This is a genomic window from Bacillus sp. AFS041924 (genome assembly GCF_002577195.1).
In the GTDB taxonomy this organism is placed as follows: Bacteria; Bacillota; Bacilli; order Bacillales; family Bacillaceae_G; genus Gottfriedia.
This window is the reverse complement of record NZ_NULG01000024.1, coordinates 1-57,671: the sequence shown is the minus strand read 5'-3', so window position 1 is coordinate 57,671 and position 57,671 is coordinate 1. Positions and strand designations below refer to the sequence as shown.

Genomic DNA, 57,671 nt, shown 5'->3' with positions numbered 1-57,671 from the left:
TTACCCAGAGAGAATCACATTGGTGAAAGTGATTTTAACGGTAGTCATGGAAGTGCCCCCTTGAGTCCTTAGTCGAAAAATTCTTTTTAGTAGGCTAGGGCGGTGGAAACCGTTACATTACATGAGTTGAGATAAATTATGTTTATCTAAACAGAGTGGAACCGCGCATTAAAGCGTCTCTGTGTATTTAATTACACAGAGACGCTTTTTATTTTTACTAGAGATAATAAAAATCAATTTTTAATAAATTCTTTAAGGGGAAATGAAGATGCTAAAGTACATGAAGGAAGATGTGGCGACGATATTTGAACGAGATCCAGCCGCTACTAGCTATTTAGAAGTAATTCTCACATATGCTGGCTTACATGCATTATGGCTTTATCGATTTGCGCATTATTTCTATCGGAAAAAATGGTACTTTATTGCAAGAAGTACTTCACAATTTGCTCGTTTTTTAACTGGAATTGAGATTCACCCTGGGGCTAAAATTGGTAGACGATTTTTTATCGATCATGGGGCAGGAGTTGTTATTGGAGAAACATGTGAGATAGGCGATGATGTTACGATTTATCAAGGGGTGACATTAGGTGGAACTGGGAAGGAAAAGGGTAAGCGGCACCCAACCTTATTGAGTGGGGTACTAGTAGCCACGGGAGCAAAGGTTCTAGGATCAATCACAATCGGAGAAAATGCAAAAATTGGTGCAAATTCAGTTGTACTAAAGGATGTTCCAAATAATACTACAGTTGTTGGTATACCTGGTAAGATAGTTGTTCAAGATGGAATTAGAGTAAATAATCAATTCGATCACTGTGATTTACCTGACCCAGTGGCAGATCGATTACTCCAACTAGAAGCGGAATTAGAAGAGCTAAGAAGTTTAATGAGTATATCTGAAAGGAAGTAAAACTATGGCAATTCAAATTTATAATACATTAACAAGGAATAAGGAAGACTTTAAACCTATAGAAGATGGTAAGGTCAAGATGTATGTATGTGGTCCTACCGTATATAACTATATACACATTGGTAACGCGAGACCTGCAATCGTTTTTGATACAGTAAGACGTTATTTTGAATATCGTGGATATGAAGTAAATTATGTTTCAAATTTTACTGATGTTGATGATAAGTTAATTAAAGCTGCAAATCAATTGGGCTCGGATGTACCAACTATAGCAGATCGATTTATTAATGCTTATTTTGAAGACGTTCATGCGTTAGGCTGCAAAACTGCAACAAACCATCCTCGCGTAATGGAGAATATGGATATTATTATCGACTTTGTTGATGAACTTGTAAAAAAAGGTTATGCATATGAGTCCGAGGGTGATGTTTATTTCAAAACAAAGGAATTTGATGGTTACGGTAAACTTTCACACCAATCAATTGAGGATCTTCGAATTGGTGAAAGAATTGAAGTTGGTGAAAAGAAAGACGATCCTTTAGATTTCGCTCTATGGAAAGCAGCTAAACCAGGTGAAATATTCTGGGAAAGCCCGTGGGGGAAAGGAAGACCAGGTTGGCATATTGAGTGCTCAGCAATGGCTAAGAAATATCTAGGGGAAACAATTGATATTCATGCAGGTGGTCAAGACTTATCATTCCCACATCACGAAAACGAGATTGCTCAGTCTGAAGCTTTAAGTGGAAAAACTTTTTCAAACTACTGGATGCATAATGGCTATATCAATATTGATAACGAAAAGATGTCTAAGTCATTAGGCAACTTTGTATTAGTACATGACATTATTAAAATTGTAGATCCTATGCTATTACGTTTCTTTATGTTATCAGTACATTATCGTCATCCAATTAACTATAGCGAAGAGCTTTTACAAGAAGCTAAAAACGGTTTTGAACGGATTAAAACAGCTTACCAAAATATTAAGCATCGTCTAGAAAGCAGTACTAATTTAACAGAAGATGACCATAGATGGCTAAAAGAAATAGAAGATGAAAAAACGACTTTCCAAAAAGTAATGGATGATGATTTTAATACAGCTAATGCAATTTCAGTTTTATATCAATTAGCTAAATTAGCGAATCAATATTTATTAGAGACACATACTTCTACGAATGTATTAAATCAGCTACTATCAACATTTGACGAGTTATCAAATGTACTTGGTATCACATTAGTAAATGAAGAAGCAATATTAGATGATGAAATCGAAGCGTTAATTCAAAAACGTACAGAAGCACGAAAAAATCGTGACTTTGCACTAGCGGATCAAATTCGCGATCAATTAAAAGAGATGAATATAATGATTGAAGATACTCCTCAAGGTATTCGCTGGAAAAGAGGATAACTTCATGATTGAAAGTAACCAAAATATTGACGCTAAACAACTAAACAGTTTAGCGCTTGCTTATATTGGTGATGCTGTATATGAAATTCATGTACGTCATCACCTCCTTGAAAAAGGAACAGTTAGACCTAATCAACTTCACCGAGCAGCTACGAGATTTGTTTCTGCAAAAGGACAAGCTAAAGTAATAAGAGAAATACTTACTGCTGAAATGTTGTCAGAAGAAGAAATTGCAGTTGTAAAAAGAGGGCGTAATGCAAAGTCAGGAACTGTACCTAAAAATACTGATGTGCAAACCTATCGATACGCAACCGCAATGGAAGCGTTGATTGGCTACCATTATTTATTAAAAAATGAAGATAGACTCAATACAATTGTACAATTTGCAATTCAATTTATTGAGAATGATAAAGGAGTATAACATGTCTGAGGAATTTATTATTGGACGTAATCCGGTTATGGAAGCAATACGTTCAGGTCGTGATATTAATAAAATATGGGTTAGTGAAGGAGCAAATAAAGGTCAAATCCATAAGCTTTTAGAATTAGCAAATCAAAATAAAGTAATTGTTCAAACAGCGCCAAACAAGAAGCTAGACGGAATGGTTAAAGGAAACCATCAAGGTGTAGTTGCACAAGTAGCTGCCTATGAATATGTGGAAATTGATGATTTATTTGAAGTAGCGAACAGTCGAAATGAGCAACCATTCTTCTTAATTCTTGATGAAATTGAAGATCCACATAATTTAGGATCAATCATGCGAACTGCTGATGCCGTTGGTGCTCATGGGATCATCATTCCAAAGAGAAGAGCGGTAGGTTTAACTTCAGCGGTTGCTAAAGCATCTACTGGTGCTATAGAGTACATTCCAGTTGCTCGAGTAACGAACTTAGCTAGAACTGTAGATGAATTAAAAGAAAGAGGAGTTTGGATTTTTGGTACAGATGCAAAAGGTGCTGATGACTATCGAAACATGGATGGCCAGATCTCTCTTGGTTTAATAATTGGTAGCGAAGGTAAAGGGATGAGCAGAATCTTAAAAGAAAAATGTGATTTCTTAATTAAGCTACCAATGGTAGGTAAAGTTACATCGTTAAATGCGTCTGTTGCGGCAAGTCTATTAATGTATGAAATACACCGTAAGAGACATCCGCTTGGATCATAAAAAGAAAGAAATTCTTATTGTAGATGGATATAACATGATTGGAGCTTGGCCAAATCTTAGAAAGCTTCGAGAAATTGATTTTGATAAATCGCGTGATTTTTTAATTACTCAGCTTGCTGAATATAAGGCGTACACAGGAATGTATATAATTGTTGTATTTGATGCTCATTTTGTAAATGGTATTGAAAAGATCGACAAGCATTCGAAAGTTGAAGTAATCTTTACTCGAAAAAATCAAACAGCTGATGAAAAAATTGAAAAACTTGCAATTGAGCTTCGTCATGTTAACCATCAAATTTATGTCGCGACATCAGACTTTACAGAGCAATGGCAAATATTTGGGCAAGGTGCACTTCGAATTCCTGCAATGGAACTATATCGATCGGTTACACAAAATAAAAAAATGATAAGTAGTCGAATTAGCGAAATACCAGATCAAAGACTGACAATAAGCAAAACATTAAATTCGAAACAAACAGAAATTTTAGAAAAATGGCGAAGAGGGGAACGATGACTTATTGTTTCCTTCTTCTTTGTGCTGTATAATTTAATTAAATTGTTTGGTCGGAGGTGCTAATTTTGAACGTTGAACAGGAATTAAAGCTAATTATTGAGTATGGCCCTTTAGAAGATGAGGTAATTCTCGAGTATGTTCGAGAAGGTGATCAAGAAGCACTAACATTTTTAATTCAAAAGTACCGAAATTTCGTTAAGGCAAAATCTAGGTCTTATTTCCTAATAGGTGCGGACCGAGAAGATATCATTCAAGAAGGTATGATTGGATTATACAAAGCAATTCGTGACTACAAAGAAGACAAACTTTCGTCCTTTAAGGCGTTTGCAGAATTATGCATAACAAGACAAATTATTACAGCTATTAAAACAGCAACTAGACAAAAGCATATCCCACTTAATTCTTATGTTTCATTGGACAAGCCTATTTATGATGAGGAGTCTGATCGTACATTATTGGATGTGTTAACAGAAACAAAGAACATGGATCCAGAAGAACTTGTAATCAATCAAGAAGAGAATGTGGACATAGAGCTAAAAATGTCTGAATTATTAAGCGATTTAGAAAGGAAAGTATTATCACTCTATTTAGACGGTCGCTCTTACCAAGAAATATCCGAAGAGTTAAATAGACATGTCAAATCAATAGATAATGCATTACAACGTGTAAAAAGAAAACTTGAAAGATATATGGAAATAAGAGAGCTGTCTGTTTAATCGATTAAAGAAATTCTTTTGAAATTCCTACTTTTATATAGGAAAACAAGGGTTTAGAAATCAGTTTGACAGTTTAAAGCTCGCGTGTTACATTCGTAATGGATAATTATAGATGAACTAGGCTGGTGTCACCATGAGAAAAAAAGTTGTCCTGTCTTGCGCTACTTGCAATAATAGAAATTACTCCACGATGAAGAATTCCTCTTCTGCAGAACGTTTGGAGATGAAAAAATTTTGTAAAACGTGCAACGAACATACTACACATAAAGAAACAAAATAATTGAAGTTAGATAAATCAAAAATGCGAATGTCCTTAATCAGTATAGAAACTAAAGATCATCCTTTATTTTTTGGACAAGTTGGACGTTTCGTACATCTCTAAACTAGTATATATGGGGGTTGCATCTGTGGGTCGTATCGGTAAGTTTTTTCGCGAAGTAAAAAGTGAAATGAAAAAAGTTTCATGGCCTAAACGTAAAGAATTAGTTAATTCAACAGTTACAGTGTTAGCTACAGTTTTATTCTTTGTAGTATTCTTCGCTGTAGTTGATACAGGACTTTCTAATTTAATTCGACTTATTCTTGAATAAGTTAAAACTAATTGTGCTATAATGAGTGATAATGTTTAAAAAAAAAGCCCGGTGACGGGTTTTTTAATTTGCAAAGAAAGTTGACCGGGGAGGGAAGGACAAGTAGTCCTCTAACATGGAAAAAAGATGGTATGTAGTTCATACTTACTCAGGATATGAGAATAAAGTAAAAGCGAATTTAGAAAAACGTGTAGAAACAATGGGAATGCAGGATAAAATTTTCCGTGTAATAGTACCAGAAGAATCAGAAGTAGAAATGAAGAACGGTAAAGAGAAAGTAACGAAGCGAAAAGTATTTCCAGGTTACGTATTAGTTGAACTAGTAATGACGGATGATTCTTGGTATGTAGTTCGTAATACACCAGGAGTAACTGGTTTCGTTGGTTCAGCGGGTTCTGGTTCAAAACCAACACCACTTTTAGAAGAAGAAATTACACATATTCTAAAACACATGGGTCTAGACGAACAAGTAATTGATTTTGATTTAGATGTAAATGAAGTCGTTCGTTTAAAAGAAGGTCCATTTGCTAATTATACTGGATCAATTAAAGAAATTGATTTCGAAAAGAAAAAAGTAACTGTATTAGTGGAATTCTTTAATAAAGAAACGCCGGTAGAACTGGATTTACATCTTGTTGAAAAATTATAATACAAGACCTTGCATTTTTAATTTGAAAATGTTAGACTTTTAAAGGTCAATATGCATCGAAAAGATGATATTAACTTCTGTATAAGAATATGCATGAAAATGCAAAACGATATGAGTGGGAGGGTGTAAAAACCCGTTACCACATCACGGACTTAAGGAGGTGTGTCTCGTGGCTAAAAAAGTAATTAAAATGGTAAAATTGCAAATTCCTGCAGGTAAAGCAAACCCAGCACCACCAGTTGGTCCTGCACTAGGACAAGCAGGTGTTAACATCATGGGATTCTGTAAAGAGTTCAACGCTCGTACAGCTGACCAAGCTGGTCTAATCATTCCTGTTGAAATCACTGTATTCGAAGATCGTTCGTTTACATTTATTACGAAAACTCCTCCTGCTGCTGTACTTCTTAAAGTAGCGGCTGGTATAGAGTCTGGTTCAGGTGAACCAAATCGTAAAAAAGTAGCAACAGTAAAACGCGACAAAGTGCGTGAGATTGCTGAACAAAAAATGCCTGACTTAAATGCTGCTTCTGTTGAAGCTGCTATGCGTATGGTAGAAGGTACTGCACGTAGTATGGGTATCGTTATTGAAGACTAATCCCATCTTCAATAAGGTGTGATTGAGGAGGTTGCGAACATCTTTTGATGTGTTTTATCGCAACCTTTATTCGTGGGAGGAAAATCCGTTAAAACCACATTAGGAGGAATAAAACATGGCTAACAAAGGTAAAAAATACCAAGAAGCTATTAAATTAGTAGATCGTACAGCGGTTTACGCAGTAAACGAAGCTGTAGAACTTGTTAAAAAGACTACTACTGTTAACTTTGATGCAACAGTTGAAGTAGCATTCCGTTTAGGAGTAGATCCAAAGAAAGCTGACCAACAAATTCGTGGTGCAGTAGTTCTTCCACACGGTACTGGTAAAGTACAACGTGTATTAGTATTCGCTAAGGGTGAAAAAGCTAAAGAAGCTGAAGCTGCTGGTGCTGATTTCGTAGGCGATGCTGACATGATTAACAAAATCCAACAAGGTTGGTTCGATTTTGATGTAGTAGTAGCAACTCCAGACATGATGGCTGAAGTTGGAAAATTAGGACGTGTATTAGGACCTAAAGGTTTAATGCCAAACCCTAAAACAGGTACAGTTACATTTGACGTAACAAAAGCTGTTAACGAAATCAAAGCTGGTAAAGTTGAATACCGTGTTGATAAAGCTGGTAACATTCACGTACCAATCGGTAAGGTATCTTTCGAAAACGAAAAGTTAGTAGAAAACTTTACAACAATCTTTGAAACTATGGTAAAAGTTAAACCTGCTGCTGCTAAAGGAACATACATGAAGAACGTAGCAATCACTTCAACTATGGGCCCTGGTATCAAAGTAGATCCAGCTAGTTTCTAAGATATAAAACAAAGTTGACAATTCGACAAGAACTCTCTATAATGGAGATTGTCTTGCTAATTAAATAGACTACCGTAGACAGTAGGTGCTAACGCTTAATATCCTACCGAGGTGTATAACTGATAAATTCGTGCATATACAACCTCCATGTCTTTTTTGAAAAATTCGTGGAGGTTTTGCTATGGTTACACTTTTGCGGTATACACACTAAAATCCACAGGAGGTGTAATAAATGAGCGCAGTATTAGAAGCAAAAAAACAAGTTGTATCTGAAGTAGCTGCAAAATTACGTGAAAGCAAATCAACAATTGTTGTTGACTACCGTGGTTTAAATGTTGCTGAAGTGACTGAATTGCGTAAGCAATTACGTGAAGCTGGCGTTGAGTTCAAAGTTTACAAAAACACTTTAACTCGTCGTGCTGCTGAAGAAGCTGGATTAGCTGATTTAAACGAATCATTAACTGGTCCAAACGCAATCGCGTTTAGTACGGAGGATGTAATTGCTCCTGCTAAAGTAATCAACGATTTCGCTAAGAAACATGAAGCTTTAGAAATTAAAGCTGGTGTAATCGAAGGAAATGTTGCTACTGTTGAAGAAGTGAAAGCTCTTGCTGAACTTCCATCTCGCGAAGGTTTACTTTCTATGTTGCTTAGCGTGCTACAAGCACCAATCCGCAACTTCGCTCTTGCAACTAAAGCAGTTGCAGAACAAAAAGAAGAACAAGGCGCTTAATGCCAAGATCGCTTAAAATATATAATTTAAAGGTATAAACAAGGAGGAAATTAACAATGACTAAAGAACAAATCATTGAAGCAGTTAAAAATATGACTGTATTAGAATTAAATGACTTAGTAAAAGCAATCGAAGAAGAGTTTGGCGTAACTGCTGCTGCTCCTATGGCTATGATGGCTCCAGGTGCTGAAGCTGCTGCTGAGCAAACTGAATTTGATTTAGTATTAGCTAGCCCTGGCGACCAAAAAATCAAAGTAATCAAAGTAGTTCGTGAATTAACTGGTTTAGGATTAAAAGAAGCTAAAGAATTAGTTGACAACACTCCTAAAGCAATTAAAGAAGGAATCAGCAAAGAAGAAGCTGAAGAAATGAAAGCTAAACTTGAAGAAGTTGGCGCTAACGTAGAAGTTAAGTAATTTCTGAAAAGTTTTTAGGAAAGCTCGCATTTATGCGAGCTTTTTTTGTACATACGGGATTGCTTTTGGGAAGGCTATTGATAAGAAAATATGAAAGAAGGAATTGATATGGCAGATCATTATTTTACAAATCAACCGAATAGTAAAACCGATAAAAAGGTATTTTCATTTACTTTGAGAGGTAATGATTTGAAATTCCAATCTGATTCAGGTGTTTTTTCTAGAAATGAAGTAGACTTTGGGTCGCGAGTTTTAATAAATGAATTTACCTTTCCGGAAATAGAAGGGAATATTTTAGATGTTGGTTGTGGATACGGTCCAATTGGATTATCGATCGCAAAAGATGATTCGAACCGTACAGTAGAAATGGTTGATGTGAATTTAAGAGCGATTGAATTAGCGAAAGAAAATGCGATCGTAAATAAAATAGAGAATGTGAAAATCTATGAAAGTAGCATTTATGAAAATGTGACTGGTGAATACGCGGCGATTCTAACGAATCCTCCGATTCGTGCTGGAAAAAGTGTTGTTCATGAAATTCTAAAAGAGTCACATGATCGATTACTTCCTGGTGGAGAGCTTTGGGTAGTAATACAAAAGAAGCAAGGAGCACCCTCTGCTCTTGAACTACTAAAAGGAATTTTCGATGAAGTAGAGGTAGTAAAAAAAGATAAAGGATATTATATCATAAAAAGTAAAAAAGATTGACTCTAATTTTTGCTTGTGATAGTATTATTAAATGCCAATATATATTTATTTTCAAAAATGATTTTTTTGAAAGTGGGTATATTTCTATATTCTTTGGAAATGATAGTAAAATGACTGTCGTTGAGTTTAATAAATGGTTTTCATTTTGAAACCATTTTATTTTTTGTTTAACAAGTAAGGGAATTTTTCTGCTTATTTGTTACTATTTTTTTGTTATAAATACTCTTGATTTAAGGGGTGAATATGTTGACAGGTCAACTAGTTCAATATGGACGACACCGCCAACGCAGAAGCTATGCTCGTATCAGTGAGGTTTTAGAGTTACCTAACTTAATTGAAATTCAAACAGCATCTTACCAATGGTTTTTAGATGAAGGTTTGAGAGAAATGTTCCAAGATATTTCTCCAATTGAGGATTTCACAGGTAATCTATCATTAGAATTCATTGATTACAGTTTAGGTGAGCCGAAGTATGTTGTAGAAGAATCAAAAGAGCGTGACGTAAACTACGCTGCTCCACTTCGAGTAAAAGTTCGCCTATTAAATAAGGAAACTGGCGAAGTTAAAGAGCAAGACGTTTTCATGGGTGATTTCCCATTGATGACGGACACAGGCACATTCATTATTAATGGTGCTGAACGTGTAATCGTTTCACAATTAGTACGTTCTCCAAGTGTGTACTATAGTGGAAAGATCGACAAAAATGGTAAAAAAGGTTTTACGGCTACAGTTATTCCAAACCGTGGTGCTTGGTTAGAGTACGAAACGGACGCGAAGGATGTAGTTTATGTACGTATTGACCGTACGAGAAAATTACCTGTAACGGTACTACTACGTTCGCTTGGGTTTGGTACAGACCAAGAGATTCTAGACTTATTAGGCGAAAACGAATACCTGCGTAATACACTTGAAAAAGATAACACAGATAGCACTGAAAAAGCGCTTCTTGAAATCTATGAAAGATTACGTCCAGGTGAACCACCTACAGTAGAAAATGCTAAAAACCTATTAATCACTCGCTTCTTTGATCCAAAGCGTTATGATTTAGCTAGCGTTGGACGCTACAAAATAAATAAAAAATTACACATTAAAAATAGACTATTTAACCAACGTATTGCAGAAACATTAGTGGATCCAGAAACTGGTGAAATTATTGTGGAAAAAGGGACAACTCTTGATCGCCGTACTTTAGATCGCATTATTCCGTTCTTAGAGAAGAATATTGGTGAAAAGATTGCTCACCCTGCAGCTGGCGTATTGGAAGATGAGATTACTCTACAATCTATTAAAATTTACGCTCCTGTTGAAGGTGATGGCGAGCAAGTTATTCAAGTTATCGGAAATGCGAATGTAAGTAAAAGTGTGAAAAATATTTCACCTGCAGACATTATCGCTTCTATTTCTTACTTCTTTAACCTGCTACATAACGTAGGTGACACTGACGATATTGACCATTTAGGAAATCGTCGTTTACGTTCAGTTGGAGAATTACTTCAAAACCAATTCCGTATCGGTTTATCTCGTATGGAGCGTGTAGTTCGTGAACGTATGTCAATTCAAGATACAAATGCAGTTACTCCACAGGCGTTAATTAATATTCGCCCTGTAATTGCTTCAATAAAGGAATTCTTTGGTAGCTCACAGTTATCACAATTCATGGACCAAACAAACCCTCTTGCAGAATTAACTCATAAACGAAGACTATCAGCTTTAGGACCAGGTGGTTTAACGCGTGAGCGTGCAGGCTTTGAAGTACGTGACGTTCATTACTCTCACTATGGTCGTATGTGTCCGATTGAAACGCCTGAGGGACCGAATATTGGGTTAATTAACTCACTTTCTTCTTATGCAAAGGTAAATCAATTTGGTTTCATTGAAACTCCATATCGTCGTGTGTCTCCTGAAACAGGTCGACTAACTGATAAAATTGATTACTTAACTGCCGATGAAGAAGATTTATACGTTGTAGCCCAAGCGAATGCTCGTTTAGGTGATGACGGTAGCTTCTTAGATGAAGATGTAGTAGCTCGTTTCCGTGGAGACAACACAGTTGTTAAACGTGAACGTATTGACTACATGGATGTATCTCCTAAACAAGTAGTTTCAGCTGCGACAGCATGTATTCCTTTCTTAGAGAACGATGACTCGAACCGTGCCCTAATGGGAGCGAACATGCAACGTCAAGCAGTTCCTTTATTAAACCCTGAATCTCCAATCGTAGGTACAGGTATGGAATACGTATCAGCAAAAGACTCAGGTGCTGCAGTAATTTGTAAACACCCAGGTATCGTTGAACGTGTTGAAGCGAAAGAAGTTTGGGTACGTCGCTACTCAGATGTAGATGGACAAAAAGTTAAAGGTGACCTTGATAAATATCGTATGTTAAAATTCGTACGTTCTAACCAAGGTACTTGTTATAACCAACGACCAATTGTAAGTGTTGGTGATGAAGTAGTAAGAGGCGAAATTCTTGCAGATGGACCTTCAATGGAAAAAGGTGAATTAGCGCTAGGACGTAACGTATTGGTTGCATTCATGACATGGGACGGTTACAACTACGAGGATGCGATCATTATGAGTCGTCGTCTAGTAAAAGAAGATGTTTACACTTCAGTTCATATTGAAGAATATGAATCAGAAGCTCGTGATACAAAATTAGGACCAGAAGAAATCACTCGTGATATTCCAAACGTTGGTGAAGATGCACTTAAAAATCTTGATGAGCGTGGAATTATCCGAATTGGTGCTGAAGTAAAAGATGGCGATTTACTAGTTGGTAAAGTAACACCTAAAGGGGTTACTGAGTTAACTGCTGAAGAACGTCTTCTACACGCAATCTTCGGTGAAAAAGCTCGTGAAGTTCGTGATACATCTTTACGTGTTCCACACGGTGGAGGCGGAATTATTCTTGATGTGAAAGTATTCACGCGTGAAAACGGTGATGAATTACCACCAGGAGTAAACCAACTTGTTCGTGTTTATATCGTTCAGAAGCGTAAAATCTCTGAAGGGGATAAAATGGCTGGACGACATGGTAATAAAGGGGTTATCTCTCGTATTTTACCAGAGGAAGATATGCCATTCTTACCTGATGGAACGCCAGTTGATATCATGTTAAACCCATTAGGGGTACCTTCTCGTATGAACATCGGTCAAGTATTAGAGCTACACTTAGGTATGGCTGCAAGATACCTTGGCATTCATGTTGCTTCTCCAGTATTTGACGGAGCGCGTGAGGAAGATGTTTGGGGAACAATTGAAGAAGCTGGTATGGCACGTGACGCGAAAACTGTACTTTATGATGGACGTACAGGTGAGCCATTTGATAACCGTGTATCTGTAGGTGTCATGTATATGATCAAACTTGCGCACATGGTTGACGATAAGTTACATGCTCGTTCAACTGGACCTTACTCACTTGTTACGCAACAACCACTTGGTGGTAAAGCACAATTTGGTGGGCAGCGTTTTGGTGAGATGGAGGTATGGGCACTTGAAGCATACGGTGCTGCATATACATTACAAGAAATCTTAACTGTTAAATCTGATGACGTTGTTGGACGTGTGAAAACATATGAAGCAATCGTTAAAGGTGAAAATGTGCCAGAACCAGGTGTTCCTGAATCATTCAAAGTATTGATTAAGGAATTACAATCTCTAGGTATGGACGTTAAAATGATGTCTGCTACAGATCAAGAAATCGAAATGCGCGATACTGAAGATGATGATGATCAAGCTTCAGAACATTTAGCGATGGATATGGAATACGTAAAAGAATAAGTATTATATAGGGTAAAACCTTAGGACAGAAAGGGAGGTAGGCCCCTTGATAGATGTAAATAATTTCGAGTATATGAAGATCGGACTTGCATCGCCTGACAAAATTCGCTCGTGGTCATACGGGGAAATTAAAAAACCTGAAACAATTAACTACCGTACACTTAAACCTGAAAAAGATGGTCTTTTCTGTGAACGCATTTTCGGTCCTACAAAAGATTGGGAATGTCATTGTGGAAAATATAAACGTGTACGCTATAAGGGTGTAGTTTGTGATCGTTGTGGAGTTGAAGTAACTCGTGCAAAAGTACGTCGTGAACGTATGGGTCACATTGAATTAGCTGCACCAGTATCACATATTTGGTATTTCAAAGGTATTCCAAGCCGAATGGGACTTGTTTTAGACATGTCCCCTCGTGCTCTGGAAGAAGTAATCTACTTCGCTTCTTATGTAGTAACTGAAGCAGGAGATACTCCTTTAGAAAAGAAACAATTGCTATCTGAGAAAGAGTTCCGTGCTTATCGTGAGCGTTACGGTCAAACTTTCCAAGCATCTATGGGTGCTGAAGCAATTAAAAAATTATTAAGCGACATTAACCTTGAAAAAGATGTTGATTCTTTAAAAGAAGAGTTAAAAACTGCTCAAGGGCAACGTCGTACAAGAGCTATTAAGCGTTTAGAAGTGTTAGAAGCATTCCGTAACTCTGGTAATGAGCCTTCTTGGATGATTTTAGATGTGCTTCCAGTAATCCCACCTGAATTACGACCAATGGTTCAATTAGATGGTGGGCGTTTTGCAACTTCAGATCTAAACGATTTATATCGTCGTGTAATTAACCGTAACAACCGTTTAAAACGTTTATTAGACCTTGGTGCTCCAAGCATCATCGTACAAAACGAAAAACGTATGCTTCAAGAAGCTGTTGATGCGTTAATTGACAATGGTCGTCGTGGCCGTCCAGTTACTGGACCAGGTAACCGTCCGTTGAAATCTCTTTCTCACATGCTTAAAGGTAAGCAAGGACGTTTCCGTCAAAACTTACTTGGTAAACGTGTTGACTACTCTGGTCGTTCGGTTATTGTTGTAGGACCAAACTTACAGATGTACCAATGTGGATTACCAAAAGAAATGGCGATTGAATTATTCAAGCCATTCGTGATGAAAGAATTAGTAGAGCGTGGATTAGCACATAACATTAAGTCAGCGAAACGTAAAATTGAGCGCTTACACCCAGAGATTTGGGATGTATTAGAATCAGTTATTCGTGAGCACCCAGTGTTACTAAACCGTGCCCCAACTCTACACAGACTTGGTATCCAAGCGTTTGAACCTACATTAGTAGAAGGTCGTGCAATCCGTCTACATCCTCTTGTATGTACTGCATACAACGCCGATTTTGATGGTGACCAAATGGCTGTTCACGTACCGTTATCAAGTGAAGCACAAGCAGAAGCTCGTATTCTAATGCTTGCAGCACAAAACATCCTGAACCCGAAAGATGGTAAACCTGTAGTTACACCATCTCAAGATATGGTATTAGGTAACTATTACTTAACTCTTGAGCGTGCAGGCGCTGTCGGTGAAGGTATGGTATTTAAAGATATTAATGAGGCGCTAATTGCATACCAAAATGGTTATGTACATTTACATTCTCGAGTTGCTGTTGCAGCAAATTCGTTAAATAACGAAACATTTACTGAAGAACAAAATAATTCATTATTAATTACAACGGTTGGTAAGCTGATTTTCAATGAAATCTTGCCTACTTCGTTCCCATATATTAATGAACCTACTCAGAGTAACCTTGAGAAGGAAACTCCTCAAATGTACTTTGTGGCTAAAGGTGCGAATATTAAAGAGATTATTGAAAGTAGAGAAGAAATTGCTCCTTTCAAAAAGAAAATACTTGGAAATATCATCGCTGAAGTATTTAAACGTTTCAAAATTACTGAAACATCTAAAATGCTAGACCGCATGAAGGATCTTGGATTTAGACACTCTACTAAAGCTGGTATTACAGTTGGTGTATCCGATATCATCGTATTACCTGAGAAGCAATTAATTATTGCTGAAGCTCAAGAGAAAGTAGATAAGGTTCTAAAACAATTCCGTCGTGGTTTAATCACAGAAGATGAGCGTTACGATCGTGTAATCGCAATTTGGAGTGATGCGAAAGATGTAATTCAAGGAAAACTGATGGCTTCCCTAAATAAACGTAACCCAATCTTTATGATGAGTGACTCTGGTGCCCGTGGTAATGCATCAAACTTTACTCAGCTTGCAGGTATGCGTGGTCTGATGGCCAACCCGGCTGGTCGTATTATCGAGTTACCAATCAAATCTTCATTCCGTGAAGGTCTAACAGTACTCGAATACTTCATCTCTACACATGGTGCACGTAAAGGTCTTGCCGATACAGCACTAAAAACAGCCGATTCAGGTTACTTAACTCGTCGTCTTGTAGACGTTGCACAAGATGTAATCGTTCGTCAAGATGATTGTGGAACTGACCGTGGTTTACATGTAAAAGCAATTAAAGAAGGTAACGAAATTATTGAAGGATTATACGATCGTTTAGTAGGTCGTCATTTGCGTGCAACTATACGCCACCCAGAAACTGGTGTATTACTTGCTCAAGAGAACGATTTAATTACAGAAGACTTAGCTCGTGAAATTATTGATGCTGGTATTGAAGAAGTTAATATCCGTTCTGCATTTACATGTAATACAAACCACGGAGTATGTAAAAAATGTTATGGCCGTAACTTAGCTACTGGTGCTGAGGTTGAAGTTGGTGAGGCAGTTGGTATTATCGCTGCTCAATCAATCGGTGAACCAGGTACACAGTTAACGATGCGTACATTCCATACAGGTGGGGTAGCAGGAGACGATATTACTCAAGGTTTACCTCGTATTCAAGAGCTATTTGAAGCACGTAATCCTAAAGGTCAAGCAGTTATTTCTGAAATTGATGGTATTATTTCTATTTCTACTGACGCTAAAGATAAACAAGAAATTATTGTTCAAGGTACAGTTGAATCTAGAAACTACCCAGTTCCTTATGGCGCTAGACTAAAAGTTGTAGAAGGTGAAGCAATTGAGCGCGGTCAGGTAATGACTGAAGGTTCAATTGATCCGAAAGAACTTCTAAAAGTAAAAGGTACAAATGCAGTTCAAGAATACTTACTACGTGAAGTACAAAAAGTATACCGTATGCAAGGGGTAGAAATTGGTGATAAACACGTAGAGGTAATGGTACGTCAAATGCTGAAGAAAGTTCGTGTAATGGATGCAGGTGAGACTGATTTATTACCAGGTACATTATTAGAACTACATCAGTTTACTGAAGCAAATAAGAAAACTTTATTTGCAGGTAAGCAACCAGCTACTGCGCGCCCATTATTATTAGGTATTACAAAAGCATCATTAGAAACAGACTCATTCCTATCTGCTGCATCATTCCAAGAAACAACGCGTGTATTAACTGACGCTGCGATTAAAGGAAAACGTGATGAGTTGCTAGGATTAAAAGAGAATGTTATTATAGGTAAGTTGGTTCCAGCTGGTACTGGTATGAACAGATACCGTAAAGTAGATCTTGTTAAAGATTTAAACGAATCAGTTGAAATGAACGAAGAAGTTTTAGTTGAAAAATAAACTTAAAATATTTTAAAACTTGAGTTGACATCAATTGATAAAAAATGATAAGATATTCAAGGTTGCTCCTAGAAAATAGCACTGCTAATCTAAGCAGGTTAGATCCGGGGCTAATTTAGGAATATACAGTTAAAACTGTTTTTGTGAGAAGGAGGGTTTCTTCCTTCTTGCAAAAACTTTGTTTTCAACTTATTATGAACCACCTGGATGTGTGGTCTTATAAATATTTGAAGGGAGGAAAACTCATGCCTACTATTAACCAGTTAGTGCGTAATGGACGTACTTCTAAAGTATGGAAATCAAAATCACCAGCATTAAATAAAGGTTTCAACTCATTAAAGAAAAAATCAACTGATTTATCAGCTCCACAAAAACGTGGTGTTTGTACTCGTGTTGGTACTATGACTCCAAAGAAACCGAACTCAGCATTACGTAAATATGCTCGTGTACGTTTAACAAACCAAATCGAGGTAACTGCTTATATCCCAGGTATCGGACACAACTTACAAGAGCACAGTGTTGTTCTTATCCGTGGTGGACGAGTAAAAGATTTACCGGGGGTACGTTACCATATCGTTCGTGGTGCATTAGATACTGCAGGTGTTGACAAACGTATGCAAGGTCGTTCTAAATACGGAACTAAGAGACCAAAAGCAGCTAAGAAGTAATAAATTACAACTAGCCGAAAGGAGGAAATAACATGCCACGTAAAGGTCCTGTTGCAAAAAGAGATGTATTACCAGATCCACTTTATAATTCAAAATTAGTTTCTCGTTTAATCAACAAAATGATGATTGACGGAAAAAGAGGAAAATCTCAAGCTATCTTATACGGAGCATTCGAATTAATCCAAGAACGTTCTGGTAAAGAACCAATGGAAGTATTCGAAGCAGCTCTTAAAAATATCATGCCAGTTCTAGAAGTAAGAGCTCGTCGTGTTGGTGGTTCAAACTACCAAGTACCAGTTGAGGTACGTCCAGAGCGTCGTACTACTCTAGGTCTACGTTGGTTAGTAAACTATGCTCGTCTTCGTGGAGAAAAAACGATGGAAGAGCGTTTAGCTAACGAAATTCTTGACGCAGCTAACAACTCAGGTTCTGCAGTTAAGAAACGTGAAGATACACACAAAATGGCAGAAGCGAACAAAGCGTTTGCTCACTACCGTTGGTAAGATTAAAAGCAATTTAGTTATTTCTGCACATAATGAATGTTGGTTAAGTCGTTCACCTATTTATTATTTAGCTTGCTAGATTAAATAGGTGAACGTCGGATTACATAACTTAGGATCATAATTGTTCTTTGATTGTAGTGCTTGCTTAACTTAATAACATGAGGTGTGTATAGGAATAACTTTTTCTTGTACTAAAAAATCCTAACTAACACTGGAAGGGAGAAAGAACCCTGATGACAAGAGAGTTCTCCTTAAATAACACTCGTAATATCGGGATTATGGCTCACATTGATGCTGGTAAAACAACAACAACTGAGCGTATCCTTTATTACACAGGTCGTATTCACAAAATTGGTGAAACTCATGAAGGAGCTTCACAAATGGACTGGATGGAGCAAGAGCAAGAGCGTGGTATCACTATCACATCTGCTGCTACAACAGCTCAGTGGGATAACCACCGTGTAAATATCATTGACACTCCAGGTCACGTAGACTTCACTGTAGAAGTTGAACGTTCACTACGTGTACTTGATGGCGCAGTAGCAGTACTTGATGCACAATCAGGCGTTGAGCCTCAAACTGAAACAGTTTGGCGTCAAGCAACTACTTACGGAGTTCCACGTGTAGTATTCGTTAACAAAATGGATAAAATCGGCGCGGATTTCTTATACTCTGTAGGTACGTTACATGATCGTTTACAAGCTAATGCTCACCCAATCCAATTAGCGATGGGTGCTGAAGATAACTTCTGGGGTATTGTTGACCTAGTTGAAATGAAAGCTATTAAGTACAATAATGACTTAGGAACTGACATTGAAACAATCGAAATTCCAGAAGAATATCAAGAACTAGCTGAAGAGTACCGCGGTCGTTTAATCGAAGCAGTAGCTGAGCTAGATGAAGAATTAATGATGAAATATCTTGAAGGTGAAGAAATCACAATTCCTGAATTAAAGGCTGCTATTCGTACAGCTACATGTTCAGTACAATTCTACCCAGTAGTATGTGGTTCTGCATTCAAGAACAAAGGTGTTCAATTAATGCTTGATGCAGTAATTGATTACTTACCATCTCCATTAGATGTACCAGCTATCAAAGGAACATTACCTGATACTGATGAAGAGAAAGTAGTTCCATCAAGTGATGAAGAGCCTTTCGCAGCATTAGCATTCAAAATCATGACTGATCCTTATGTTGGTAAATTAACGTTCTTCCGAGTATACTCAGGTACGTTAGAATCTGGTTCATACGTTCAAAACTCTACAAAAGGTAAGCGTGAGCGTGTAGGTCGTATCCTTCAAATGCATGCTAACTCTCGTCAAGAGATTTCGAAAGTATATGCTGGAGATATCGCAGCAGCTGTAGGTCTTAAAGATACTACAACTGGTGATACTTTATGTGATGAAAAGAATCTAGTAATTCTTGAGTCTATGGAATTCCCTGATCCAGTTATCTCAATTGCGATTGAGCCAAAATCTAAAGCTGACCAAGATAAAATGGGTCAAGCATTAGTAAAATTAACTGAAGAAGATCCAACATTCCGTGCACATACTGACCAAGAAACTGGTCAAGTTATCATCGCTGGTATGGGTGAGCTTCACCTTGATATCATCGTTGACCGTATGCGTCGTGAATTCAAAGTAGAAGCTAACGTTGGTGCTCCTCAAGTAGCATACCGTGAAACTTTCCGTTCTTCTGCACAAGTAGAAGGTAAATTCGTTCGTCAATCAGGTGGACGTGGACAATTTGGACACGTTTGGATTGAATTCTCACCAAACGAAGAAGGAAAAGGCTTTGAATTTGAAAACGCAATCGTTGGTGGTGTTGTTCCTCGTGAATACATCCCAGCTGTAGCTGCAGGTCTTGAAGATTCACTTAAAAATGGTGTATTAGCTGGTTTCCCACTAATCGACATTAAAGCGAAATTATTCGATGGATCATACCATGATGTTGACTCAAACGAAATGGCATTTAAAGTAGCTGCTTCATTAGCTCTTAAAAATGCTGTTAAGAAATGTAACCCAGTTCTACTTGAACCATTAATGAAAGTAGAAGTTGTTATCCCTGAGGAATACTTAGGAGATATCATGGGTGATATTACTTCTCGTCGTGGACGCGTTGAAGGTATGGAAGCACGTGGTAACGCACAAGTTGTACGTGCAATGGTACCTCTTTCTGAAATGTTTGGTTATGCAACTTCATTACGTTCTAACACTCAAGGTCGTGGAACGTTCTCAATGGTATTTGACCATTACGAAGATGTACCAAAATCAATCTCAGAAGAAATTATCAAAAAATATAAAGGTGAGTAATTGATTAATTAGTTCTCATCATGTATAACTATTATGTTAGCTACAAAGGGTGTTTCATCCTTTGTGGCATAATAATAAAACTAAAAATTAATTTTCTTAATTATAAGGAGGATTTTTACAATGGGTAAAGCTAAATTCGAACGTGTAAAACCACACGTTAACATTGGTACAATCGGACACGTTGACCATGGTAAAACTACATTAACTGCTGCTATTACAACTGTATTAGCTAAAGTAGGTGGAGCTGAAGCTCGCGCTTACGATCAAATCGATGGTGCTCCAGAAGAAAGAGAACGTGGTATCACAATCTCTACTGCACACGTTGAGTACGAAACAGAAACTCGTCACTATGCACACGTTGACTGCCCAGGTCACGCTGACTATGTTAAAAACATGATCACTGGTGCTGCTCAAATGGACGGCGGTATCTTAGTAGTTTCTGCTGCTGATGGTCCAATGCCTCAAACTCGTGAGCACATTCTTTTATCTCGTCAAGTAGGTGTACCTTACATTGTAGTATTCATGAACAAATGTGACATGGTTGACGACGAAGAATTACTTGAATTAGTTGAAATGGAAATCCGTGATCTTTTATCAGAATACGATTTCCCTGGCGATGACATTCCAGTAATCAAAGGTTCTGCTCTTAAAGCTCTTGAAGGAGATGCTGAGTGGGAAGCTAAAATTCATGAACTAATGTCTGAAGTTGATACTTACATCCCAACACCAGCTCGTGAAACTGACAAGCCTTTCTTAATGCCAGTTGAGGACGTATTCTCAATCACTGGTCGTGGAACAGTTGCTACTGGTCGTGTTGAGCGTGGTATCGTTAAAGTTGGTGACGTAGTAGAAATCATCGGTCTTGTTGAAGAACCAAAATCAACTACTGTAACAGGTGTTGAAATGTTCCGTAAACTTCTTGACCAAGCAGAAGCTGGAGATAACATCGGTGCACTTCTTCGTGGGGTTGCTCGTGACGATATCCAACGTGGTCAAGTTTTAGCTAAACCAGGTTCAGTTAAACAACACACTAAGTTCAAAGCTGAAGTTTACGTTTTATCTAAAGAAGAAGGTGGACGTCACACTCCATTCTTCGCTAACTACCGTCCACAATTCTATTTCCGTACAACTGACGTAACTGGAATCATCCAATTACCAGAAGGCGTTGAAATGGTTATGCCTGGCGACAACATCGAAATGACTGTTGAGTTAATCAACGCAATCGCTGTTGAAGAAGGAACTAAGTTCTCTATCCGTGAGGGTGGACGTACTGTAGGCGCTGGCGTAGTTGCTACAATCGTTGAATAATTAAACACAAAAAGCTTAGAAGATTAATTCTTCTAAGCTTTTTTTATAAGTAAATTGGAAATATTTTTAATATGCTAGAAAACCGATTCATGCTTGATTTTAATAAATGAAGATAATATAATAACAAAGTACTGAAGACGACAAGAACATTATTTAATTAACTTACAACAAATACTTGCAAATGTATTATTTTTTATGTATAATAGATGATGTTGGTCTTTTACTGCGTAGAAATGGAAGGTTGCTGATACACCCGGCCGCTTTGCCATGGCGAGTGTAAGGAAATTTCCATGGAGTATGTCTATTATTTAAATAGGCGAAAAAAGGAGGGAAAATTATGGCAAAAGAAAAAATTCGTATTCGTTTAAAAGCTTATGATCACCGTATTTTAGATCAATCTGCAGAGAAAATCGTTGAAACTGCGAAACGTTCTGGAGCGTCAGTATCTGGTCCGATTCCATTACCAACTGAGAAATCAATTTACACGATCCTTCGTGCGGTTCATAAATACAAAGATTCTCGTGAGCAATTCGAAATGCGCACTCACAAACGTTTAATCGATATCGTGAATCCAACTCCACAAACAGTTGATTCATTAATGAGACTAGATTTACCATCTGGCGTTGATATTGAAATCAAACTTTAATAACAATATATATAAAATTCAGGAGGTGTGACTTATGACTAAAGGAATCTTAGGGAAAAAGATCGGTATGACACAAGTATTTGCTGAAAACGGCGAGTTAATTCCAGTAACTGTAATCGAAGCTACTCCAAACGTGGTTTTACAAAAGAAAACTACTGAAACTGACGGTTATGAAGCAATCCAAATCGGATTTGCTGACAAACGTGATAAATTAGCTAACAAACCAGAAAAAGGGCACTCTGCTAAAGCAAACACTGCACCTAAGCGCTTCGTTCGTGAACTTCGCAATGCTGACGTAACAGCTTATGAAGTTGGTCAAGAAGTCAAAGTAGATATTTTTGCAAATGGTGACATCGTTGATGTAACTGGAACTTCAAAAGGTAAAGGATTCCAAGGTAGCATTAAGCGCCACGGACAATCTCGTGGACCAATGTCTCACGGTTCTCGTTACCACCGTCGTCCAGGTTCAATGGGTCCTGTTGCTCCGAACCGTGTATTCAAAAACAAAGCTTTACCTGGTCAAATGGGTGGAGAAAAAGTAACTGTACAAAACCTACAAATCGTTAAAGTTGACGTTGAACGTAACCTACTTTTAGTAAAAGGTAATGTACCAGGTTCTAAAAAATCTTACGTAACAATCCGTACTGCGGTTAAATCTAAATAATTAATTTAGAAGAAAGGAGGAAATGAAATGCCTAAAGTTACTATGTTTAATCAAACAGGTGCTCAAGTAGGAGAAATCGAATTAGCAGATGCTGTTTTCGGAATTGCTCCAAACGAACACGTTTTATTTGATGCTGTAATGATGCAACGTGCGTCTTTACGTCAAGGTACTCACAAAGTAAAAACACGTTCTGAAGTACGTGGTGGTGGTCGTAAACCATGGAGACAAAAAGGAACTGGCCGTGCTCGTCAAGGTTCAATCCGTTCTCCACAATGGCGTGGTGGTGGTATCGTATTCGGTCCAGCTCCAAGATCATATTCATATAAATTACCTAAAAAGGTACGTCGCTTAGCGATTAAATCTGCTTTATCTACTAAAGTATTAGAGCAAAGCATGTTAGTGCTTGAAGATTTAGCGTTAAACGCACCGAAAACAAAAGATATGGTTACTGTTTTACAAGGCTTATCAGTTCAAAAGAAAGTCTTAATCGTAACAGCAGACCTAAATGAAAACGTAGCTTTATCTGCTCGCAATATCCCTGGAATTACAGTTATTGCGTCTAATGAAGTAAACGTAATCGACGTTTTACATCATGATACTTTAATCATGACTAAAGCTGCGGTGCAAAAAGTAGAGGAGGTGCTTGCGTAATGAAGGATCCTCGCGATATTATCAAACGCCCAGTTATAACTGAAGCTTCTATGGAAGCAATCGCTGAAAAAAAATACACTTTTGAAGTTGATGTAAGAGCTAATAAAACTGAAGTTAAAGATGCTGTTGAAGCAATCTTCGGTGTTAAAGTAGAAAAAGTTAACGTAATGAACTACAAAGGTAAGTTTAAACGTATGGGTAAACATGCTGGATACACTAACCGTCGTAGAAAAGCAATCGTTAAATTAACTACAGATAGCCAAGAAATCACATTATTCGAAGGCGTTTAATACTAATTACTAGTAAAGGAGGGAAATTACGATGGGAATCAAAAAGTATAAACCAACCACTAACGGTCGCCGTGGTATGACTACTAATGATTTTGCTGAGATCACAACTGATAAACCAGAAAAATCATTACTAGCACCACTTAGCAAAAAAGCTGGCCGTAACAACCAAGGTAAAATTACTGTTCGTCACCAAGGTGGTGGACACAAACGTCAATACCGTATCATCGATTTCAAACGAGATAAAGATGGTATACCAGGACGCGTTGCTACAATCGAGTACGATCCAAACCGTTCTGCAAACATTGCGTTAATTAACTACGCTGATGGAGAAAAACGTTACATCCTAGCTCCTAAAAGCTTAGTAGTAGGAATGGAAATCGTTTCAGGTCCAGAAGCTGATATTAAAGTAGGTAACGCTTTACCACTTGTAAACATTCCAGTAGGTACTACAATCCACAACATCGAGTTAAAACCAGGTCGTGGAGGACAATTAGTACGTTCAGCTGGTACTTCTGCACAAGTATTAGGTAAAGAAGACCGTTATGTACTTGTTCGTTTAAACTCTGGTGAAGTACGTATGATCTTAGCTACTTGCCGCGCGACAGTAGGTCAAGTAGGTAATGAACATCACGAACTTGTTAACATCGGTAAAGCAGGTCGTTCTCGTTGGATGGGTAAACGCCCAACTGTACGTGGATCTGTAATGAACCCAGTTGATCACCCACACGGTGGTGGTGAAGGACGCTCTCCAATCGGACGTAAATCACCAATGTCTCCATGGGGTAAACCAACTCTTGGTTACAAAACTCGTAAGAAAAACAAAGCGTCAGACAAATTTATCGTTCGTCGTCGTAAAAAATAACGCGGTTGTGCTACGGTTCACTAGAACCGTAGGTCAATCACGAAGGGAGGTACCACAATGGGACGCAGCCTGAAAAAAGGTCCATTTATTGATGATCACTTATTAGCTAAAGTTGAGAAATTAAACGAAACTGACTCTAAGCAAGTTGTAAAAACTTGGTCACGTCGTTCGACTATTTTCCCACAATTTATCGGACATACTATTGCAGTATACGATGGTCGTAAACACGTACCTGTATATGTATCGGAAGATATGGTAGGTCACAAACTTGGTGAATTTGCTCCAACTCGTACTTACAAAGGTCACGATGCGGATGACAAGAAAACTAGAAGATAATGAGAGGAGGCACTCCAATGCAAGCTAAAGCTGTACTGAGAACAGTTCGTATCGCTCCTCGTAAAGTTCGTCTAGTAGTCGATTTAATCCGAGGTAAACAAGTTGGCGAAGCGATCGCAATCCTTCGACACACACCGAAAACTGCTTCTCCTGTTGTAGAAAAATTATTAAAATCTGCTATTGCTAACGCAGAGCATAACTATGATATGGATGTTAATAACTTATACATCGAAAAAGTATTCGTTGATGAAGGTGCTACTTTAAAACGTTTCCGCCCTCGTGCACAAGGACGTGCTAGCGCAATCAACAAACGCACAAGCCACATTACAATCGTGGTATCAGAGAAGAAGGAGGGATAATCGATGGGACAAAAGGTAAATCCAGTCGGACTTCGTGTTGGTATTATTAAAGATTGGGAATCTAAATGGTACGCTGAAAAAGATTACGCTGATCTTTTACATGAAGATATCAAAATTCGTGAGTACATCAGCACTCGTTTAAAAGATTCTGCTGTATCTAAAGTAGAAATCGAGAGAGCTGCAAACCGTGTAAACATCACTGTTCACACTGCTAAACCAGGTATGGTAATCGGTAAAGGTGGTTCAGAAGTTGAAGCTCTTCGTAAAGCTTTAAACAACCTTACTAGCAAACGTGTTCATATTAACATCATCGAAATTAAAAGAGCAGATCTTGATGCTAAATTAGTAGCTGAAAACATTGCTCGTCAATTAGAAAATCGTGTTTCATTCCGTCGTGCTCAAAAGCAAGTACTTCAACGTGCTATGCGTGCTGGTGCATTAGGTATTAAAACACAAGTTTCTGGTCGTCTTGGCGGAGCAGATATTGCTCGTTCAGAGTCATATAGTGAAGGTACAGTGCCACTTCATACATTACGTGCGGATATCGATTATGCAACTGCAGAAGCAGATACAACATACGGTAAACTAGGCGTAAAAGTATGGATCTACAAAGGTGAAGTTCTTCCTACAAAAAAGAAAGCTTCTGAGGAAGGAGGAAATTAATTATGTTAATGCCTAAACGTGTTAAATATAGAAGAGAACATCGTGGAAAAATGCGTGGACGTGCCAAAGGTGGTACTGAAATTGCATTCGGTGAATTCGGTTTACAATCAACTGAAGCTTCTTGGATTACTAACCGTCAAATTGAAGCAGCGCGTCGTGCAATGACTCGTTACATGAAACGTGGCGGTAAAGTATGGATTAAAATCTTCCCTTCTAAACCTTACACAGCTAAACCTCTTGAGGTACGTATGGGTAGCGGTAAAGGTGCTCCAGAAGGTTGGGTAGCAGTCGTTAAACCAGGAAAAATTATGTTCGAAATCGCTGGTGTATCTGAAGAAATAGCTCGTGAAGCACTACGCTTAGCAGCTCACAAATTACCAGTTAAATGTAAGTTTGTAAAACGTGAAGACAATGGTGGTGATTCTAATGAAAACTAATGAGATTCGCGATCTTACCACTGCTGAAATTGAATTAAAAGTGAAATCTCTTAAAGAAGAGTTATTTAACCTTCGTTTCCAATTAGCTACAGGACAATTAGAGAACACTGCTCGCATCCGCGAGGTTCGTAAAGCAATTGCTCGTATGAAAACTGTAGTACGTGAAAGAGAAATTAACTCTAATAATTAATCATGAGGGGAGGTTTGCACAGTGAGCGAACGTAACCAACGTAAAGTTTACACAGGACGTGTAGTTTCTGATAAGATGGATAAGACAATTACTGTTGTAGTTGAAACTTATAAAACACACAAACTATACGGAAAACGCGTTAAATATTCTAAGAAATATAAAGCGCACGATGAGCTAAACACTGCTAAAGTTGGCGATATCGTAAAAATCATGGAGACTCGTCCATTATCAGCTACAAAACGTTTCCGTTTAGTTGAAATCGTAGAAGAAGCTGTTATTATCTAATAGATGATCGGATATCATTCCTAATCCGAAAGGAGGTCAATTTGACATGATCCAACAAGAAACTCGTTTAAAAGTTGCTGACAATTCAGGTGCTCGTGAATTACTTACTATTAAAGTATTAGGTGGTTCAGGCCGTAAAACTGCAAACATCGGTGATATCATCGTATGTACAGTAAAACAAGCAACACCAGGTGGCGTTGTTAAAAAAGGTGATGTAGTTAAAGCCGTTATCGTTCGTACGAAACGTGGCGTTCGTCGTCCAGATGGTACTTACATCCGTTTTGATGAAAACGCAGCTGTTATCATTAAAGATGATAAGAGCCCACGTGGTACTCGTATTTTCGGACCAGTTGCACGTGAATTACGTGATAGCAACTTTATGAAAATCGTATCATTAGCTCCAGAAGTACTTTAATTAATGTACTTTAATAAATACTTCAGAAAGCCTTATTAAGGAGGTGCACGAAGAAGATGCATGTAAAAAAAGGTGATAAAGTTCAAGTTATCTCTGGTAAAGACAAAGGAAAACAAGGTGTTATCCTTGCTGCTTTTCCAAAGAAAAACCGCGTACTTGTTGAGGGTGTAAACATCATTAAAAAACACTCGAAACCTACTCAAGCTAACCCACAAGGTGGCATCATCGAGAAAGAAGCACCAATCCATGTTTCTAATGTAATGGCATTAGATCCAAAAACTGGAGTACCTACACGTGTAGGTTACCAATTAGTGGATGGTAAAAAAGTACGTATTGCAAAAAAATCAGGCGAATTACTTGATAAATAATAGAAATTTATGAAAGGAGGTCAACTGAATGAACCGCCTAGTCGAGAAATATCAAAATGAAATCACTCCTGCTCTAGTGAGCAAGTTTAACTATAAATCAGTTATGCAAGTGCCAAAAATTGAAAAGATCGTCATCAACATGGGTGTTGGTGAGGCTGTTTCAAATTCAAAAGCATTAGATACTGCTGTTGAGGAATTAACTTTAATCGCTGGTCAAAAACCTGTTGTAACTAGAGCTAAAAAATCAATCGCACAATTCCGTCTTCGTGAAGGAATGCCTATCGGTGCTAAAGTTACATTACGCGGTGAGCGTATGTACGAATTCTTTGAAAAATTAGTTGCTGTAACTTTACCTCGTGTACGTGACTTCCGTGGGATCTCTAAAAAGTCATTCGATGGCCGTGGGAACTACACATTAGGTGTTAAAGAGCAATTAATCTTCCCAGAGATTGATTATGATAAAGTAAACAAAGTACGTGGTATGGACATCGTTATTGTAACTACTGCAAATACTGATGAAGAAGCTCGTGAAATGCTAACATTATTCGGAATGCCTTTTCAAAAATAATGAAAGCCAGCGCTAAAGAAGAGGAGGCGAAAACGTGGCTAAAAAATCAATGATTGCGAAACAAAAACGTGCTCAGAAATTTAAAGTACAAGAGTATACACGTTGCGAACGTTGCGGACGTCCACACTCAGTATTACGTAAATTTAAACTTTGCCGTATTTGTTTCCGTGAACTTGCATATAAAGGACAAATCCCTGGCGTTAAAAAAGCTAGTTGGTAATTCTATAGATATTAGGAAGGAGGTTATCTGAACATGGTCATGACAGATCCTATTGCAGATATGCTTACTCGCATTCGTAATGCGAACATGGTACGTCACGAGAAATTAGAATTCCCAGGTTCTAACCTAAAGAAAGAAGTTGCTGAAATTCTAAAACGTGAAGGTTTCATCCGTGACGTTGAGTACATTGAAGATGATAAACAAGGTATCATCCGTATTTTCTTAAAATATGGTGTGAACAACGAACGTGTTATCACTGGATTAAAAAGAATCTCTAAGCCTGGCTTACGTGTATACGCGAAAGCTGACGAAGTACCTCGCGTACTTAACGGTTTAGGTGTTGCAATTATTTCAACATCTAAAGGTGTAATGACAGATAAAGAAGCTCGTCAAGCTAAAACTGGTGGCGAAATCTTAGCATACGTTTGGTAATAAAACACAGAGAGAATGGAGGTGTAGTGAATGTCTCGTGTTGGTAAAAAAGAACTTGTAATTCCTGCTGGAGTTGCAATTACTAATAACAACAATACTATTACAGTAAAAGGACCTAAAGGTGAGTTAACTCGTACTTTTAGCCCTGATATGACAATCGAAGTTAACGAGAATGTATTAACAGTTGCACGTCCAACTGATAATAAAGAGCACCGTGCTCTTCATGGTACAACTCGTGCTATCTTAGGAAACATGGTTGAAGGTGTAACTAATGGTTATACTCGTAACCTTGAACTAGTTGGGGTAGGTTACCGTGCTACTAAAACAGGTGACAAACTTGTTTTAGCTGTTGGTTATTCTCACCCAGTTGAGATCACTCCTGAGAATGGTGTTGAAATAGAAGTACCTTCAAATACTAAAATCAGTATTAAAGGTATCGACAAAGAACGTGTAGGCGCTCTTGCTGCTTACATCCGTCAAGTACGTCCGCCAGAGCCATATAAAGGTAAAGGTATCCGTTACGAAGGCGAAATGGTTCGTCGTAAAGAAGGTAAAACTGCGAAGTAATCTATAACTAGATAAGAGAAAGGAGTGACCAAGATGATCTTTAAGGCTGATAAAAATGCAGTACGTAAAAAAAGACATGCTCGTGTTCGTACTAAATTATCTGGTACTCAAGAACGTCCACGTTTAAACGTTTATCGTTCAAACAACCATATCTATGCTCAAATCATTGATGATGTTAATGGTGTTACATTAGCAAGTGCATCAACTTTAGATAAAGAATTAACTTTAAATGGTACTGGTAATATCGATGCAGCATCTTTAGTTGGTGGTTTAGTTGCAAAACGCGCTACTGAAAAAGGTGTTACTGAAGTTGTATTCGACCGCGGTGGTTACTTATATCATGGTCGCGTAAAAGCTTTAGCTGAAGCTGCTCGTGAAGCTGGTTTACAATTTTAATAAAAGAAGGAGGGACATACATGCGTCGCATTGATCCTAATAAATTAGAGCTTGAAGAACGCTTAGTTACGATCAACCGTGTTGCTAAAGTTGTAAAAGGTGGTCGTCGTTTCCGCTTTGCAGCATTAGTAGTTGTTGGTGACAAAAACGGTCATGTAGGTTTTGGTACTGGTAAAGCGCAAGAAGTACCTGATGCAATCCGTAAAGCTGTTGAAGATGCTAAGAAAAATCTAATTAATGTACCAATCGTTGGAACTACTATTCCTCACGTAATTACTGGTCGTTTTGGAGCTGGTGAAGTATTCTTAAAACCTGCTTCTGAAGGTACTGGAGTTATCGCAGGAGGTCCTGTTCGTGCGGTATTAGAACTTGCTGGAGTACATGATATTTTATCTAAGTCTCTTGGTTCAAACACACCGGTAAACATTGTACGTGCTACTATCGAAGGTTTAAGTAACTTGAAACGTGCGGATGAAGTTGCTAAATTACGTGGTAAATCTGTAGAAGAATTACTAGGTTAATAAGGAGGGATAACGATGGCTAAACAGTTAGAAATTACCCTTACTCGTAGTGTTATTGGTCGTAAACAAGATCAAATCGCAACAGTTCGTGCTTTAGGAATTACTAAAACAAACCAAACTGTTGTTAAAGAAGATAACGCTGCAATGCGTGGGATGATTAACAAAGTTTCTCACCTTGTATCTGTAAAAGAAATTTAATTGAACATGAATAAGTAAGGAGGTGCCCTAATGAAACTTCATGAATTAAAACCTACAGAAGGTTCTCGTAAAGTATCTAAACGTATCGGTCGTGGTATTGGTTCAGGTACTGGTAAAACTGCTGGTAAAGGTCATAAAGGACAAAACGCTCGTTCAGGTGGCGGTGTTCGTCTTGGATTTGAAGGTGGTCAAACTCCTTTATTCCGTCGTTTACCAAAACGTGGTTTCACTAACATCAACCGTAAAGATTACGCAATCGTTAATGTTGAAACGTTAAACCGCTTCGAAAACGGAACTGAAGTAACTCCTGAGTTACTAATTGAAACTGGTATTGTTCGTAAAGAATTAGCTGGTATTAAGATTTTAGGTAAAGGTAAGTTAGAAGTTAAACTTACTGTAAAAGCTCACAAGTTCTCATCTTCTGCGGTAGAGGCAATCGAAGCAGCTGGTGGAAATGCTGAGGTGATCTAAAATGTTCCGGACAATCTCCAACTTTATGCGCATTGCAGATATTAGAAAAAAAATATTCTTTACGTTATTAATGTTAATTGTATTTCGTATTGGGACGTTTATACCTGTTCCAAACGTCAACGCTGATGTTTTAGCATCTCAAGATAGCTCATTGAGCGTCTTTGGTGTGTTAAATACATTCGGTGGAGGAGCTCTTAAACAGTTCTCGATTTTTGCAATGGGTATAATGCCTTACATTACTGCATCGATCATTATTCAGTTACTTCAAATGGACGTTGTTCCAAAGTTAACTGAATGGTCGAAGCAAGGTGAGATTGGTCGACGTAAACTTACTCAACTGACTAAATACATCACAATTATTCTTGGTTTTGTAGAAGCAATTGGATTATCAATCAGTATGAATAATGTTACTGGCGGAATGTTAATTGAAAATCCAGGTTGGTCAACCTATCTTTATATAGCACTTGTACTAACAGCTGGAACATCATTCTTATTGTGGTTAGGTGAGCAGATTACTGCTAAAGGTGTAGGGAACGGTATATCAGTCCTCATCTTTGGTGGTATAGTTGCTGCTATACCTACTACATTAAGTCAAGTTTATCAGCAACAATTTAAAGATGCTGGTGACGCGCTATTCTTAAACATCGTAAAAGTTGGCCTAGTGTTATTAGTTTTACTACTAGTGATCGTTGCTGTAATTTACATCCAACAAGCTACTCGTAAAATCCCAATTCAATATGCTAAACGAAACAATGGTAATAATAGCTATGTCGGAGGACAATCTACTCACTTGCCATTAAAAGTAAATGGCGCTGGGGTTATTCCGGTAATCTTCGCTGTTTCATTTTTAATCACTCCTTCAACAATTGCATCGTTCTTACCAAGTAACGATGTAACTGAATGGATTAAAACGCATTTTACGTATGAAAATCCATGGGGAATGGCATTTTATTTAGTCTTGATTATTGCATTCACGTATTTTTACACTTTTGTTCAGGCTAATCCAGAGCAAATGGCTGAAAACTTACAGAAGCAAGGTGGCTACATCCCAGGCATTCGCCCAGGTAAGAGCACTCAAGAATATATCATTAAAGTCTTATATCGTTTAACTTTCGTAGGAGCAATTTTCTTAGCTGTCATCGCTTTACTACCAATTGTATTTGGTAAAGTTGCGAACTTACCACCTTCAGCTCAAATTGGAGGAACAAGTTTACTAATCGTAGTCGGAGTTGCACTTGAAACGATGAAACAATTAGAAAGTCAGCTTGTTAAGAGAAACTACAAAGGCTTTATTAAAGATCGAGCGTAGGGAACTCCTTAATTCCCTATTGCTCACCTAATTTTGAGGAGGATTAACCATGAATTTAATTCTTATGGGGCTTCCTGGTGCAGGCAAAGGCACACAAGCTGAGAAAATTGTCGAAAAATACGGCATTCCTCATATATCTACTGGCGATATGTTCCGCGCAGCGATTAAAGACGGCACAGAACTAGGTCTTAAAGCAAAATCGTTTATGGATCAAGGTCATCTTGTTCCTGATGAGGTAACAATTGGTATTGTACGTGAACGATTAGCGAAAGATGATTGCCAAAACGGTTTTTTATTGGATGGCTTTCCTAGAACAGTTGCGCAGGCTGAAGCACTAGAAGAGACTCTAAAAGTAATGAATCGTAAAATTGACTTCGTGTTAAACATTCATGTAGACCAACAACTTTTAATTGAACGTTTAACAGGTCGTCGTATTTGCAAAGAGTGTGGAGCAACTTATCATTTAATTTTCAATCCTCCTGTTGAAGAGGGTGTTTGCCCAAAATGTGGCGGAGAACTTTATCAACGTGCGGATGATAATGAAGAAACAGTTGCGAATCGCCTTGAAGTAAATATCAAACAAACTCAACCTTTACTTGATTTCTACAATAACTTAGGTTATGTAAAAACAATTGAAGGTGAACAAGAGATTAACAAAGTTTTTTCCGACATTGATAATCTTTTAAAAGAGTTAGTTTAATAATCGAACGATAAGATCGTCGTTCCATGTGTATGACGTTTTGTCGCTTCGTCAAAACTGATACTGTTATAAAAGCTTAAACATAGCTTTGCTTGGAACGATTGATATAATATAGGTCTTTAATAGGCCAAAAATCTCCAACATATCAGAGCACTTTGGCTTAATGTTCCTAAGCGTATGTTTGCCTACAAGCAAGCTACTGATTTGAAGAAAGGAGAATGCCCTAATGGCGAAAGATGATGTAATTGAAATTGAAGGTACCGTTACGGAAACACTTCCGAATGCGATGTTCAAAGTTGAATTAGAAAATGGTCATATTGTTCTTGCACACGTTTCTGGTAAAATTCGTATGAACTTCATTCGTATTCTTCCAGGTGACAAGGTAACTGTTGAACTATCTCCGTATGATTTAACTCGTGGCCGTATTACGTACCGTTTTAAATAATAAATATGCACTCCGTAATCTACAAGGAGGTTTAAATCATGAAAGTGAGACCATCAGTAAAACCAATCTGTGAAAAATGTAAAGTTATCCGCAGACGTGGTAAAGTAATGGTAATTTGTGAAAATCCAAAACATAAACAAAAACAAGGTTAATATAGAAGGAGGTGCACTAGAATGGCTCGTATTGCTGGTGTAGATATTCCTCGCGACAAACGCGTGGTTGTTTCTTTAACTTATGTATACGGAATCGGTCGTGCAACTTCTGAAAAAATCTTAGCTGAAGCTGGTATTTCAGAAGACACACGTGTACGTGATTTAACAGAAGAAGAATTAGGTAAAATTCGTGAATTAATCGACAAGTTAAAAGTTGAAGGGGATCTTCGTCGTGAAGTTTCTTTAAACATTAAACGTTTAATCGAAATCGGTTCATATCGTGGTATTCGCCACCGTCGTAGCTTACCTGTTCGTGGTCAAAACACTAAAAACAATGCTCGTACTCGTAAAGGCCCACGCCGTACAGTAGCGAACAAGAAGAAATAATATTTTTTAAGTAAAGGAGGGTATTCAACATGGCACGTAAAACAAATGTACGTAAACGTCGTGTGAAAAAGAATATTGAAGCTGGTACAGCTCATATTCGTTCAACTTTCAATAACACAATCGTAACAATCACTGATGTTCATGGTAACGCAATTTCTTGGTCAAGTGCTGGAGCATTAGGTTTCAGAGGTTCTCGTAAATCTACTCCATTCGCTGCACAAATGGCTGCTGAAACTGCTGCTAAAGCTTCTATGGAACACGGTTTAAAAACTCTTGACGTAACAGTTAAAGGTCCGGGTGCTGGTCGTGAGGCTGCTATCCGTGCTCTTCAAGCTGCTGGTCTTGAAGTAACTGCTATTAGAGACGTTACTCCAGTTCCACATAACGGATGCCGTCCACCAAAACGTCGTCGTGTATAATTTGTCTGTATAAATTTTCAATAATTGTCTATAATGGATTATGATATATGTTTGGCAAATATTAACAGACATCTCTTGTTGTGCACAATTAGGAACTGCCTAATGGGGACTTTCGGTTAGCATAAGTCTAACCGAGGGTTTCGACGTTTTGAAGGAGGGTTTAAAAAATGATTGAAATCGAAAAGCCGAAAATCGAAACGGTTGAGATCAGTGACGATTCCAAATATGGTAAATTCGTTATTGAACCACTTGAGCGTGGATATGGTACAACGCTAGGTAACTCCTTACGTCGTATCCTTTTATCCTCACTTCCTGGTGCCGCTGTAACTGCTATTCAAATTGATGGCGTGTTACATGAGTTCTCTACAGTTGAAGGTGTTGTAGAAGACGTTACAACAATTATTCTTAATGTAAAAAAACTTGCTCTGAAAATTTATTCAGATGAAGAAAAAACATTAGAAATTGATGTACGCGGAGAAGGACCAATTACTGCGGCCGATATTACGCATGATAGTGATGTTGAAGTTCTAAATCCAGATCTTCATATTGCAACTCTTGCGAAAGATGCTCATTTACGTATGCGTCTAACTGCTAGACGTGGTCGTGGATACATCCCTGCAGATGGTAACAAAAGAGAGGATCAAGCAATAGGTGTTATTCCTATCGACTCGATTTACACTCCAGTGTCTCGTGTCACATACCAAGTAGAAAATACACGTGTGGGACAGGTTTCAAATTTCGATAAGTTAACACTTGATGTTTGGACTGACGGAAGCATTGGACCAAAAGATGCAATCGCACTTGGTTCAAAAATTCTAACTGAACACTTAAACATTTTTGTAGGTTTAACTGACGAAGCTAAAAATGCAGAAATCATGGTCGAAAAAGAAGAAGATCAAAAAGATAAAGTCCTTGAAATGACGATTGAAGAACTTGATCTTTCTGTTCGTTCATATAACTGCTTAAAGCGAGCAGGTATTAATACAGTACAAGAGCTTGCTAATAAGACAGAAGAAGACATGATGAAAGTACGTAACTTAGGTCGTAAGTCTTTAGAAGAAGTAAAGCATAAGTTAGAAGAGTTAGGTCTTGGCCTACGTAAAGAAGACTGATTGTAGCTTCGATAAAGGGAGAGGCGTTCTCTTCATGTCTATATGACCCAATTTTGATACTACTAACAAAGGAGGGAACTAGAAATGGGATACAGAAAATTAGGACGTACTAGCTCACAACGTAAAGCTATGTTACGTGACTTAGCTACTGATTTAATCATTAACGAACGTATTCAAACAACTGAAACTCGTGCGAAGGAGTTACGCTCAGTTGTTGAAAAAATGATTACTTTAGGTAAACGTGGAGACTTACACGCTCGTCGTCTAGCTGCTGCTTACATCCGTAATGAAGTTGCTAACGCTGAAAACGGTCAAGACGCTTTACAAAAATTATTTGCTGACATCGCTCCTCGTTACACTGAGCGTCAAGGTGGATACACTCGTATCGCAAAAATTGGTCCTCGTCGTGGAGACGCAGCACCAATGGTTGTTATCGAATTAGTTTAATATTCGAATACAAAAGGGCTCGACGTTTCTTGTAAACATGTCGTTGCCCTTTTTTTCTGTTTACTTTTAGACTATTATATATCTATATACAATGAGAAATTATAGGTGAACTAATGAGAAAAGATAGTATTAAAGTAGATAACATATCTTTTAAATATCCACAGGCTCAATCAAATGCGGTACATTCAGTGTCGTTTAATATAAAAGAAAATGAATGGATCGCAATAGTTGGTCGAAACGGATCAGGAAAATCAACGCTCGCTAAACTTTTAAATGGCTTAATTTTACCTGAAGAAGGTCATATCGTAATTGATGAGGAAATTACCTTATCTGAACAAACTATATGGGACGTTCGAAAGAAAATAGCGATGGTATTTCAAAATCCTGATAATCAATTTGTAGGGACGACTATAATAGATGATATAGCATTTGGTTTAGAAAACCATGGAATTAATAAAGAAGAAATGGACCGTCGAATTGAAGAGGTTTTAAATATTGTCAATATGAGTGATTTTAAACTTCATGAACCACATTCCCTATCAGGTGGCCAAAAACAAAGAGTAGCAATAGCTGGAGCATTGGCAATTCAACCAAGTATATTAATCTTAGATGAAGCGACATCAATGCTAGATCCTTTCGGTAGAAAAGAAGTTATAGAAACAATTCGTAATTTACATAAAGAAATTAATATGACTGTTATTTCAATTACACATGATATAGAAGAAGCAATACATGCAGACCGTATTTTAATTATGCATGATGGTCATTTAGTTCAAAGCGTATCTCCAGAAGAGCTTTTAAAGACTGAGTTTTCTTTAGAGTCGCTTGGATTAGCATCTCCTTTTACAAATAACCTTTCTAATTTACTAATCGAAAAAGGTTTACCTTTGAGACAAGACCATCTAGAGCAAGAAAGCTTGGTGAGCGAACTATGCGAATTACTTTTGAAAAAGTAGGATATACTTATCAGCCAAATACACCTTTTGAACATCGTGCACTTTACGATATTGATGTAACGATACCTGATGGGTCCTACTATGCTGTAATTGGTCACACAGGCTCAGGTAAGTCTACCTTTCTGCAACATCTAAATGGCCTCTTACAACCAACAGAGGGAATCGCCAAAATAGACGATGTTACCCTTATATCGAATAAAAAAAACAAAAATTTAAAAGCATTACGAAAAAAAGTAGGATTGGTTTTTCAGTTTCCTGAACAGCAATTGTTTGAAGAAACTGTTGAAAAAGATATTTGCTTTGGTCCGATGAATTTCGGTGTTTCTGAAGAAATAGCAAAAAAAAGAGCCAAAGATTTAATTGAAAAAGTAGGTTTAAATGAAGAGTATTTAATGAAGTCACCGTTTGAATTAAGTGGTGGTCAAATGAGAAGGGTTGCTATTGCTGGGGTGTTAGCAATGGAACCGGATGTTTTAGTATTGGATGAACCTACTGCTGGACTTGATCCTAGTGGTCAAAAAGCGTTAATGGATATGTTTTATCAATTACACAAAGAAAAGGGTCTTACGATCATTTTAGTGACCCACAACATGGATGATGCAGCAAGATACGCTGATACTATTCATGTACTTCAAAAAGGTACTACGTATCTAAAGGGAAGCCCTTTAGAAGTATTTTCATATGAAAAGGAATTAGAGGAAATTGGATTACAAATTCCGCTTTCTTTAAAGTTCCATCAAGAATTAAATCAAAAGTTAGGCATCAATGAAATTGCTACAAGTTTAACAATAGAACAACTCGCTAATTATATTGCGAAACTTTATAATGGGGAAAAAAAATGAATAGTCTAATTATCGGAAAATATATTCCAATCGACTCACTTATTCATCGTCTAGATGCTCGAGCAAAACTTCTAACAATGTTCATTTTTATTTGTATCGTTTTCTTTGCAAATAACTTTATAACATATGGTGTTTTACTAATTTTCTCGATCGTAACAGTAATGCTATCAAGAGTACCTCTTAATTATTATTTAAAAGGATTAAGAGCAATATGGTTGTTAGCAGTGTTTACGTTTTTATTGCATTTATTTACGAATAAAGAAGGGCCATTAATTTATCATTTCGGTTGGATTGAAATCCATAAAGAGGGCATTATCCAAGGGATCTTTATATCAGCGAGATTTTTTCTTTTAGTTTCAATCACAACCTTACTGACATTGACTACAAATCCAATCGAAATTACAGATGGGCTTGAATCATTATTTAACCCGTTTAAACGGTTTGGTTTACCGGTCCATGAGATGGCTTTAATGATGTCAATTTCATTGAGATTTATTCCAACTCTTATGGAAGAGACTGAAAAGATTATGAAGGCACAATCGTCCAGAGGAGTGGACTTCTCTTCAGGGCCAATTAAAGACAGATTAAAAGCGCTAGTTTCTTTACTCGTTCCGCTATTTATTCACTCATTTAAACGAGCTGAAGATTTAGCAGTAGCGATGGAAGCTAGAGGTTACCAAGGTGGAGAAGGACGATCAAAGTTTCGTGTAATGAAGTGGCATTTTCGTGATACAGCATGCTTAGTTGTATTACTGATTTTATTTTTACTATTATTGCTTTTACGTAAGTGATGGAGATAAGCTATGAATCGAATTAAATGTATAATCTCATATGATGGCACACTATTTAATGGGTACCAAGTTCAACCCAATCAGAGAACAGTTCAATCGGATTTTGAAACGGTTCTAACAAAAATGCATAAAGGAAACCCAATTCGAATCCATGCATCCGGTAGAACTGATACTGGCGTACACGCTGTAGGACAAGTAATTCATTTTGATAGTGAATACGATCTGAAACCTGAGCAATGGAAGAGAGCCTTAAATGCGCAACTGCCTAAAGATATTAATATAAGATCAGTAGAAATCGTAGATGAAGGTTTTCATTCAAGATTTGATGTCGTTCGAAAAGAATATCGATATTTTATTTGGAATGAAAAAGATGAAAATGTTTTTTCGAGAAACCATCATTATTTTTTCCCTTTTGATTTAGATACTGATAAAATGCAAGAGGCGCTCAATTACTTACTAGGTACACATGATTTTAGTTCTTTTTGTGCATCGAATACGGATATAAAGGACAAAGTACGTACAATTTATAAAGGGACTATTAATAAAACGGAACAAGGAATTGTTATCGCTTTAGAAGGAAATGGTTTTCTTTATAATATGGTAAGAATAATTGTTGGAACATTAATTGAAGTAGGTCAAGGAAAGCGTGATATTAAAAGTGTTAGAAATGCATTATCAGCACGCGATCGAGCTAGTGCTGGCAAGACTTCGCCGCCTAATGGATTATTTTTATGGAAAGTTGATTATAACAACTAATCCTGGTGTAACATTTGCTTGACATTAGAAGGTATAAAGTTTAATATTAAATACGGTATTGTTTTAAGAACCACGATTAGCCCCGGAACCAGTCGTGTTATAGATAAACAATAAAAACAATTTTACTTTATGTATATTGTATTAGGAGGAAAATAGAATGCGCACAACTTATATGGCAAAAGCTAGCGAAGTTGAACGTAAGTGGTTTGTTGTAGACGCTGAAGGAAAAACTTTAGGTCGTCTTGCAACTGAAGTAGCTACTTTACTTCGCGGTAAGCACAAACCAACTTTCACACCACACGTTGATACAGGTGATAACGTAATCATCATCAACGCTGAGAAAGTTGAATTAACAGGAAACAAATTAAACGATAAAATTTACTACCGTCACACAATGTATGCTGGTGGTTTAAAAGAGCGTACAGCTTTAGAAATGCGTACTAACTACCCAGTTAAAATGCTTGAGTTAGCTGTTAAAGGTATGCTTCCAAAAGGACGTCTTGGACGTGCTCAAATCAAAAAATTACACGTGTATGCTGGTAACGAGCATCCACACCAAGCACAAAAACCAGAAGTTTACGAACTTCGCGGATAATTATAAAAGGAGGGCATTCACATGGCACAAGTACAATACTATGGCACAGGACGTCGTAAAAGCTCAGTAGCTCGTGTACGTTTAGTTCCTGGCGAAGGACGCGTTATTATTAACGGTCGTGATTTTGAAGATTACATCCCATTCGCTGCATTAAGAGAAGTTGTTAAACAACCACTTGTTGCAACTGAAACTTTAGGTAGCTATGATATTTTAGTAAACGTTAACGGTGGTGGATACACTGGTCAAGCTGGTGCAATTCGTCACGGTATCGCAAGAGCATTATTACAAGTTGATCCTGAATACCGCGGAACTTTAAAACGCGCTGGATTATTAACTCGTGATGCACGTATGAAAGAGCGTAAAAAATACGGTCTTAAAGGTGCACGTAGAGCTCCTCAGTTCTCAAAACGTTAATTTTCAACAGTACAAGGACTCTCAACCATTTTTGGTTGGGAGTCTTTTTTGTTTTTTTAACTATGTGATTAAATATCACAGTTTATTCAGGCAGTTCATTTTTTATTTATTACTGTAAATGGTGTTTATATGAGGAATAAAGTAATGTACCATTTTCCTTAAATCATTTATATGATAATTAGTGTGCAAAGATTAGTTTGTGTAATATATAAGCATAAACTTCATTTTATTGTGTAATTATTATATTATATAGTAAATGTGGGTGGAAAGGATGACTGAAATGAGTAAACTTAAGGACGAAGTAATAGGTAAAAGAATACGCCAAGCTCGTCTAGAATGTGGATTTTCTCAAGAAGAGCTGGGGGAAGGTGTTAATCTTTCAAGATCCCAAATTGGAAATATTGAGACAGGTAGAACTGTGTTATCCGCAAAAGACGCAAAAGATATATGTGACTATTTGGGGTTAGATATTAATGAAATACTTAATACTGATGAGAATGAATTGGAAGCACTAATACTCTTTAGACAGGGTGAAGGTATATCCAATGAAAGGCTAATTGATTGGTCAGAAAATATTATAAATGAATTAATTGCTCAAGAATTTTTATTTAAACAAGAGGGTGAATAAAATGTTCTCTCGTACAGATAAGGTAGTTATAAGTGATATTGATAAGAAAAAAATCAATTATGAAGCAAAGATTTTTGCAAATGAAATAAGAGAAAAATTAAATGTAAATGCAGATGAAAGAATTAATGTAATAAAATTTTTAGAAGAACAGGGTTATTTAGTTTTTCAAATTTTAAACTTAGGAACTTCAGGGTTTATACGGATTTTAGGTAAAGAAAAAGCAATATTTTTAAATGCTTCAGAACCACTTGGAAGACAAATATATACTGCCATTCATGAATTTTGCCATATTTTGAAGGATTTAAGTCAAATTAAGAAAATAGATAACTTATCTGAAGAGCAGAAACAATATGAATTAGATAAAATGGAGTATTTCGCTTTCAAGTTTGCCGATTATTTTCTTATGTCTGAGCCTTTAATATTTAATTACCTTTCTAAGGTAGGGGTAAGCAATTTTTCTAAGATTACTATTAAAGAAATTATGAATATACAACACCATTTTCAACTTAGTTTTAGACAAACTACACGTATGTTAAATAAATATGGTGTTTTAACAGACTTTCAAAGAGATGAGTTTAATAAGTTAAGTACTAAAGAAAATCCAATATTGCTTAAAGAAAAAACAGTTGAATTAGGATTTGATATTGATTTAATTTCACCGTTATCAGAAAGTCGTATACCAGAGAGGTTTAACCAAAGTATTCTTGATAATATTAAAAATGGTAGAATATCACGTAAAAAAGTATTGTATCTTGCAAATTTATTACATATGCCTAGTTTGGAAAAGATAATAGAAGTAGGTAAAGACTAATGAAAATAACCTTAAAGCTGTAGTGTTGTCAGATACAGATATTTTGGTACACATGGTTAAAGGTGGTATATTTTTTAAAATTGTTCCTTATATTTTAGATTTAATTTACATTACTCCTAAAGTTGAGGATGAATTGAAGGCTAGCCACAGTCATATTTATTATCAATTACTAAATGAAATAAATAAAGGGCAATTCTTGAGAAGAACAAAGGATACTTGGAATGATTTATCTATTGAACAGAAGAAAACAGTAAATCAAACCAAAAGTAGAATGAGACCAAAACTTGATCCTGGAGAACTTGATTGCTATGCCTACTCTGTAGGCATGGAGATTGATGCAATTATTTCTAATGATAAACAAGCTAAGGAAATTATCTCCGTGGATTCGGAAGGGGAAAAAGTTGTTATAACTTTTTGGGACTTACTAATCTTAGCAATTAAAAATGACCTCATAAGTTGGGAAGTAGGGGAAGATTATTATAATCAAGTAGTGGATAGGTGTGGATTGACGCTTCCTCCATTTGGAAGGCATATTGAGAGATTTGATGATTATTGTGGGAAACATAAATGGGTAAAAGATTATTTAAGTAATAATGTACCCAATAAATAGAATAAACTTCTAAAATACATAATAATTCGAGCCACTTGATGGTTCTTTTTTTTAAAAATTTTTTCGAGTTAATTTTGATTTTGACACTCCTAAAACAGCTCTATCTTAGACTAACTGAATGTTCGTGCTTTTTTTTATTTGAAATAATTTTAAAACTGTTTGTAGGTTTCTGTATTGTTTTGTAGGTTTGCATATAGAATGAGTTATGTATTTCATTTAAATGTTTGAAAGCGTTAACAAGGGGGATTTATATGAAAAAATTTGGATTAGCTACGCAAATTTTTATTGCTCTTATATTAGGTATTGTTGTAGGAGCTTTAGTATATGGTAACGAGAAGGCAGTCTCTTATATTCAACCGATTGGTGATATTTTTATTCATTTAATTAAAATGATTGTTATGCCAATCGTAATTTCAGCACTTGTAGTTGCTGTAGCAGGTGTAGGGGATATAAAGAAGCTTGGAAAACTTGGAGGGAAAACACTTCTTTACTTTGAAATCATTACGACAATTGCGCTTGGAATTGGATTACTTGCAGCAAATATATTCCATCCAGGTGCAGGTATAGATATGAGCCATCTGCAAAAAGGTGATATTTCAGCATATGAACAAACAGCATCTGCAACACAAAAAAGTGGCTTTGCCGAAACAATCGTTCATATCTTCCCAAAAAATGTGTTTGAATCGATGGCACAAGGCGATCTTTTACCGATTATTTTCTTCTCTGTTCTTTTCGGTTTAGGAGTAGCGGCGATTGGAGATAAAGGAAAGCCAGTTCTTGGATTTTTTGAAGGCGTATTAGAAGCAATGTTCTGGGTAACAAATCAAATTATGAAAACTGCTCCAATCGGAGTTTTCGCGTTAATTGCAGTTACAGTGGCAAAGTTCGGTGTTAGTACATTATTACCACTTGGTAAACTTGTATTAGCTGTTTATGTAACTGTGGCATTTTTTGCTATTGTTATTTTAGGTATTAATGCTAAAATGACAGGGACGAATATTTTTACGCTTATTAAGGTTTTAAAGGACGAGCTAATACTTTCCTTTACAACAGCAAGTTCGGAAGCAGTTCTTCCGAACATTATGAAAAAAATGGAGGAAATGGGTTGTCCAAAGGCAATCGTATCTTTCGTTATTCCGACTGGATATTCGTTTAATCTAACAGGCTCGGCAATCTATCAAGCTCTTGCTGCGTTATTTGTCGCTCAGATGTATAATATTCACATGACATTTATGGAGCAGGTTACATTATTATTTGTATTGATGCTTACATCGAAAGGGATGGCCGGTGTCCCTGGTGCATCGTTCGTAGTTGTACTAGCAACACTAGGTTCAATGGGATTACCTTTAGAAGGAATCGCATTAATTGCAGGTATTGACCGTATTTTAGACATGGTCCGTTCTGCAGTAAATGTATTAGGAAACTCATTAGCTGCAATTACAATGGCTAAATGGGAAGGCGAATACGATAAAGATAAAGCGCAAGCATTTATTGATTCATATAAGGAATCAAAAGTTGCGTAAAGATGGGAGAAAAACAAAATGGCGGCTACTGAAATTAAACCAAACATACGTATTGAAAAAGATTTCTTAGGAGAAAAAGAAATTCCAGCAGATGCCTACTATGGTGTCCAAACATTACGTGCAGTTGAAAATTTTCCGATTACTGGATATAAAATTCACGAAGAGCTTATTAAGGCTTTAGCAATTGTAAAGAAAGCAGCTGCACTTGCTAATGTGGAAACAAAACGTCTGTATGAAGGAAATGGTAATGCAATTGCAGAAGCTGCTCAAGAAATTATTGATGGCAAATGGCATGATCATTTCATTGTAGATCCTATTCAAGGTGGCGCAGGTACGTCAATGAATATGAATGCAAATGAAGTTATTGCAAATCGTGCGCTTGAAATTTTAGGTAAAGAAAAAGGTGACTATTTCTGTATTAGTCCAAACACCCATGTAAATATGTCGCAGTCTACAAATGATGCATTTCCAACTGCAATTCACATTGCGACTTTAAATATGTTAGATAAACTATTAAATACGATGAACTATATGCATGATGTATTTGAGTTAAAGGCAAAAGAATTTGATCATGTTATTAAAATGGGGCGTACTCACTTACAGGATGCAGTACCGATTCGTTTAGGACAAGAGTTCGAAGCTTATTCTCGAGTTCTTGCTCGTGATATAAAACGTATCGAACAATCGCGTCAACATTTATATGAGGTAAATATGGGAGCTACAGCGGTAGGAACAGGCTTAAATGCTGATCCTCGCTATATTGAACTTGTTGTTAAGCAACTTGCTGAAATTAGTGGCTTATCACTTGTAGGAGCTGAGCATCTTGTTGATGCTACTCAAAACACTGACTCTTACACAGAAGTATCAGCTGCTCTTAAAGTATGTATGATGAATATGTCTAAAATTGCGAATGATTTACGCTTAATGGCTTCTGGTCCACGTGCAGGGCTTGGTGAAATTTCATTACCAGCACGTCAACCAGGTTCATCTATTATGCCAGGTAAAGTAAATCCTGTAATGGCTGAAGTAGTTAACCAAGTTGCATTCCAAGTGATCGGTAATGATCATACAATTTGTTTAGCATCAGAAGCAGGACAATTAGAATTAAACGTTATGGAACCTGTACTAGTATTCAATTTACTTCAATCTATTAACATTATGAATAATGTATTCCGTGCATTTACTGATAATTGTTTAAAAGGAATTGAAGCAAATGAAGACAGAATGAAAGAATATGTAGAGAAGAGCGTTGGGCTAATCACAGCTGTAAATCCACATATCGGCTATGAAGTTGCTGCAAGAATTGCGAGAGAAGCAATTCTAACAGGAAAGCCAATTCGTGAACTTTGCTTAAAATATGATGTATTATCAGAAGAAGAGCTTGATTTAATTTTAGACCCATTTGAAATGACTCACCCAGGTATTGCTGGTGCAGTTCTTTTAGAGCGTCAATAATCAGTCGGACAGTATTCTTTGTTGCTTAGCCTGTTTGCGGCGCTTGTTACCATTCTTCGGTAACTATGCGCTTCTTCAGGCTTAGCTTATTGAAAGACAGGTGTTTTTCATACAGTCTGACAATGTTTAAATGGTGAAGGGCGAAAAGCCCTTTTTTGCTTAACTTAAATAGATAAATATAAAAAGAAAAAGATAAGGGATGGGATTGTATGCATAAATTCAAGGTAGGTTCGAATGGTGAGGTAGAGACTACCTTGCGTGGTGCCGAATTATTAGGTGTGCCAATGCTTAATAAAGGAGTTGCATTTACTCAAGAGGAACGAAAAGAGTTAGGTTTAACAGGATTATTGCCGCCAGCAGTACTAACACTGGAAGAGCAAGCTAAACGAGCTTACGCGCAATTTTCGTCACAGCCTACTGATTTGCATAAGAATGTAACATTATCAGCTTTGCATGACCGTAATGAGACATTATTTTATCGAATTCTAACTGATCACTTACCTGAAATGCTTCCGATTGTCTATACACCGACAGTTGGTCTAGCAATTCAGCGTTATAGTCATGAATATAGAAGACCTCGTGGATTGTATCTATCGATTAATGAAGCAGATAGTATTGAACAAGTTTTTGAAAATTATGGAGCAAATGCGGACGAAATTGATTTAATCGTTATTACTGACGGTGAAGGTATATTAGGAATTGGTGACTGGGGAGTTGGAGGTATTAATATCGCAATTGGTAAATTAGCGGTTTATACAGCTGCAGCAGGTATCGATCCTGCACGTGTAATGCCAGTTATTTTAGATGTTGGTACAGACCGTGAAGAGCTACTAAACAACCCATTTTATGTTGGAAATCGTCATCCTCGTATTCGCGATAGTCGCTATGATGAATTCATCGAGCAGTTTGTAAATGCGGCTGTGGAAAAATATCCAAATGCATTATTACATTGGGAAGATTTTAGCTCTAAAAATGCAAGAAATATATTAGATAAGTATCGTCATCGAGTGTGTACTTTTAATGATGATATTCAAGGTACTGGAGCAGTTTCTCTTGCCGCTGTACTAGCAGCAGTAAACGCATCTGGTATCCCATTAAGCGAACACCGAGTAGTCGTATTTGGAGCAGGAGCAGCAGGTATTGGAATCGCTGACCAAGTACGTGACGCAATGGTGCGTGAAGGTCTTTCATTAGAATTAGCGAACCGTAGATTTTGGTGTATTGACCGAAATGGATTGCTTGCAAATGATATGGACGGGTTGTTTGACTTCCAACAACCATACGCACGACCGGTTGAAGAAAATAATTCGGGTGCAAGCTTAGCAGAAGTTGTAAGTCAAGTTCACCCTACAATATTAATTGGTACGTCAACTGTTGCTGGTGCTTTTACAGAAGAAATTGTAAAAGATATGGCTGCACATGTTGAAAGACCTGTCATTTTACCAATGTCAAACCCTACACCTCTTGCGGAAGCAAAACCTTCTGATCTAATCAAATGGACTGAAGGAAGAGCGTTAGTTGCGACAGGTAGTCCTTTTGCTCCAGTAACATATAACAAAACTGTTTACGTAATTGGTCAATCAAATAATGCGCTTATTTTCCCAGGTTTAGGACTTGGAACAAATGTGTCACGCGCAAGCATTATTACTGATGGCATGTTTGCAGCGGCAGCAGAAGCTGTAGCAGAAATGATAGATGTAAGTAAATTAGGTGCACCTTTACTACCACAAATCGAGAACCTACGTACAATTTCAGAAGTAGTTGCGATTGAAGTGGCAAAAGCAGCAGTTGCTGATGGAGTTGCACGAGTAGCACATGATGATATTGAACAAGCTGTACGAAACGCAATGTGGGAGCCTGCATATCGCCCTATTAAAGCTGCGAAAGAATTAGTTACAATATAAAAAACAAAAATACAGCTTGATGATCAAGCTGTATTTTCTTATGACATTAATATGCAGTACGGGGGATCATTGTGTTAATGACAACAAGGCGATATACTAGTAGCAAAAATCAGGAAGTGGCGGATTTGAAATCTAAGGGACTTCAAAGTAGAGATTTCTGGATAGTTATTGCACTTATGGTAATCGTTCCAATAGCGGGCGAATTGAATTTTCATCCATTTGATAATATTTTTCGCGTTAGTTTCGGAACACCTATTTTCTTTTTTTCTTTATTGTACTTTAGGAATTTTCCTTCAGTTGTAATGGGCTTCTTAATAGGCGTATCCGTTTTTGTATTCCGTGTTGGACTCGATTGGATCATCATGACAGATTTTAACTTTTCCTCATCCTTTTCTGTGAGGTTTCCTACTTTTTTATATTATTTCTCATACTCTGTTTTATTCTATTTAATGAGGGTGAATCGGTTTCAGCATCCTGTTCTGATCGGTATTTTCGGTATTACATTTGAAATAGCTTCAAGTTTAATTGAGTTGATCCTACAACTATATGGAATAGGAGCCACGCTTACTATAGAAGAGTTAAACAAAATTATTATCATTGCAATATTTAGAAGCTTTTTTGTATTAGCATTTATTAATATGATGAAGCTTTACGAGCTAAGATTGAAAGAGTCACAAACTCGTAAAGAGAATGAGAATATGCTAATGCATTTATCTAATTTGTATGTAGAGTCTGTTTATTTGAAAAAGACGCTCCAAAATGCTGAAACAATAACGAAAGAATCCTATAACTTATATCGAAATATGAATAAGTATAAAGAGGATTTAGACGTTCCTATTGAAGAGTGGGGGAGCAAAGCTTTGCGAATAGCAGGAGAGGTACATGAAATAAAAAAGGATAATCAAAGAATTTTTGCAGGACTTTCTAAACTAATTACAAGCGAAAGCTTACCCGAATACATGAGCGTAAATGATTTAGCGACAATGATCATCCGAATAAACCAAAAATATGCAGGCATGTTAGGAAAGAAAATAGAGTTTGTTTCACAGATAAAGGGGCAACATCCACATTATCACATCTATCTCATGCTATCTTTTATTAATAATTTAGTTGCGAACGCTGTAGAAGCAATAGAGCATGAAGGGACAATTCTATTATCAATAGAAAAAAATGATGATTGGATTGAGTCTAGAGTGATTGATAATGGCCCAGGAATTGCGTTAAAAAATAAGGAGCTTATTTTTAAACCAGGGTACACTTCAAAATATAGTGATGATGGAACACCGTCTACAGGAATCGGTTTATCATATATCAAAGAAATGGCAGAAGAATTGGGAGGACAAGTTCTTCTCAGTCAAACAGAGAGTGAATGTATTTTCACGATTCGGCTACCGATAGATGGTCTCGTAGAGAAAGGGTGAATGTATGAATTTTTATATCACAGACGATGATGAAGTATTTCGATCTATGTTGGCCCAAATCATAGAAGATGAAGAGTTAGGTGACGTGGTCGGTGAGGCAGAAGATGGTTCCTTTATAGAGACAAATACGCTTGAAATAAACCATGTTGATATTTTATTTATTGATTTGCTAATGCCAATACAGGATGGTATAGAAACGGTTCGGAGATTAGCACCTTCATTCAAAGGGAAAATAATAATGATTTCTCAAGTAGAGTCTAAAGAATTAATTGGAGAAGCGTATTCCTTAGGTATCGAATATTACATTACTAAGCCATTGAACAAAATCGAAGTGATTTCGGTCATTCGGAAGGTTTTAGAACGTATTCGGTTGGAGCAATCTATTCGTGATATTCAAAGGTCATTAAGCAATGTTTTTGATGTAAATTCGATTAATCATCCAAGGCCAATTGCTGATAAAAAGACAATTTCGGATTGGGGACAGGTTCTATTATCAGAACTCGGAATAGCAGGAGAAAATGGAAGCAAGGATTTGCTTGATATGATCAATTACGTATATGAATATGAAACGAAATTTGGTTTAGAGGCAGGGTTTCCTACCTTAAAGGATATATACACACGTATCAGTTTAAAAAAACTAGGATTCGTCAATTCACAAGAAGATGTTGATCGCGAAAGGAAATCGTCAGAACAAAGGGTTCGTAGGGCAATTTACCAGTCATTAAACCATATGGCATCAATAGGGCTTACAGACTTCTCTAATCCTAAATTTGAAAATTACGCTTCAAAGTTTTTTGATTTTGAAACAGTACGTCAAAGAATGAGTGAACTGAAACAAGTATCAATTACTTCATCGACACATACGCGGATTAATGCGAAGAAATTTATTCAGGTTTTATACTTCGAGTCAAAACAACTCTTAGTTGAAAGATATTAAAAATAAATGTTTCTAGGCCCTCAGTTCCTTTTCCTGAGGGTCTTTTTCCTATGTTCTTACTTGATGGAATAAACTAAATAGGATATTCATAATCTAAAACGAAGAAATATTATAATATTCTAATAATTACTTCCCAATTTATAGCATAGAAGAGTTTTAAAAGAATAAAATAATATACCTTAATAAAATATACTTAGTTTCGTCCATGTTAGGGGTGATGTACACTGGGTTTAATCGACTGGATAATTGGAAAAATGAATTTTCAATCGAGTACTAGTACTTTTGAGTTATTAAATGACGATGGGGAAGGTCAATTAACTTTAGGAAATACATTATTTAAGAATGATGTGATTCGGTCATGTATTAGACCGAAAGCTAATGCAATTGGAAAACTAAAAGTAACTCATGTCAGAGAGAATAATAAAGAGTGCAAGATTAACCCAGATCCGTGGGTTTTTAATGTACTTCGAGAACCAAATCCATTCATGTCTTTACAACTACTTTTAGAGAAAATGGTAACCCAGCTTGACTTGAATAGTAATGCTTTTGCATTTATTAAACGAAATGACTTTGGCTATCCGACAGCTCTTTTTCCCATTCCTTGTACTACGGTAGAAGTGCTAGAAAATAATCAAGGGTTAATCTTTTTAAAATTTACATTCAAAACCAAAAATGTACTAATTTTACCTTATAGCGATATCATTCATTTAAGACAGGATTTTAACAGTAATGATTTATTTGGAACGCCTCCATATGATCCTTTACTCCCATTATTAGAAGTGATTGATTCTGTCGATGATAGTATCGTTCGAAATGTAAGTAACAATCGTTTTATAAATTGGTTATTGAACTTTAAAGAAGTACTCGATCAAGAAGATATGGTTAATAATACGAATGAATTTGTAAACAATTATATGAAATTTACAGGTGATGGTGTAAGAGCAGGTTTTTCAGAGCCTTTGTATACTTTACAACAAGTACCCATAAGTAATTATGCTCCAGAGGCACAGAGAACAAATGATGCGATCAGACGAATCTATAGTTTTTTTAATACGAACGAGAAAATAGTTCAAAGTACATTTAATGAGAATGAATGGAATACTTATAATGAAGCTGTCATTAATCCTTTGGTCATCCAGTTAAACAACGAATTTACGCGTAAATTCTTCACCCCAGCAGAACGTAAAAATGGTAATCGTATTGTTTTTGAAGCTTCTAACTTAGAATTTGCCTCAATTGCAACTAAATTAGCCTTTTCAATTATGGTAGAGCGAGCATCTTTAACGCCTAATGAATGGCGTTCTCTAATGGGGATTGGACCGATTCAAAGAGGGGAAGTACCACTTCTAAAAAATGATACCTCTCCAATTGACCAAAAAGAAAGGGATAGAGAATTTGAACTACGTGTTGAAAGAGAAAAGAAACGCGAAGAAGAAATAGAAAAATGTAGGGAAGAATGTAGAGAAGAATGCAAACAATTTAGAGAGTTTTGTATGGAGCAACAGAAAAAACTTTTAGAAAAACCAGAAACCGATGATAAAAAAAATGAAAAATAGAGCTATTAACTAATAATTAGTTAGGCTTTTTTTTTTCCAGTTGATTGATAGATTGGGCAGACAGGATACTTGTCCGAACACTTTTTCCATTGGCTCATATAGTAAAGTAAAAGCTAATATTAAACCAATTTATGGAGTTGTTTATATGTTTGAAAAGGATGCGATTATTACCCTATTAGGTAGTTCTGGCGGAGTAGCAAAGGCAGTACTTTCTATATTCAATAAAGCGGTGGAGGATATAAATGATCCTATTCACCAGATAATGAAAAATGCCAGGTTTCATTTTATTGACTTAAAGCAGAAAGATTTGACTTACTTTGAAAGGATTATTCCTAATTTAATTGGAAAAGTTACATTTCATGAAGTAAATGTTAATAATATTGATTTAATGAAGAAACATCTTATAGAAAGCAAAACAGTTCTTGTGGTTGATGTTTCTAGAGCCGATTCCGTTGAGATGTTACGTTGCTGTAATGAGTTTGGTGTTAAATATGTCAACACGGCTTTAGAAAGTGAAATTGTAGATGAAGATGAAAGTATTCGTTCCGGTTTCCCGCTTAAGGAACGTTTACGTATTTTTGAAGAAAATAAAAGAAAGTTTAAACAGACTACCGCAATTATTGGTTCAGGTATGAATCCAGGTATTGTCCAATGGATGGCAATCGATTTAATGAAACAATTCCCTTCTGAAAAGCCTCTTGCATGTTATATTGTTGAGCATGATAATTCTTTTTATGAAAACCCTTCTATAGCTCAAAAAGAAACAATTTATACCACTTGGTCCCCTGATTGCTTCCTAGAAGAAGCTGTCACAAGCTTTCCTATGTTCGTTAAAGAAAATATTCCAATCTTCTTGTATGATGATGTGTACTCTGTTGAATTTAAAGTAACATTAGGAGAAAAAGTTTTCTATGGTTGCCTAATGCCGCATGAAGAAGTTTTTATTATCGGCAAATTATTCAACTTAGAAAGTGGTTTTGTTTATCGTGTAAATGAGCATACAACAAATCTAATTAGAAATAATTTAAAAAATACTGATGAAATAATGGGTTTTGATAAAAAGCTTCTAGATCCTTCAACAGCTCCATTAGTAGGAGAGGACCTAGTTGGAGTTTTACTTGTATATGAAGATAAAGAGCGCTATATCTATAACGTTATAAACAATAAAGATTCATTCGCTAACTATGGTACAAATGCAACTTATCTTCAAGTTGCATGTGGAGTTTATGCAGGAGTTGCAAGTTTATTTTTGGATAGTGTAGAAGATGGAGCTTATTTTGTAGACGAATTAATATTAAATACAAATAGTAAATATGGACAATACCTTAAATACCATATGCCACAATTTGTATATGGAGAAAATGAAAAAAGTGAAGGGTTACTCTTACAAAGAATGAAGTCATATAATAATTAATCCTAAAAGAGGGTAAATTGAGTCCCTCTTTTTTATTTTTGAAAGAAAGTTTAGGGGCCTAAAAAATGGTTTATTAATTCACAATCTTTCTATTTTGTAAAATCAGTGTTTTTTATGAAAATTATTATTTTCTTATGGAAGAAATTAAGTATGTAGTTTATGAATGAAGGACCCCTTTTCGTCTTAGAATATGATTACGGGGAGGTTTCATCATGAATCTTATAACGAATTTTCGAGAAAAAAGAAGAGAAAAACAAATTAAATTTGAAAAAAGCTTATTAAAAGAATTAAAAATTATGCAGTTAAAAGCTCAATTGAAGGATTCTTTTTCCTACTTTATAGATGCAGATAGTCACCAAAGAAAAGCACGAGAGGATTACTGTTTAGAGCTAGTTGTAGAGACATACTTACTTGGTGCAAGATATAGCCGATTTGGCTTTTTTGGAGAACCAATTGAAAATGTTAAAAGAAGATCAGCTAAAGAATCTGAATGGTTAGCCTATTTATTTTATTCTTCGGTATTTGGCCGTAAGGATGATATCCAAACAGAGCCGTTTGACAGATGTAAATCCTTTTTAAATAATTGGTGGTTAGATGGCTATGTAAAAGGAGAAAGAAGACACAGACTTCGTTTATCAAAGTAAGTCATATTCTTCCTAGTTGTCCCATATATTTTTTATAGGACAATCAGGGGGAGAAAAAATGAAAAGATGGCACTTTATCGTTATCATTGTAACCTTTGTTTTTTTGATTTTATGTATACCTTTATTACAAAAGACTTCAAAGACCTGGAATTTTAGAGGACTACCTCTAGATGGAAAAGTGATTGTTTTGGATGCTGGACATGGTGGACCAGATGGAGGTGCTTCAGGTGGAGAGGTTATTGAAAAAGTTGTTGCATTATCAATAACAAATAAACTGAGGGATTATTTACAAGGTCAAGGCGCAACGGTTATTATGACAAGGGATGGTGATTATGATTTAGCAGAGGATGGAATGAAAGGGTATAGTAGAAGAAAGAGTGTTGATTTAAGAAAAAGAGTAGAAATTATTAATGGATCTCACGCAGACTTATACATATCAATTCATTTGAACTCCTTACCAAGAACATCATCTAAAGGTGCTCAAACATTCTATTATGGTTCATTTATTGAAAATGAGCGATTTGCAAAATACGTCCAAGCTGAGTTAAGAGAAAGTTTAAACAATACTCATCGACTAGCGAAAATTATTAATCATGTTTACTTAATGAAATACTCGAAAGTACCAGGTGCGCTTGTGGAAGTAGGATTTTTATCAAATTATGAAGAAAGTCAGCAGCTAAAAGATGAAGAATATCAAGATAAACTGGCAGCCGCTATATATAGAGGGGTTATTAGATACTATACAGACAAAAATGAGCCGCCTAATTAATCGGTATTTCATTCTGTTGTATTACCACATAGTGTAGCATCATTGGACACCTAATTATACTTTTTGAAAGACAAGCGCTTTCAATCACTTCGAAATTCATATTTTCTGGACTTCTTCTACTATAAGACCGCCGAGTCAATCGGTGGTTTTCATTTTTTTTAACGAATGAATGTTACTTAGGACTTACTATGTTTCATGTGTTATACTATTTAGTATATTAAGATAACGAGGTGTAAATATGCTTACCAATGAACAAGTATTATCACTTTTAGGTACAATTAATGAGCCATTTTTAAATAAATCATTAGTAGAATTGGATGCTGTTAAAGAAATTTCGATAAAAGAAGAAAAGAAACATGTAAGCGTTAAAATTGCATTATTAAAAACAGGTACTGCGGAACAAATGCAAATTCAAACACAAATCGTTCAGTTACTGAAGCAAAATGGTGCTGATACAGTTGGAATTCGTTTTACTGAATTTACAGAAGAAGAAAAAAGTCAGTTTGTTGAAAAGAACCAAGAACAATCAAGTCTTTCACTATTAGATAATAAAAAAGTACAGTTTTTAGCTATTGCAAGTGGAAAAGGTGGAGTAGGAAAATCAACAGTGTCCGTAAACTTGGCTGTTGCTTTAGCAAGATTAGGCAAAAAAGTAGGTATTATTGATGCTGATATTTATGGTTTTAGTGTACCTGACATGATGGGGATTACGACAAGACCTGTGATCAGGGGAGAACGTATCATTCCAGTAGATCGTTTTGGTGTAAAGGTTATTTCAATGGGATTCTTCGTAGAAGATAATTCACCAATTATTTGGAGAGGCCCAATGCTTGGTAAAATGCTACAGCAGTTTTTTACAGAAGTTGAATGGGGAGACTTAGATTATCTACTACTAGACTTACCACCGGGAACTGGAGACGTAGCGCTAGACGTTCATAGTATGTTACCATCTTGTAAGGAAATTATCGTTACGACACCACATCCTACTGCTTCAATTGTTGCAGCTAGAGCGGGAGTTATGGCATTAAAAACAAACCATGAAATTATTGGTGTTGTAGAAAATATGAGCTATTTTGAAAGTAAAAAAACTGGCGAAAAAGAGTATGTTTTTGGTAAAGGTGGAGGAGAAAGGCTTGCAAATGAGCTTCAAACGACTCTATTAGGACAATTACCTTTACAACAGCCTGATTGGGAAGAAGAAGACTTTGCACCTTCTATATATGATAAAGATCACCCAACCGGTAAAATCTATACGACGATTGCTAAGCAAGTAGTCGAAAAAATCGTATTAAATAAATGATAAACAATACCCTTTTAATTTGTATGCTTGTTTTTTGTTAGAAATGGTTATGTAATGTATCCATCTCTAATATTTAGACATGAAATAAATTATTAGGGTATTTATATTGATTAAATAGTTAATAAAGTTTTATAGGAATCATCTAAATTTTAGAAGAAAAGCTTAAATTGCTTTGTGAAAACGGGGGATCGAGAAAAGAATGACGAGTCGGAAATTGGTTCGATTATTTTTAACAACTTTATTAGTTGGGGGCATCGCAACAATCTTAACGGGTATTCTTTATGGGTATAAAGAATATTTAAGCTATGTTCAAGATGCTAGAATTATAAAGTTATTAGTAGAAATATCATTTTTGTTTATTTTAGGATTAGTATTCAGTGCTGTAAGTCAGATGGGATTCTTTGCATATTTAACCATACATAGATTTGGTCTAGGCTTATTTAAGTCATTTTGGAATATAGTTCAGATTGTATTAATTGTATTAGCTTTATTTGATTTAGCATATTTTCGATTTAAGGAGTATGCACACGGTGAGACTATTACTGGATATTTAGTATTTCCAATTGTACTTTTAATAGTTGGTTTGATTGTTGCTTATATAAAAAAGAGCGAAACAAACAAAGGAGCTTTTATTCCAGCATTATTTTTTATGGTCGTCGTTACAATCGTTGAATGGGTTCCTGCATTAAGACAAAATGATCTTTCTTGGTTAATTTTAATGCTTGTACCTTTATTTATTTGTAATGCGTACCAGTTATTAACTTTACACAAAATAGTAAAAAGCTAATTTTGGACTGTTAGCAAATGCTTGATTTCATTTAGTCCTGATATCATATTGTTTTACAAACCAAAAGCTAAGAGAAATTCTCTTAGCTTTTTTACATATTAAGTAATCATAACTGGTAAAGGAGTGGATATAGTTGTTTGGGATAAGTATAACTTAAGCATCTGTCTTCGCTTAAAGGCTTTCCAATCCAATCGGTGATTTTTCTTTATTTTACAATTTTAATATTCGTTTTAGTATTAGAAATCATTTGAGAAACAGTGACATTGTTATATCTTTCATCTTTTAAATAGGACCAGATTAATGGCAGGGCTTTAGGTGTTTGTAGTGCTGAATCACTTGCGTGAAGCAAAATAATATCCCCTGGATCAGTATTATTTTTTATGCTCTTAACAATGTTATTTGTTCCAGGATTTCTCCAATCCTCAGTATTAATACTCCAATGAATGACAGAAAGATTATTTCGAGCCGCAAGTTTAATTACTTCTTTATTGTATTCGCCATTTGGTGGTCTAAATAATTTTATATCCTTTATACCTAGTCGATTAAATACTTCTGCTGAATTATTTAAGTCTCTTTGCATTTCAACCGGAGTTAACTGAGTATAGCTTTTATAACGATAGCCGAGTGTCCCAATCTCATGACCTTGTTTAACAATTGTTTCTACTATTTCTGGATGTCTCTCTGCCCATGCTGCAGATAAGAAAAAGGTTGCATTTGTAATTCTTTGATTTCGTAATACATCCAGCACTTTAAGTACGTTTTCATCGCCCCAGCTAATATCAAAAGTAAGTGCTACATTTTTTTGTGAGGCATCACCTTTATAAATTGCCATTGGACCTTTATTTGTTGAAAAAGTTGAAAATGTTTTAGGTGCTTGTATATAAACTAAGCAAGCTGTGAAAAATGCAATAATAGTAATGAAAGATAATTGCTTTAATTTCCTTTTTGAAGTGATATAAAAGTAAAAAAGCATAAAATCGCCTTCTTTCTTGTCCAAGTTCTTATACTAAGGATATGAGAATTGGCATGCTTGTATGCTATAAAACAAAATGATTAAATGTTTTAAGTATTAGAACAATAAAAGAATTAGATGAACTAAAAATTGGACAAAGGATAGAGGTACTTTGAGGTGATTATTTGTTTGGGATTCTTCTTAATAAAGAGCACGTATTAGAGATTGAATCGCTAATAATACGGTCGTTATACGAAATAGATAAAGAAATATCATTGAATAATTTAAATGAGAAAGTAAAAAAAGAGATGGTTCATAAGAAGAAAATTTTATTTGAAGTGTATAATAGACTACCGATATAAGGATCTTGCTTTAAACAAAGGTGTAATTAAAGAACATGTTTTTTAGTTCTTGCATCATAATAAGGCGTATTATTGTATACGGTTTTAGGTATTTACATAGAACTTGAAAAAGATTTGAAAAAAATCATAATTTATGTTGACGTTATATTTAGATGCATGTTATATTATTACTTGTCTTCAACGACAACAAAAACTTGTTCAACTAACTTAAAAAATAAGTTTTAAAAAATGTTGACAAGTAATATTTCAAAATGGTAATATTAAAAAGTCGCTTACGAGCGATGAAGTGAACTTTGAAAACTAA

At 36.3% G+C, this 57,671-nt stretch carries 70 protein-coding genes and 2 other annotated features (1 of these 72 running past the window's edge); of the genes, 69 read left to right on the top strand and 1 reads right to left on the bottom strand.

The genetic code is table 11. The features are described 5' to 3' along the window. Nucleotides 1–184 (top strand) — a binding site (T-box leader) (it extends 37 nt beyond the left edge of the window). An 84-nt stretch (nt 185–268) separates the two neighbouring features. The 69 genes from cysE (at nt 269) to COC46_RS08385 (ending at nt 56,053) form a co-directional block, all read left to right on the top strand. Further along, the gene (cysE, locus tag COC46_RS08725) at nt 269–907 is read left to right on the top strand and encodes a serine O-acetyltransferase (RefSeq protein ID WP_098809329.1); all 639 of its coding nucleotides are present in this window, start codon (nt 269–271) and stop codon (nt 905–907) included. Nucleotides 908–911: 4 nt separating this feature from the next. Beyond that, nucleotides 912–2,312 carry a cysteine--tRNA ligase gene (gene cysS / locus COC46_RS08720; protein ID WP_098809328.1) on the top strand — a complete coding sequence of 467 codons (1,401 nt, stop codon included), beginning with the start codon at nt 912–914 and terminating at the stop codon, nt 2,310–2,312. A gap of 4 nt (nt 2,313–2,316) precedes the next feature. Next, entirely contained in the window at nt 2,317–2,733 is a 417-nt protein-coding gene (locus COC46_RS08715; protein ID WP_098809327.1) for a Mini-ribonuclease 3, read from the top strand. A gap of 1 nt (nt 2,734) precedes the next feature. Next, nucleotides 2,735–3,478, top strand: coding sequence for a 23S rRNA (guanosine(2251)-2'-O)-methyltransferase RlmB (gene rlmB / locus COC46_RS08710; RefSeq protein ID WP_098809326.1), 744 nt, complete (start codon nt 2,735–2,737; stop codon nt 3,476–3,478). A gap of 34 nt (nt 3,479–3,512) precedes the next feature. After that, a complete protein-coding gene (locus COC46_RS08705) occupies nt 3,513–3,992 on the top strand; it encodes an NYN domain-containing protein (RefSeq protein WP_369700036.1) in 480 nt (159 codons plus the stop codon). Between the two features lie 65 nt (nt 3,993–4,057). Next, entirely contained in the window at nt 4,058–4,708 is a 651-nt protein-coding gene (sigH, locus tag COC46_RS08700; RefSeq protein ID WP_098809324.1) for an RNA polymerase sporulation sigma factor SigH, read from the top strand. A gap of 133 nt (nt 4,709–4,841) precedes the next feature. Next, the gene (gene rpmG, locus COC46_RS08695; RefSeq protein WP_098809323.1) at nt 4,842–4,988 is read left to right on the top strand and encodes a 50S ribosomal protein L33; all 147 of its coding nucleotides are present in this window, start codon (nt 4,842–4,844) and stop codon (nt 4,986–4,988) included. A 127-nt stretch (nt 4,989–5,115) separates the two neighbouring features. After that, a complete protein-coding gene (gene secE / locus COC46_RS08690; protein WP_098809322.1) occupies nt 5,116–5,298 on the top strand; it encodes a preprotein translocase subunit SecE in 183 nt (60 codons plus the stop codon). A 115-nt stretch (nt 5,299–5,413) separates the two neighbouring features. Beyond that, nucleotides 5,414–5,947 (top strand): transcription termination/antitermination protein NusG, encoded by a 534-nt coding sequence (gene nusG / locus COC46_RS08685; protein WP_098809321.1) that lies wholly within the window; start codon nt 5,414–5,416, stop codon nt 5,945–5,947. 169 nt (nt 5,948–6,116) lie between these two features. Then, complete coding sequence (rplK, locus tag COC46_RS08680; protein WP_056467373.1) at nt 6,117–6,542, top strand: 50S ribosomal protein L11; 426 nt, start codon at nt 6,117–6,119, stop codon at nt 6,540–6,542. A 115-nt stretch (nt 6,543–6,657) separates the two neighbouring features. Beyond that, the gene (gene rplA / locus COC46_RS08675; protein WP_056467376.1) at nt 6,658–7,347 is read left to right on the top strand and encodes a 50S ribosomal protein L1; all 690 of its coding nucleotides are present in this window, start codon (nt 6,658–6,660) and stop codon (nt 7,345–7,347) included. Between the two features lie 54 nt (nt 7,348–7,401). After that, nucleotides 7,402–7,536: a sequence feature (ribosomal protein L10 leader region), on the top strand. A gap of 43 nt (nt 7,537–7,579) precedes the next feature. Further along, complete coding sequence (gene rplJ, locus COC46_RS08670; protein ID WP_098809320.1) at nt 7,580–8,080, top strand: 50S ribosomal protein L10; 501 nt, start codon at nt 7,580–7,582, stop codon at nt 8,078–8,080. Nucleotides 8,081–8,136: 56 nt separating this feature from the next. Continuing rightward, on the top strand, nt 8,137–8,496 hold the full coding sequence (gene rplL / locus COC46_RS08665; RefSeq protein WP_056467380.1) for a 50S ribosomal protein L7/L12: 360 nt from the start codon (nt 8,137–8,139) through the stop codon (nt 8,494–8,496). A gap of 108 nt (nt 8,497–8,604) precedes the next feature. Continuing rightward, nucleotides 8,605–9,204, top strand: coding sequence for a class I SAM-dependent methyltransferase (locus tag COC46_RS08660; RefSeq protein WP_098809319.1), 600 nt, complete (start codon nt 8,605–8,607; stop codon nt 9,202–9,204). A gap of 246 nt (nt 9,205–9,450) precedes the next feature. Next, nucleotides 9,451–12,984 carry a DNA-directed RNA polymerase subunit beta gene (gene rpoB, locus COC46_RS08655; protein WP_098809318.1) on the top strand — a complete coding sequence of 1,178 codons (3,534 nt, stop codon included), beginning with the start codon at nt 9,451–9,453 and terminating at the stop codon, nt 12,982–12,984. A gap of 46 nt (nt 12,985–13,030) precedes the next feature. Then, on the top strand, nt 13,031–16,639 hold the full coding sequence (gene rpoC, locus COC46_RS08650; RefSeq protein WP_098809317.1) for a DNA-directed RNA polymerase subunit beta': 3,609 nt from the start codon (nt 13,031–13,033) through the stop codon (nt 16,637–16,639). A gap of 245 nt (nt 16,640–16,884) precedes the next feature. Next, nucleotides 16,885–17,307, top strand: coding sequence for a 30S ribosomal protein S12 (gene rpsL, locus COC46_RS08645; protein ID WP_056467392.1), 423 nt, complete (start codon nt 16,885–16,887; stop codon nt 17,305–17,307). A gap of 32 nt (nt 17,308–17,339) precedes the next feature. Continuing rightward, nucleotides 17,340–17,810: a 30S ribosomal protein S7 gene (gene rpsG / locus COC46_RS08640; RefSeq protein ID WP_056467395.1), complete on the top strand. Its 471-nt coding sequence runs from the start codon at nt 17,340–17,342 to the stop codon at nt 17,808–17,810. A 233-nt stretch (nt 17,811–18,043) separates the two neighbouring features. Then, the gene (gene fusA, locus COC46_RS08635) at nt 18,044–20,122 is read left to right on the top strand and encodes an elongation factor G (protein WP_098809316.1); all 2,079 of its coding nucleotides are present in this window, start codon (nt 18,044–18,046) and stop codon (nt 20,120–20,122) included. A 120-nt stretch (nt 20,123–20,242) separates the two neighbouring features. Further along, the gene (gene tuf, locus COC46_RS08630; protein WP_098809315.1) at nt 20,243–21,430 is read left to right on the top strand and encodes an elongation factor Tu; all 1,188 of its coding nucleotides are present in this window, start codon (nt 20,243–20,245) and stop codon (nt 21,428–21,430) included. Between the two features lie 337 nt (nt 21,431–21,767). Continuing rightward, complete coding sequence (rpsJ, locus tag COC46_RS08625; protein WP_088003795.1) at nt 21,768–22,076, top strand: 30S ribosomal protein S10; 309 nt, start codon at nt 21,768–21,770, stop codon at nt 22,074–22,076. Between the two features lie 34 nt (nt 22,077–22,110). Then, nucleotides 22,111–22,740, top strand: a complete 630-nt coding sequence (gene rplC, locus COC46_RS08620; RefSeq protein WP_098809314.1) for a 50S ribosomal protein L3 — start codon at nt 22,111–22,113, stop codon at nt 22,738–22,740. Nucleotides 22,741–22,767: 27 nt separating this feature from the next. After that, a complete protein-coding gene (gene rplD, locus COC46_RS08615; RefSeq protein ID WP_098809313.1) occupies nt 22,768–23,391 on the top strand; it encodes a 50S ribosomal protein L4 in 624 nt (207 codons plus the stop codon). Next, nucleotides 23,391–23,681, top strand: a complete 291-nt coding sequence (rplW, locus tag COC46_RS08610) for a 50S ribosomal protein L23 (RefSeq protein ID WP_098809312.1) — start codon at nt 23,391–23,393, stop codon at nt 23,679–23,681. The genes rplD and rplW overlap by 1 nt, the downstream gene beginning before the upstream one ends. Before the next feature lie 31 nt (nt 23,682–23,712). After that, nucleotides 23,713–24,543: a 50S ribosomal protein L2 gene (gene rplB / locus COC46_RS08605; protein WP_098809311.1), complete on the top strand. Its 831-nt coding sequence runs from the start codon at nt 23,713–23,715 to the stop codon at nt 24,541–24,543. A 57-nt stretch (nt 24,544–24,600) separates the two neighbouring features. Next, complete coding sequence (rpsS, locus tag COC46_RS08600) at nt 24,601–24,879, top strand: 30S ribosomal protein S19 (protein WP_069033610.1); 279 nt, start codon at nt 24,601–24,603, stop codon at nt 24,877–24,879. 17 nt (nt 24,880–24,896) lie between these two features. Further along, on the top strand, nt 24,897–25,238 hold the full coding sequence (gene rplV / locus COC46_RS08595) for a 50S ribosomal protein L22 (RefSeq protein ID WP_056467425.1): 342 nt from the start codon (nt 24,897–24,899) through the stop codon (nt 25,236–25,238). Between the two features lie 3 nt (nt 25,239–25,241). Continuing rightward, nucleotides 25,242–25,901, top strand: coding sequence for a 30S ribosomal protein S3 (gene rpsC, locus COC46_RS08590; RefSeq protein ID WP_098809310.1), 660 nt, complete (start codon nt 25,242–25,244; stop codon nt 25,899–25,901). Between the two features lie 2 nt (nt 25,902–25,903). Continuing rightward, on the top strand, nt 25,904–26,338 hold the full coding sequence (gene rplP, locus COC46_RS08585; protein WP_098809309.1) for a 50S ribosomal protein L16: 435 nt from the start codon (nt 25,904–25,906) through the stop codon (nt 26,336–26,338). Beyond that, a complete protein-coding gene (gene rpmC, locus COC46_RS08580) occupies nt 26,328–26,528 on the top strand; it encodes a 50S ribosomal protein L29 (RefSeq protein WP_056467434.1) in 201 nt (66 codons plus the stop codon). The genes rplP and rpmC overlap by 11 nt, the downstream gene beginning before the upstream one ends. 21 nt (nt 26,529–26,549) lie before the next feature. Then, the gene (rpsQ, locus tag COC46_RS08575) at nt 26,550–26,813 is read left to right on the top strand and encodes a 30S ribosomal protein S17 (protein ID WP_056467437.1); all 264 of its coding nucleotides are present in this window, start codon (nt 26,550–26,552) and stop codon (nt 26,811–26,813) included. A 46-nt stretch (nt 26,814–26,859) separates the two neighbouring features. Continuing rightward, nucleotides 26,860–27,228 (top strand): 50S ribosomal protein L14, encoded by a 369-nt coding sequence (gene rplN / locus COC46_RS08570; RefSeq protein WP_088003815.1) that lies wholly within the window; start codon nt 26,860–26,862, stop codon nt 27,226–27,228. A gap of 56 nt (nt 27,229–27,284) precedes the next feature. Beyond that, a complete protein-coding gene (gene rplX / locus COC46_RS08565) occupies nt 27,285–27,596 on the top strand; it encodes a 50S ribosomal protein L24 (protein ID WP_098121861.1) in 312 nt (103 codons plus the stop codon). 28 nt (nt 27,597–27,624) lie between these two features. Beyond that, nucleotides 27,625–28,164, top strand: coding sequence for a 50S ribosomal protein L5 (rplE, locus tag COC46_RS08560; protein WP_098121862.1), 540 nt, complete (start codon nt 27,625–27,627; stop codon nt 28,162–28,164). Nucleotides 28,165–28,198: 34 nt separating this feature from the next. Further along, nucleotides 28,199–28,384, top strand: coding sequence for a type Z 30S ribosomal protein S14 (locus COC46_RS08555; protein ID WP_056467450.1), 186 nt, complete (start codon nt 28,199–28,201; stop codon nt 28,382–28,384). 33 nt (nt 28,385–28,417) lie between these two features. After that, the gene (gene rpsH, locus COC46_RS08550) at nt 28,418–28,816 is read left to right on the top strand and encodes a 30S ribosomal protein S8 (protein ID WP_098121863.1); all 399 of its coding nucleotides are present in this window, start codon (nt 28,418–28,420) and stop codon (nt 28,814–28,816) included. A 30-nt stretch (nt 28,817–28,846) separates the two neighbouring features. Next, nucleotides 28,847–29,383 (top strand): 50S ribosomal protein L6, encoded by a 537-nt coding sequence (gene rplF, locus COC46_RS08545; protein ID WP_098809308.1) that lies wholly within the window; start codon nt 28,847–28,849, stop codon nt 29,381–29,383. 33 nt (nt 29,384–29,416) lie between these two features. After that, entirely contained in the window at nt 29,417–29,779 is a 363-nt protein-coding gene (gene rplR / locus COC46_RS08540) for a 50S ribosomal protein L18 (protein ID WP_098121865.1), read from the top strand. 20 nt (nt 29,780–29,799) lie between these two features. Further along, entirely contained in the window at nt 29,800–30,300 is a 501-nt protein-coding gene (gene rpsE, locus COC46_RS08535) for a 30S ribosomal protein S5 (RefSeq protein ID WP_056467462.1), read from the top strand. A 15-nt stretch (nt 30,301–30,315) separates the two neighbouring features. After that, on the top strand, nt 30,316–30,498 hold the full coding sequence (gene rpmD / locus COC46_RS08530) for a 50S ribosomal protein L30 (protein WP_088070790.1): 183 nt from the start codon (nt 30,316–30,318) through the stop codon (nt 30,496–30,498). 30 nt (nt 30,499–30,528) lie between these two features. Next, nucleotides 30,529–30,969 carry a 50S ribosomal protein L15 gene (gene rplO, locus COC46_RS08525; protein WP_056467467.1) on the top strand — a complete coding sequence of 147 codons (441 nt, stop codon included), beginning with the start codon at nt 30,529–30,531 and terminating at the stop codon, nt 30,967–30,969. A 1-nt stretch (nt 30,970) separates the two neighbouring features. Then, the gene (secY, locus tag COC46_RS08520; RefSeq protein WP_098809307.1) at nt 30,971–32,278 is read left to right on the top strand and encodes a preprotein translocase subunit SecY; all 1,308 of its coding nucleotides are present in this window, start codon (nt 30,971–30,973) and stop codon (nt 32,276–32,278) included. Between the two features lie 49 nt (nt 32,279–32,327). After that, on the top strand, nt 32,328–32,978 hold the full coding sequence (locus COC46_RS08515) for an adenylate kinase (protein WP_098809306.1): 651 nt from the start codon (nt 32,328–32,330) through the stop codon (nt 32,976–32,978). A 226-nt stretch (nt 32,979–33,204) separates the two neighbouring features. Continuing rightward, nucleotides 33,205–33,423: a translation initiation factor IF-1 gene (gene infA, locus COC46_RS08510; RefSeq protein ID WP_098809305.1), complete on the top strand. Its 219-nt coding sequence runs from the start codon at nt 33,205–33,207 to the stop codon at nt 33,421–33,423. Nucleotides 33,424–33,461: 38 nt separating this feature from the next. Beyond that, on the top strand, nt 33,462–33,575 hold the full coding sequence (gene rpmJ, locus COC46_RS08505) for a 50S ribosomal protein L36 (protein ID WP_000868344.1): 114 nt from the start codon (nt 33,462–33,464) through the stop codon (nt 33,573–33,575). A gap of 21 nt (nt 33,576–33,596) precedes the next feature. After that, entirely contained in the window at nt 33,597–33,962 is a 366-nt protein-coding gene (gene rpsM / locus COC46_RS08500) for a 30S ribosomal protein S13 (RefSeq protein ID WP_056467478.1), read from the top strand. A gap of 29 nt (nt 33,963–33,991) precedes the next feature. Beyond that, entirely contained in the window at nt 33,992–34,381 is a 390-nt protein-coding gene (gene rpsK / locus COC46_RS08495) for a 30S ribosomal protein S11 (protein ID WP_098809304.1), read from the top strand. Nucleotides 34,382–34,548: 167 nt separating this feature from the next. Beyond that, entirely contained in the window at nt 34,549–35,493 is a 945-nt protein-coding gene (locus COC46_RS08490) for a DNA-directed RNA polymerase subunit alpha (RefSeq protein WP_056467484.1), read from the top strand. A gap of 84 nt (nt 35,494–35,577) precedes the next feature. Beyond that, nucleotides 35,578–35,940 (top strand): 50S ribosomal protein L17, encoded by a 363-nt coding sequence (gene rplQ / locus COC46_RS08485; RefSeq protein ID WP_056467487.1) that lies wholly within the window; start codon nt 35,578–35,580, stop codon nt 35,938–35,940. Between the two features lie 113 nt (nt 35,941–36,053). Then, complete coding sequence (locus COC46_RS08480; protein WP_098809303.1) at nt 36,054–36,896, top strand: energy-coupling factor ABC transporter ATP-binding protein; 843 nt, start codon at nt 36,054–36,056, stop codon at nt 36,894–36,896. Next, the gene (locus COC46_RS08475; protein WP_098809302.1) at nt 36,872–37,738 is read left to right on the top strand and encodes an energy-coupling factor ABC transporter ATP-binding protein; all 867 of its coding nucleotides are present in this window, start codon (nt 36,872–36,874) and stop codon (nt 37,736–37,738) included. The genes COC46_RS08480 and COC46_RS08475 overlap by 25 nt, the downstream gene beginning before the upstream one ends. Continuing rightward, entirely contained in the window at nt 37,735–38,529 is a 795-nt protein-coding gene (gene cbiQ / locus COC46_RS08470) for a cobalt ECF transporter T component CbiQ (RefSeq protein WP_098809301.1), read from the top strand. Before COC46_RS08475 ends, cbiQ begins: the two co-directional genes overlap by 4 nt. 12 nt (nt 38,530–38,541) lie before the next feature. Beyond that, nucleotides 38,542–39,285 carry a tRNA pseudouridine(38-40) synthase TruA gene (gene truA, locus COC46_RS08465; RefSeq protein WP_098809300.1) on the top strand — a complete coding sequence of 248 codons (744 nt, stop codon included), beginning with the start codon at nt 38,542–38,544 and terminating at the stop codon, nt 39,283–39,285. 157 nt (nt 39,286–39,442) lie between these two features. Continuing rightward, nucleotides 39,443–39,880 carry a 50S ribosomal protein L13 gene (gene rplM / locus COC46_RS08460; protein ID WP_088014592.1) on the top strand — a complete coding sequence of 146 codons (438 nt, stop codon included), beginning with the start codon at nt 39,443–39,445 and terminating at the stop codon, nt 39,878–39,880. Nucleotides 39,881–39,901: 21 nt separating this feature from the next. Beyond that, a complete protein-coding gene (gene rpsI / locus COC46_RS08455) occupies nt 39,902–40,294 on the top strand; it encodes a 30S ribosomal protein S9 (protein WP_098809299.1) in 393 nt (130 codons plus the stop codon). Nucleotides 40,295–40,565: 271 nt separating this feature from the next. Next, complete coding sequence (locus COC46_RS08450; RefSeq protein ID WP_176545101.1) at nt 40,566–40,922, top strand: helix-turn-helix domain-containing protein; 357 nt, start codon at nt 40,566–40,568, stop codon at nt 40,920–40,922. A 1-nt stretch (nt 40,923) separates the two neighbouring features. Next, nucleotides 40,924–41,733 (top strand): ImmA/IrrE family metallo-endopeptidase, encoded by an 810-nt coding sequence (locus COC46_RS08445; RefSeq protein ID WP_098809297.1) that lies wholly within the window; start codon nt 40,924–40,926, stop codon nt 41,731–41,733. A gap of 25 nt (nt 41,734–41,758) precedes the next feature. Further along, a complete protein-coding gene (locus tag COC46_RS08440) occupies nt 41,759–42,343 on the top strand; it encodes a hypothetical protein (protein WP_141550886.1) in 585 nt (194 codons plus the stop codon). Nucleotides 42,344–42,594: 251 nt separating this feature from the next. Further along, entirely contained in the window at nt 42,595–43,866 is a 1,272-nt protein-coding gene (locus COC46_RS08435; protein WP_098809295.1) for a cation:dicarboxylate symporter family transporter, read from the top strand. Nucleotides 43,867–43,884: 18 nt separating this feature from the next. Continuing rightward, nucleotides 43,885–45,321, top strand: coding sequence for an aspartate ammonia-lyase (gene aspA / locus COC46_RS08430; RefSeq protein WP_098809294.1), 1,437 nt, complete (start codon nt 43,885–43,887; stop codon nt 45,319–45,321). A 209-nt stretch (nt 45,322–45,530) separates the two neighbouring features. Further along, nucleotides 45,531–47,225: an NAD-dependent malic enzyme gene (locus COC46_RS08425; protein WP_098809293.1), complete on the top strand. Its 1,695-nt coding sequence runs from the start codon at nt 45,531–45,533 to the stop codon at nt 47,223–47,225. A gap of 176 nt (nt 47,226–47,401) precedes the next feature. Next, the gene (locus COC46_RS08420) at nt 47,402–48,646 is read left to right on the top strand and encodes an ATP-binding protein (RefSeq protein WP_255294853.1); all 1,245 of its coding nucleotides are present in this window, start codon (nt 47,402–47,404) and stop codon (nt 48,644–48,646) included. A 4-nt stretch (nt 48,647–48,650) separates the two neighbouring features. Then, a complete protein-coding gene (locus tag COC46_RS08415; RefSeq protein ID WP_098809292.1) occupies nt 48,651–49,583 on the top strand; it encodes a response regulator in 933 nt (310 codons plus the stop codon). Nucleotides 49,584–49,837: 254 nt separating this feature from the next. Beyond that, a complete protein-coding gene (locus COC46_RS08410; protein ID WP_098809291.1) occupies nt 49,838–51,139 on the top strand; it encodes a phage portal protein in 1,302 nt (433 codons plus the stop codon). Nucleotides 51,140–51,284: 145 nt separating this feature from the next. Then, complete coding sequence (locus COC46_RS08405; RefSeq protein ID WP_098809290.1) at nt 51,285–52,553, top strand: saccharopine dehydrogenase family protein; 1,269 nt, start codon at nt 51,285–51,287, stop codon at nt 52,551–52,553. A 212-nt stretch (nt 52,554–52,765) separates the two neighbouring features. Then, on the top strand, nt 52,766–53,197 hold the full coding sequence (locus COC46_RS08400; protein WP_098809289.1) for a DUF2521 family protein: 432 nt from the start codon (nt 52,766–52,768) through the stop codon (nt 53,195–53,197). Between the two features lie 58 nt (nt 53,198–53,255). After that, nucleotides 53,256–53,966: an N-acetylmuramoyl-L-alanine amidase CwlD gene (gene cwlD / locus COC46_RS08395; RefSeq protein ID WP_098809288.1), complete on the top strand. Its 711-nt coding sequence runs from the start codon at nt 53,256–53,258 to the stop codon at nt 53,964–53,966. Nucleotides 53,967–54,204: 238 nt separating this feature from the next. Further along, nucleotides 54,205–55,266 carry an Mrp/NBP35 family ATP-binding protein gene (locus tag COC46_RS08390; protein WP_098809287.1) on the top strand — a complete coding sequence of 354 codons (1,062 nt, stop codon included), beginning with the start codon at nt 54,205–54,207 and terminating at the stop codon, nt 55,264–55,266. 199 nt (nt 55,267–55,465) lie between these two features. Beyond that, a complete protein-coding gene (locus tag COC46_RS08385) occupies nt 55,466–56,053 on the top strand; it encodes a KinB-signaling pathway activation protein (protein WP_098809286.1) in 588 nt (195 codons plus the stop codon). 205 nt (nt 56,054–56,258) lie between these two features. Here COC46_RS08385 and pdaB read toward each other — a convergent pair whose 3' ends face one another. After that, nucleotides 56,259–57,026 (bottom strand): polysaccharide deacetylase family sporulation protein PdaB, encoded by a 768-nt coding sequence (gene pdaB / locus COC46_RS08380; RefSeq protein ID WP_098809285.1) that lies wholly within the window; start codon nt 57,024–57,026, stop codon nt 56,259–56,261. Nucleotides 57,027–57,671 lie beyond the last annotated feature (645 nt).

Coding starts and splice junctions, on each gene's coding strand:
- cysE (WP_098809329.1), top strand. CDS start 269: ATGCTAAAGTACATGAAGGAAGATGTGGCGACGATATTTGAACGAGAT.
- cysS (WP_098809328.1), top strand. CDS start 912: ATGGCAATTCAAATTTATAATACATTAACAAGGAATAAGGAAGACTTT.
- COC46_RS08715 (WP_098809327.1), top strand. CDS start 2,317: ATGATTGAAAGTAACCAAAATATTGACGCTAAACAACTAAACAGTTTA.
- rlmB (WP_098809326.1), top strand. CDS start 2,735: ATGTCTGAGGAATTTATTATTGGACGTAATCCGGTTATGGAAGCAATA.
- COC46_RS08705 (WP_369700036.1), top strand. CDS start 3,513: ATGATTGGAGCTTGGCCAAATCTTAGAAAGCTTCGAGAAATTGATTTT.
- rpmG (WP_098809323.1), top strand. CDS start 4,842: ATGAGAAAAAAAGTTGTCCTGTCTTGCGCTACTTGCAATAATAGAAAT.
- nusG (WP_098809321.1), top strand. CDS start 5,414: ATGGAAAAAAGATGGTATGTAGTTCATACTTACTCAGGATATGAGAAT.
- rplA (WP_056467376.1), top strand. CDS start 6,658: ATGGCTAACAAAGGTAAAAAATACCAAGAAGCTATTAAATTAGTAGAT.
- rplJ (WP_098809320.1), top strand. CDS start 7,580: ATGAGCGCAGTATTAGAAGCAAAAAAACAAGTTGTATCTGAAGTAGCT.
- rplL (WP_056467380.1), top strand. CDS start 8,137: ATGACTAAAGAACAAATCATTGAAGCAGTTAAAAATATGACTGTATTA.
- COC46_RS08660 (WP_098809319.1), top strand. CDS start 8,605: ATGGCAGATCATTATTTTACAAATCAACCGAATAGTAAAACCGATAAA.
- rpsL (WP_056467392.1), top strand. CDS start 16,885: ATGCCTACTATTAACCAGTTAGTGCGTAATGGACGTACTTCTAAAGTA.
- rpsG (WP_056467395.1), top strand. CDS start 17,340: ATGCCACGTAAAGGTCCTGTTGCAAAAAGAGATGTATTACCAGATCCA.
- fusA (WP_098809316.1), top strand. CDS start 18,044: ATGACAAGAGAGTTCTCCTTAAATAACACTCGTAATATCGGGATTATG.
- tuf (WP_098809315.1), top strand. CDS start 20,243: ATGGGTAAAGCTAAATTCGAACGTGTAAAACCACACGTTAACATTGGT.
- rpsJ (WP_088003795.1), top strand. CDS start 21,768: ATGGCAAAAGAAAAAATTCGTATTCGTTTAAAAGCTTATGATCACCGT.
- rplC (WP_098809314.1), top strand. CDS start 22,111: ATGACTAAAGGAATCTTAGGGAAAAAGATCGGTATGACACAAGTATTT.
- rplD (WP_098809313.1), top strand. CDS start 22,768: ATGCCTAAAGTTACTATGTTTAATCAAACAGGTGCTCAAGTAGGAGAA.
- rplW (WP_098809312.1), top strand. CDS start 23,391: ATGAAGGATCCTCGCGATATTATCAAACGCCCAGTTATAACTGAAGCT.
- rplB (WP_098809311.1), top strand. CDS start 23,713: ATGGGAATCAAAAAGTATAAACCAACCACTAACGGTCGCCGTGGTATG.
- rpsS (WP_069033610.1), top strand. CDS start 24,601: ATGGGACGCAGCCTGAAAAAAGGTCCATTTATTGATGATCACTTATTA.
- rplV (WP_056467425.1), top strand. CDS start 24,897: ATGCAAGCTAAAGCTGTACTGAGAACAGTTCGTATCGCTCCTCGTAAA.
- rpsC (WP_098809310.1), top strand. CDS start 25,242: ATGGGACAAAAGGTAAATCCAGTCGGACTTCGTGTTGGTATTATTAAA.
- rplP (WP_098809309.1), top strand. CDS start 25,904: ATGTTAATGCCTAAACGTGTTAAATATAGAAGAGAACATCGTGGAAAA.
- rpmC (WP_056467434.1), top strand. CDS start 26,328: ATGAAAACTAATGAGATTCGCGATCTTACCACTGCTGAAATTGAATTA.
- rplN (WP_088003815.1), top strand. CDS start 26,860: ATGATCCAACAAGAAACTCGTTTAAAAGTTGCTGACAATTCAGGTGCT.
- rplX (WP_098121861.1), top strand. CDS start 27,285: ATGCATGTAAAAAAAGGTGATAAAGTTCAAGTTATCTCTGGTAAAGAC.
- rplE (WP_098121862.1), top strand. CDS start 27,625: ATGAACCGCCTAGTCGAGAAATATCAAAATGAAATCACTCCTGCTCTA.
- rpsH (WP_098121863.1), top strand. CDS start 28,418: ATGGTCATGACAGATCCTATTGCAGATATGCTTACTCGCATTCGTAAT.
- rplF (WP_098809308.1), top strand. CDS start 28,847: ATGTCTCGTGTTGGTAAAAAAGAACTTGTAATTCCTGCTGGAGTTGCA.
- rplR (WP_098121865.1), top strand. CDS start 29,417: ATGATCTTTAAGGCTGATAAAAATGCAGTACGTAAAAAAAGACATGCT.
- rpsE (WP_056467462.1), top strand. CDS start 29,800: ATGCGTCGCATTGATCCTAATAAATTAGAGCTTGAAGAACGCTTAGTT.
- rpmD (WP_088070790.1), top strand. CDS start 30,316: ATGGCTAAACAGTTAGAAATTACCCTTACTCGTAGTGTTATTGGTCGT.
- rplO (WP_056467467.1), top strand. CDS start 30,529: ATGAAACTTCATGAATTAAAACCTACAGAAGGTTCTCGTAAAGTATCT.
- secY (WP_098809307.1), top strand. CDS start 30,971: ATGTTCCGGACAATCTCCAACTTTATGCGCATTGCAGATATTAGAAAA.
- COC46_RS08515 (WP_098809306.1), top strand. CDS start 32,328: ATGAATTTAATTCTTATGGGGCTTCCTGGTGCAGGCAAAGGCACACAA.
- infA (WP_098809305.1), top strand. CDS start 33,205: ATGGCGAAAGATGATGTAATTGAAATTGAAGGTACCGTTACGGAAACA.
- rpmJ (WP_000868344.1), top strand. CDS start 33,462: ATGAAAGTGAGACCATCAGTAAAACCAATCTGTGAAAAATGTAAAGTT.
- rpsM (WP_056467478.1), top strand. CDS start 33,597: ATGGCTCGTATTGCTGGTGTAGATATTCCTCGCGACAAACGCGTGGTT.
- rpsK (WP_098809304.1), top strand. CDS start 33,992: ATGGCACGTAAAACAAATGTACGTAAACGTCGTGTGAAAAAGAATATT.
- COC46_RS08490 (WP_056467484.1), top strand. CDS start 34,549: ATGATTGAAATCGAAAAGCCGAAAATCGAAACGGTTGAGATCAGTGAC.
- rplQ (WP_056467487.1), top strand. CDS start 35,578: ATGGGATACAGAAAATTAGGACGTACTAGCTCACAACGTAAAGCTATG.
- COC46_RS08480 (WP_098809303.1), top strand. CDS start 36,054: ATGAGAAAAGATAGTATTAAAGTAGATAACATATCTTTTAAATATCCA.
- COC46_RS08475 (WP_098809302.1), top strand. CDS start 36,872: ATGCGAATTACTTTTGAAAAAGTAGGATATACTTATCAGCCAAATACA.
- cbiQ (WP_098809301.1), top strand. CDS start 37,735: ATGAATAGTCTAATTATCGGAAAATATATTCCAATCGACTCACTTATT.
- truA (WP_098809300.1), top strand. CDS start 38,542: ATGAATCGAATTAAATGTATAATCTCATATGATGGCACACTATTTAAT.
- rplM (WP_088014592.1), top strand. CDS start 39,443: ATGCGCACAACTTATATGGCAAAAGCTAGCGAAGTTGAACGTAAGTGG.
- rpsI (WP_098809299.1), top strand. CDS start 39,902: ATGGCACAAGTACAATACTATGGCACAGGACGTCGTAAAAGCTCAGTA.
- COC46_RS08450 (WP_176545101.1), top strand. CDS start 40,566: ATGACTGAAATGAGTAAACTTAAGGACGAAGTAATAGGTAAAAGAATA.
- COC46_RS08445 (WP_098809297.1), top strand. CDS start 40,924: ATGTTCTCTCGTACAGATAAGGTAGTTATAAGTGATATTGATAAGAAA.
- COC46_RS08435 (WP_098809295.1), top strand. CDS start 42,595: ATGAAAAAATTTGGATTAGCTACGCAAATTTTTATTGCTCTTATATTA.
- aspA (WP_098809294.1), top strand. CDS start 43,885: ATGGCGGCTACTGAAATTAAACCAAACATACGTATTGAAAAAGATTTC.
- COC46_RS08425 (WP_098809293.1), top strand. CDS start 45,531: ATGCATAAATTCAAGGTAGGTTCGAATGGTGAGGTAGAGACTACCTTG.
- COC46_RS08420 (WP_255294853.1), top strand. CDS start 47,402: ATGGTAATCGTTCCAATAGCGGGCGAATTGAATTTTCATCCATTTGAT.
- COC46_RS08415 (WP_098809292.1), top strand. CDS start 48,651: ATGAATTTTTATATCACAGACGATGATGAAGTATTTCGATCTATGTTG.
- COC46_RS08410 (WP_098809291.1), top strand. CDS start 49,838: ATGAATTTTCAATCGAGTACTAGTACTTTTGAGTTATTAAATGACGAT.
- COC46_RS08405 (WP_098809290.1), top strand. CDS start 51,285: ATGTTTGAAAAGGATGCGATTATTACCCTATTAGGTAGTTCTGGCGGA.
- COC46_RS08400 (WP_098809289.1), top strand. CDS start 52,766: ATGAATCTTATAACGAATTTTCGAGAAAAAAGAAGAGAAAAACAAATT.
- cwlD (WP_098809288.1), top strand. CDS start 53,256: ATGAAAAGATGGCACTTTATCGTTATCATTGTAACCTTTGTTTTTTTG.
- COC46_RS08390 (WP_098809287.1), top strand. CDS start 54,205: ATGCTTACCAATGAACAAGTATTATCACTTTTAGGTACAATTAATGAG.
- COC46_RS08385 (WP_098809286.1), top strand. CDS start 55,466: ATGACGAGTCGGAAATTGGTTCGATTATTTTTAACAACTTTATTAGTT.
- pdaB (WP_098809285.1), bottom strand. CDS start 57,026: ATGCTTTTTTACTTTTATATCACTTCAAAAAGGAAATTAAAGCAATTA.